The sequence below is a fragment of the Haloarcula sp. CBA1129 genome (genome assembly GCF_008729015.1).
Classification (GTDB): domain Archaea; phylum Halobacteriota; class Halobacteria; order Halobacteriales; family Haloarculaceae; genus Haloarcula.
Genome location: NZ_RKSM01000001.1, coordinates 1,466,198 through 1,520,162, shown reverse-complemented (window position 1 = coordinate 1,520,162; position 53,965 = coordinate 1,466,198). Strand labels below are relative to the sequence as shown.

Genomic DNA, 53,965 nt, shown 5'->3' with positions numbered 1-53,965 from the left:
AGGGGTGACCTCCCCTTCGCTGATATGGTCCGTGAACACGCGAGCGAGGGCGGTGAAGTCGGCCACTTCGAGAAGGTGGCCCGCGCCCGCAAGGACGGGGAGCCGATTCTCCTCCGGCGGGACTTCAACACGATTGACGGCGGCCAAGCTGGGATTCACTTCCTCTCGCTACAGGAACACCCGCGTGACTTCGAGGAAGTCCGGGACGCGATGAACGGCTGGTGGCTCCGGGAAGAACACGAGGCACTCCGGGACCGGCAGAACAACGGCCTGCTGGAATTTATCGAGGTCGCCTCTCGTTCGAACTTCTACGTCCCGCCGCGTGATAAGCGGGCCTTCCCAGCCCCGTAGCTGTCGCTGGGTCGTCGAATTGAACCGCAAAATCGGGGCGGGACCGGACGCAAGCAGGGGGTCACTCCTCGTCGTCTGTTGTCGTGTCGTTTTGGTTCATGTCACCCGGCCAGACGCCGTGATCCCAGACCTCGAAGCCGTTGAACGTCTCTGTCGCACCCTTCGGTTTCCACTCAGTTTTTTCGTGTGCCATTGTATGTCATCTGTCGTAGTGGCCGGTGTTAAGTGTTGGTGCCGTCACTCTGACGGCGTTCCCGGCGGTTTCTGCTCGTCCGTGACCTCATCGAGGAACGCGTTCGCATAGAGGTCGACGTGCATCTTCAGGACCGCGTTTTCGTTGATTCCGCTCTCCTCGGCCTGTCGGCGGAGCAACGCAGACAGTTCCTCGGTTGGCTCGTACCGTATCTCGCGGCCGTCGACCTCGAAGTCAACGTCGTGGGACTGGGAGACGAGATGCTCGATCTCCAGCAGCGCCTGTTCAACCTTAGTCTCCATCGCCTCGTCGATGTCCTCCAGTCGCCGGTCGGCCCACTCCTGAGCCGCCTCGTACAGCCGGTCACTCACCTCGAAGGCGAGCGTCAAAACGACACCCCCTCGCCTTCGAACTCAGGCGTCCACAGCGTCGTCTCCTCACATACCGGACAGTCCTGTCGGCGCGGCTGCCCCTCGAACGCCGAGAGGTCGATCATCTGGCCGCATTCCTCGCAGCTGTAGTACGTCATTCGTCTGACGGGGGCCACGACTGTGGGGCCGGATCCGACTCGGTAATCTCGGAGTACAGAACGACGAGCGCACCGAGAACGATAACTAACACCATCGCTCCAGCGATGCCGCCCAACGCGTTCTGGCCGACAAACGACGCTGTTCCGGTCGCGAATTCGACGGTCGACAGTACTTCGAACAGTGTCAGTAACAGCCAGACGAACGCACCCAGTACCACGAACGTGAGTATCTTCGACTGTTGGACCGCGGTTCGGAGTGTCATTGTCGTTCGTGTATGACAATGGCTACCGAGCGTTATAAATATAGGGCGTCATTCGTCGGCGAGTTCCCAGCCCGCTTTCTCGGCGGCGTCGGCAAGCGGGATGAACTCCCAGCCGGTCCGCTCGGCAATTGGCTCGTCGTCCGGGCGGCCGACGAGGACCATCCGTTCGGCGTAGAACATCGAGTGTTCGTTGATATCGGCGAGCCGTTCGGCCGGCTCTTGTCCTGCGCCGCTGAAGAAGTCGGCGTCGATGCCGTGGTCGCGCTGGTACTTGTTGATGACGAACGCCTCCACGTCACCGACGATACCAACCCAGTCGGCCCACCCCCGCGCCTCGCGAAAGACCAGTTGTGGGTCAGCGAGCTGGCGGGCCGCGTCGTAGGTTACGGCCATCGTCATATCGTCGATACCGCCGCCGTGAGGACCGCTCGCGTCTACGGACTCCTCGCCGGCGGCGGGGTCCTCGGCGACGTTCGAGGCGGGGTCACTGTCAGTCGCGGCTGCGCCACCTGCGCCGCCGCTATCCGTCGGAATACCGACCGGCTTGTTCTTGTTTTCCCGCGGGACGTGGGGGACCGGCCGGCCAGCGGGCTCCGTGTTTTCGGTGTTCGCTCCGCCTGTCTCGATACCGGTGTCCGCATCAGTACCAGTGTCCGCGCTGGAACGCTCGGTCTCTGCGTCGCTGTCGGGCCGTACCGATGCGGTCCCGGGGTCGGGTTCGTCTTCGGGGTCGCCTTCCCCGCTCCAGAACCAGTCTCCCCGGTTCGGACTCTCTTCGTCGTCCTGTACGTCGAGTTCGTCGAGGTCGATTTCGTCTGTCATTCTCCGAGTGTCGTGTCCGCTGGTCGTGTCGCCGCGTCGACGGCGTCCGCGAGACCGAGTCGCTCGATGGTCTCTGGGGTGGGGCGGCCATCAGCGTCCCAGCCGCGCTGGCTGTAGTACGCCTCGAGCATCGCGTCGAACGACTCGGTATCGATTGCCGCGCCCGCGTTCGGCCCCGAATCGAGCGGCTCCTGTAGTTTCGCCGGGAGCTCGTCGTCGGCCCGCGAGATGCCTTCACGAACGTTGAACAGGCGAGTGAGCGTCCAGACCCGCTCGCCGACAGTGGCCAGATTTCCGTCCGTATCCAGACCGACGGCGTCGAGCCACTCCGCGCCGAGGTCGTCGAAGGCGTCGCCGACGAAATCATCGACGACGAGGCACCACAGCACCGAGCGCTGGTCCTGTTCGCGGATGACGGCGGCGGCCGCCCGCTCGGGACTCCAGTCGCCGTCGAAGGCTTCCCGCTCGATTGGGAGCGCCCGCCGGTGACAGGCCCCGCGGTCGCTGGTCGCATAGGCCAGCGCCATGCTTCGTGCGCCACGGGGGTCGTATGCCGGCAGTTCCATGGCCTTGACCGTCGGCAGGAGGTCGTCCCCACCGAGGCGGGCGGATGCGGCGTCGACGCCCTCGGCCAGTGCGTCCCCGAGGTCCGTCTCCCGGTCGACGATCTCTTCAAGCAGCGCTCGCGCGTCGTCGGGGCTCCCAAAGCTGAGCGACCGCTCCAGCAGCCCAGCCTCGTTAGCTTTGATTGCCCATGCGACGGCGCTGCCGGCGCTGATGAGGTCGAGGCCGAGTCGGTTGCACGTCTCGCCCAGCGCCGCCACGGCGTCGAAGTCGTCGATGCCGAGGCCGGCCCCGAGGCTCATGGCTGTCGCCCCTCGGGGGACTGTTTCGCCATCTTCGGTCTCGACGCGGAAGCCGCCGGGGCTGCCCTCGTCGTCGTACTCACGACGTGCTGCGAGTTCCTGTACGGCCTCGATGCCGACGCCGTCGGCCCCTTCGAACTGGCCGTCTTCCCAGCCGCGCGTCGAGAGCGCGCCGACTTCGTTCGCGAAATCGACCGTCTCCACGGTGCCGCTGGCGTGGAGCCACCGGCCGGTATCGCCCTCGCGGTACCGCTCGGCGTACTGTTCCCGTAGCTCCGCGAGGTCCGTCGGTGGGTCGCCGCGGACGACGACAGCCTTCAGTCGCTTTGCGCCCATCACTGCCCCGGCACCGCCCCGGCCAGCGTGGTGTTCGCCGGCGTCGGAGGCGATGGTCGCGAACGCGACTTCCCGCTCGCCAGCCGGGCCGATACACGCCACCGCAGCATCGGGGAACGCTGTGTCGGTCTCTGTCGTGTCTTGGCCCCACGTTTCGGCGGGCTCGACCGTCGCGCCGTCGTCCGCGACGACGAGTGTGACTGGCTCCGGGGCGCGCCCGGTGACCAGAAGCCCGACGTGGTCCTGCAGCGCGCCGGCCAGCGTGTCCGGAAACGTCCCGCCAGCGTATGAGTCGAGGAAGCCGCCGGTCAACGGCGACTTCGTGACCGCCGCGTAGCGCGTCTCGCCGGGGAGCAGCCCGGAGACCGGTCCAAGCATGAATGCCAAGACGTTCTCCGGACCTAGCGGGTCCGTGCCGGCGTCGAGTTCGTCGTACAGATAGCGAGCGCCGAGCCCCTTGCCGCCCACGAACCGCCGACGCCACCGCTCCGGAACCGGTCGACTCCCGACCGACGCCGACGACAGATCGACGTGGAGCATCCGGTCCCGGTTGGCTACTGTCATCATCCCTCATTCTACCGGCTGTCGACTAAAGGATTACCCACAGCAATCAGGCACGAAGCGCCTTTCTACCAGACCCGAGAAGTCAGGGTATGCGCGCAGGAGTGATTGTCGCAGGCGGCCGGTCGACGCGATTTGGAGACAGCGACAAGGCCGTCGCCGACCTCGCGGGGACACCGATGATCCGCCGTGTCGCCGACCGGCTGGGTCAGGCCGTCGACGAACTCGTCGTGAACTGCCGCGAAGATCAGGTCGAGGCTATTGGAGTGGCGCTATCGGATCACGTACTCGACCCGACGTTCGCACTCGACGAGGACCCCGACCAAGGACCGATGGCGGGCATCGCGACCGGGCTGGAGGCCGTCGACAGCGAATACGCCGCCGTGGTGGCCTGTGATATGCCGTCCGTCGATCCCGAATTCGTCGATTATCTGTTCGAACGGGCGGCGTCCCACGAGGCCGCGGTCCCGCGCCCGGACGAGTGGTTCCAGACGACACAGGCAGTGTACCACACCGATTCGATGCGGGACGCCTGCCGGCGAGCGTTGGAGCGCGGCGAGCACAAAATCGTCGAGCCGCTGTTCGACCTCGATTACGTCGTCGTCGAGCGCGAGGAGATCCTCGAACACACCACGCCTGCGACCTTCGAGAACCTCAACACTCACGAGGAGTTCGAGGCCGCGGCCGAGCGGTTTTGAAAGATGGCGGCTGTTGTCGCCCGTTCTCAGATGACCGCCACCAGCGGGTCCTCGGCCCGCATCTCGGCGAGGACGACCCGCGGAACGTCGGCCCGCTCGTGAACCGCCTCGGCGACGGCCCGCGCGCTCGCTTCGAGTTCGTCGTCGTCGACCATGTTGAGCAGCGGAACCGCAGTCGCGTCGGCTGGCACGTCTTTGAGCCCGCCGCGGTCGCTGGCGAGCACCGCCGCGACATCTCGCGGTTGAATTTCGTCACCGGAGTCAAGCCCGGTAATCGCGGCCACCTCGTCGACCCGGTGGACGATGTCGTCAGTCAGCGCCCGACCGACGACATGTGCGCTGGCGATGGGAACGACCGTCGATGCCGTCGAGGGTAGCTGTGGCTCGCGGTCGCTCGGCGCTTTGAACTCCCGCATCCGCGCGCCGTCGGCTTTCACCAGAATCGGGTGGTCGATGTCGGCGAGGTCGGCAACGGTTTCCGGGTCGTAGCCGCGGTAGCGGTCCGGCCGCTCCTGTGCCGGGACGACGCCCAGCGGCCACGTTGACGCCCCGTCGATTGCCGTCCGCGGAGTCTCTGTCACCACGACTTCCTTGACCCACCCGTCGAAAATCGGAATCCGGACCGTCGCGGTGACGACGGCGCGGTCGAGCCGACGTGCGAGCGTCGCCATCGTCGTTTTCTTGCCGCCAGCGCCGACGAAACAGGTCGTTCCCCGCCACGCGTCTAGCGCGTCGACGATGTCCATACGCACTGAACGGCGGTATTCGGATTAACCGTTACCCCGCTGATTGGGTGTCCGGACCGGGTCAGTCACGCCATTTAAGAGGATGTGCTGTGAATAGTTAGCAAGGAAATGCTCGAAGACGACTTCGGTCGCGAGGTGTCCGGCGTCCGCGTCTCCCTTACCGACCGGTGTAACTTCGACTGCGTCTACTGCCACAACGAGGGGCTGGGAGACACACGCGGCCCGATGGAGGCACAGGACGACGAACTCACCGCCGACACTATCGTCGCCTTCCTCGAAGTCGCCGCCGAGTTCGGCGTCGACTCGGTGAAGTTCACGGGCGGAGAGCCGATGCTCCGGGAGGACTTAGAGGAAATCGTCAGGCGCGCCCCCGACGAGATGGAGGTGTCGATGACCACGAACGGCACCTTCCTCCCCGGCCGCGCCCCGGACCTCGTCGACGCTGGTCTTGCGCGGGTCAACGTCTCGCAGGACGCACTGGATAGTGAGGCCTTCGCCGAGCTGACCCAGAGCGGGGCCTACGACCGCGTCCTCGAAGGCGTCGAAGCGGCACTGGACGCCGGCCTCGAACCGGTGAAGCTCAACATGGTCGTGTTCGAGCCGACCGCCGGCTACGTCCCGAAAATGGTCGATCACGTCGCCGAGAACCCCGGCCTCCAGCTCCAGCTCATCGAATATATGCCGGAACTGGCCGGCCATCCGGAGTGGGCCATCGACATCGACCGCGTTCACAACTGGCTGGAAGACCGCGCCGACACGGTCGAACACCGGGAGATGCACGACCGCAAGCGCTACTGGATACACAGCAGCGAGGAGGCCGCCGATACCGGGACCACTGCCACTTCGCTGGCCGCATCCGACGGCGGCGTGCGGACCGAGCCGGTCAACAACGAGAACAGTGGGATGGTCGAAATCGTCGATCCCGTCGGCAACGAGAACTTCTGTGCGAACTGCCACCGCGTGCGGCTCACCCACGACGGCTATCTCAAGGGCTGTCTGAACCGCAACGACGACCTGCGGGACATCGGCACGACCAAGGAGTCGATGCGGGCCGCGTTCCGTGAGACGGTCGACACCCGCGTCCCCTACTACGGCGAGTACATGGTCGAGACCGAGGACGGCGAGTGGGAGATTAACGAGGCGTACATCGACACCGACGGGGACCGTGCGCCCTACGAGTACTCCGAGTAGCGCCCGGCCCGGCCAAACGCTCTTACTGTTCCGTCGTGAAATCCTGTCAGGATGAGCGTCCCGTTCCGCGACTGGACGACGGTTTCGCTGTCGTGGAACGAACTGACCGGCGCAGTCGGTGATTCGGCGACGGTACTCCCGGTCGTCGTCGCCGTCGCCGTTCTCACGGAACTCTCGCTCCCGGTCATGCTCGTCTGGTTCGGTATTTTTCAGGTCGTCTGGGGACTGTACTACGGAGTCCCCATCTCCATCGAGCCGATGAAGGCCTTCGCCGCACTGGTCATCGCCGGGACCATCTCCACCGGCGAACTGGTCGTCGCGGGGCTTTTGCTGGCCGGTATCCTGCTCGTGCTCGGAACGACGCAGTCGCTCGGAACGGTCAATCGGTACGTCGACGATACCGTCGTCCGGGGAATCCAACTCGGCGTCGCGCTGGTCCTGCTAGAGACAGGCATCGGTCTCGGACTCAGCGATCCGCGGCTCGTGGCCGTCGCTGTCGGTGTGGTGGCCGTACTCGCCGTTCTGGGCCACGGCGGGCAGAGCGCCTTCGCCGTTTTCGTCCTCGGAGTGGTCCTCGCCCTCGCGGAGACCGGGGTGCCGACGCCGGCTGTCCCCGCCGTCGACGCTATGTTCATGCTCCCGACCATGACGGTGTCGGTACAGACGGTGGAAGCCGTCCTCGCCCAGATTGCGGTCACAGTCGGCAACGCTGCGCTCGCCACGTCAGTCTTGCTCGCGGACTACTTCGACCGGGACGTGTCTGCGGACCAGCTCTCGAACAGTATGGGACTGATGAATCTTGCTGCGGTTCCCTTCGGCGCGTTCCCGATGTGTCACGGGAGCGGCGGCGTCGCCGGGAAGTACGCCTTCGGTGCCAGAACGCCCGGCGCGAACCTGATACTCGGCGCAGGCTACGTGCTGACTGCGTTCCTCGCCGTCGGCGTCATCGCGGCCTATCCGACGGCGCTGCTCGGCGTCATTCTAGTCCTCATCGCGCTCCAGCTGGGCTGGACCGGCGTTTCCAGAACGGACGACATCGTGGTCGTCGCGGCAATCGGCCTCCTCGGCGTCCTCGTCAACCTCGGCCTCGCGTTCGTCCTCGGCGTCCTCGTCCAACAGCTGCGTGCCCGGTTGTGACGGGCCACATCCCCCACACGCTTGTATCAGGAGCCCGAAGCGTCGGGTGATAGATGCGCCCCGCAACGGAACTCGAAAACCTACTCGGAGAGGGGGAGTCGCTCACCATTGTCTGTCACAACAACCCAGACCCCGACTGTCTGGCCAGCGCGCTCGCGCTCGGCCGTATCGCCGCCGCCGTCGGCATCGATGAGCGGCGAATCCTCTACAGCGGCGAGATATCCCACCAGCAGAACCGCTCGTTCGTCAATCTGCTCGAGATGGACATTCAGGAGTTCGACGCGGCCGACGTGACCGGCCGGGACTCTCTGGAACTGCTCGCCTTCGTCGATCACTCGATTCCGGGGTCGAACAACCGGGTCCCCGAAGACATCTCGGTCGACATCGTCATCGACCACCATCCCGCCGAGGACATCACAGCTCGGTTCGTCGACCACCGGGTAGAGATCGGGGCGACGGCGACGATACTGACCGAGTACCTGCGGGACCTCGACATCGAACTCGACGACCGTCTGGCGACGGCGCTACTGTTCGCGATTCGACGCGAGACACTGGGCTTTCTTCGCGGCGTGACGCCTGATGAGTACGGAGCCGCCGGCTTTCTGACGGACGCGGCCGATTCAGACCTGTTGCGACAGCTCTCCTCGCCATCGGTCAGCGGTGCAACTGTCGACGCAATCGCGGACGCAATCGAGAACCGGACGGTCCGTGGCTCGGTACTGATATCTCACGTCGGACGGACGCCGGAACGGGACGCGCTGCCGCAGGCGGCCGACTATCTGGCGACGCTTGAGGGCGTCGATACGGCCATCGTTTTCGGTATCGTCGAGGACACCATCCAACTCAGCGCCCGCTCAACGGACTCTCGGGTCCATATCGGCGACGTGCTGAACAGTTCTCTGGACGACGTCGGGAGCGCCGGCGGCCACCGAGAGATGGCTGGCGGTGAAGTGCCACTCGGTATTTTCGCCGACTACACGAGCGATGACACCGTGCTCGTCGACATCGTCGAGCAGGTAATCTCGGCTCGGCTGTTTGCCGGATTGAACCTCTCAGAAGAGAGCTGAGGCCGGCGCTCAGGAGAGCCGGAACGTTTCGAGGTTCTTCGGGTTGTGGGTCCGCATGTTGAATTTCTGGTACAGCGCAGAGGACAGTTGGTTGGTCGTGGACGCGTCGCCGTGGACACAGAGGATCTTCTCCGGTCGCGGGTGCATCGTCTCGACGAACGACTCCAGGCCCTGCCGGTCGGCGTGGCCGGAGAAGCCGTCGACCGTCTCCACGTTGAGTTTGAGGCTCACCCGTTCGGCCCGTGGCCCGCTCGTGTCGCCGAGCGTGATCTCGTCTTGGCCGCGCTGGATCTGCCGACCGAGCGTCCCCTCGGCCTGATAGCCGACAAAGGCCATCGTGCTGTCCGGGTCACTGCCCAGCAGTCGGAGCCATGACATCACTGGGCCGCCGGTGACCATCCCGGAGGTGGTCAGGATGATCGCTGGCCCTTCATCGGTGATGTCACGCCGCATCTCGTCGCCGCCGTCGACCTGCTCGAACTGCTCGGCGAGGAACGGGTTCTCGTCCTCGTACAGGATGCGCTGACGGAGGTCGTCCCGGAGGTACTCCGGATACGCGGTGTGGATGGCCGTCGCCTCCCGGATCATTCCGTCGAGGTACACCGGCATCGTCGGGATATCACCCTCCCGCATCGCTTCTTCGAGGACGAGCATGAGTTCTTGAGACCGCCCGACGGCGAAGGCCGGAATCAGGATTTTGCCGTCCTTCTCGTGGGCCTCGTTGATGACGTCCCTGAGGACCCGCTCGGAGTCGGACTGGTCGGTCTGGTAGTCGTTTTTGCCGCCGTAGGTCGACTCAAGCACGAGTGTCTCCACCCGCGGGAAATCGTTGACAGCGCCGTCGAGCAGGCGGGTGTCCTTGTAGTGGATGTCTCCGGAGAAAGCGACGTTGTACCGACCCTCGCCGATATGGAAGTGACACACGGCCGACCCGAGGATGTGGCCGGCATTGTGCATCGTGAGTTTGATATCCGGCGCGATGTCGGTGACGTTGCCAAACTCCAGTGGAATCGTGTGTTTCAGCGCGTCCCGGACCTGCTGGCTCTCGTAGGGCGGGGTGCGACCTTCTTTCGAGGCCACATCCAGATAATCCAGCTGGAGCAGACCCATCAGGTCCCGCGTTGGCGCAGTCGTGTAGATCGGCCCGTCATAGCCGTACTTGAACAGGATGGGAATGAGCGCAGAGTGGTCGAGGTGCGCGTGGGTCAGGACGACGGCATCGAGGGAGTTCGGCCCCGCGGCGAGCGCTTCGGGTGCTTGGAGATACGGGACCTCGCCCTCGGCACCGGGCTTGTCGCCGCAGTCGATGAGGATGCGGGATTCCGGCGTCGAGAGGATGAAGGCGGCGCGCCCGACCTCACGACAGCAGCCCAGCGTCGTGAGTCGCACCCAGTCCTCGTCGCTCGTAGTGGGGCGGTTGATCTGGCGACCGACACGCTGGAGGATGTCCCGCCGTTCCTCGCGTTCCTGCTTGAGGTAGTTCCGGACGTTCGAGACGGTCGAGGACTCCATCGGCGGCGTGCGGACGACCTCAGGGGTCCAGCCGACAGAGGCCGAGATTTCGTCCAGCGTCGCGCCGTGACGGCCGATGACGCGGCCGGGTTTCTCGGCCTCGATGAACACTTCGCCGGTCTGGCGGTCGAAATCCAGATTCTGGACGCCAGCGTCCTCGGGAATCGTCTGCGTGATTCGAGCCTCGGCCTCGTTCGGCGGGACCAGCGCGTCCTGTGTGGGCCGAACGTTGATCCGTTTTCGAAGCGTCTGGGCGAGGTTCCGGACGATACCGTCGCGGTTGGCGACCGTCTGTGCGTCCGGCGTGTAAATGACCAGTTCCGGCCCCTCGAAAGCGACGGACTCGATTTCGATGTCGTCCGGTGTCTCTTCTTCGACCTGTGCTTTAATTCGATCAAGTGTCTCGTCTGCGGAACTCATAAGTTTGGAGATGGGAGGCCCGATAGCCGTCGGAAAACCACGGCCCTCAATTGCCGTTATCTAGCGGGAGTGCAAGCATGGTAAAGAACCTTTGCTTGTCTCGTTATGTCACCGTAGGGTCGTGTCTCGACAGGAACCGGCGAATTTTAGTGTGAGACTGCGAGTTGTATTTGTATGGGCTTTGGTAGCTACGATGAATCCGAACAGAAGGACAACGACGTAGACGCAGACGACAGCGAGGGCGTTGCTGTCCACGAGAACGACCACGACGGGTCGGTCTCCTTCGATACGGAGGCCTCGACGAGCGACCTCGTCGACAAGCTCGGCGACATGAAAGACGAAGACGAAGAGTAACGCCGCCAGCGCTCCTGACCGCTGTTATTGGCCGACTTTTTCAGCGAGTTCGCCGCGTTCGTGCAGCTGTTCGAGGATGTCGCTGCCGCCGATGAACTCTCCGTCGACAAACGTCTGTGGGATCGTCTCGCGTCCGCTGTGGCGTTCTAAGGCCTCCCGATAGGCGTCGGTCGCCTTGAGTACGTCCACTGTTTCGATGTCGTCGCGGTGCTGTTGCAGCAATCCGAGGGCCTTCTTCGAGTAGCCACACTGTGGCATCAGCTCGTTGCCTTTCATGAACAGGACAACCTCGTTGTCCTCGATGACGGTGTCTACCTGATTCGTGACCTCTTCCGGGGAAAGTTCTTCGGGCTCGAATGCCATACCCTCACTAACGGCGTCGGCAATAAAGGCGTACCGACGGGGCAAACAAGGCCACGCCCTCGGGATACACGGCTACTCGGCTTCCGCAGGTGTCAGCGTCGTCAGCTCGATGGCATGGATATCTCGCGTGAGATGGTCCCCCAGCGCGTCGTGGACGAGCTGGTGCTGGTCGACCAGCGGCTCGCCTTCGAACGCCGGCGAAACCACGCGTACGGCGTAGTGTTTGTCATCGTCTGGGTCCCGCGGTGTGGTGACCGTCGCCTGTGCCTCCGGAAGCGCTTCCTCGATGAGTTCGGCGACCGCATCCTCGTCCATACCCGCTCTCAAGAGAGCGGTGGGCAAAACAGTTGGCGTCCCGGCCATGCCGTTGTCACCAGTCGGGCGACAACTCCTGACTGATACCGATCCCGAGGGCAGCCAGCCCCAGAAATGCGAGCACGACCCCGCCGACCCAGACGCCCGAGACTGAGGCCCCGAGTTGGACCATCCAGAGGCCGGCCATCAGAGCCAGCCCGCCGGCCACGACCAGTGTGACGAACCGCTCCATGTCCGTGCCTCCGGTGACCGGCTGTAAATTCCTGCCGGCTGAACCACAGGTGTTTGTGCCCCGGGTACGTAGATCGCATATGAGCGATGCAACGCTCGTCTACGACGACGACTGCGGCTTCTGTACGTGGTGGGCGGACTTCATCGACGAGCGGTCCGACCTCGAAATCGTCGGCTTCTCGGAGCTCGACGATGACCTGTTGGAGCGACTGCCAGACGACTACGAATCCTGTTCGCATCTGGTGACCGAGGGAGACGTGTATTCCTGTGGCGAATCCATCGAAACCGCGCTCACCTACACAGACATGGGCAAGCCGGCGCGGCCGCTAGTTTCGTTTTTCCGGCAGTTCGAGGACTACGAGCGGTTCCGCGAGCGAGCCTATCGGCAGGTCGCCGATAACCGTTCGAAGTGGGGGAAGGTCATGTCGAAAACGCCGCCAGCGCGCAGGGACGACTCGGACTGACGAACCGTCTCAGACTCTGACCAGTCGCAGGTCGCCCTCGTCAACTGGGCTGACGTAGGTGCCGACACGTTCACGCTTCCACCACTGACCGGTCTCGCGGCGTTCTTCGGGCGTCGTGAATCGATACCGATAGCGGACCGCGCGAATGTGCGTTGGTGTGGTCTCCGCAAATGGCACAGAAGCGAGGAGGTCCTCGGTAGCCTCATCGCCAGCCAGTAGCCGGTCTATCAGCGCGAGAAACCATGGACTCCGGCGCGGCGAAGGGGCCATCGCCGCGAACCACAGCTGCCAGTCCAGCCGGTAGTGGTAGGGCGCGACCTGCCGCGGCCGCTGTGTGGGGTCCGTGGGCTTGCCTTTGAACTCGTAGGTCCGCCACTCCGTGTCGGCTGTGACGACATCGTCGGTGGTTCCTTGGACGACAATCTCATAGCGGTCGCGGGTGATCGAGCCGAACGCGCCGTAGGTGTTGACTAACCGAAGCGGGTCGAAGGCGGTGTTCATCACCTGCTGCTCCGAGAGGATGTTCCGGACCGGGTCGATACTCCTCCAAACGACGACCACCGCGAGTACCACCGACAGCGCCTGCAGATACAGCGGCGGCGCGCTCATCTTCGGTGCAGCGACGGGGAGTATCGACGTGAGGACGCCGTCGCTGAACGTCGCGATGGCCTGAACGATGGTAAGGGCGTTGAGCCACGAGAAGTTCCCAGTCAACATGAGCCAGCCCTGAAAGCCGATGGTCGCCACCCCCGCTACTGACGCCCACGGCTGTGGCGCGAAGTAGAGGAACGGCACAGCGACCTCGACGACGTGGTTTCCCAGCACCTCTAGCCGGTGGAACCGGTCGGGCAGGTGGTGGGCGTACCAGCTCACTGGGTTCGGTATCGGCTGCGTTTCGTAGTGGTAGTCCAGCGCAGTGAGGTCCCGCCAGCAGTCGTCCCCGCGCAGTTTGATGAGCCCAGCCCCGAACATATTGCGGAACAGCACCCATTTGAGGAGCCACACGACAGCGACCGGTGGCCCTGCTGCCCCCGCGCCGAGAAACGCCGCGAGGAAGCCGGTCTCCAGCAGCATCGACTCCCAGCCGTAGCCGTAGAAGGTCTGGCCGGCGTTGACAAAGGAAAGGTACAGCGCCCACAGCAGGAGCCACAGCAGCATCGACGCCGGAACCGCGTACGGAGCCGGGAGCCACGACGGGAACCCGACGAACGCGAGCAGTGAGAGCCCGACGCCGACCCAAGCCGTGACCCCGATTACGCGGTCGCTCGGATAGAGATGGAACAGACTGGGGCGGTCACGGAACGCGTGGCGCTCGACGTACTGCTGAATCGGGAGCAGGCCGTCCTCGCCCGCGAGCGGCCGGAACTGTGTGGCTGCGACGAGGAACGCCAGCAGGTAAATGACCGCCAACGCCCGGTGAAATAGAACCCGGACGAGCCAGTACGCCTCTGGCTCCCACGGCAGCATACTCCGGATGTGGCCCAGCCACGGACTAAACCGTATCGGGCGATGGTCTCGTCAGCCGCGGCCAGCCGTCAGCTGCCAATTCAGGACATCAGTTGCTGGTGGGTCGGCTTCATACAGCGGTCCTGAACGACGCGTCGGCCGGCCGCTTCAGCGCGTTCGACGGCCTCGTCGTCGTGGATGCCGAGTTGGAGCCAGATGACGGCGTCGTCGTCACGTTCCAGTGCCGCATCGACGATGTCGCTGACCTCGTCGCTGGGCCTGAATACGTCGACGATGTCTATCTCACCGGGGACCTCCGATAGGGAGTCGTACGCCTTCTGCCCGAATATCTCGTCAGCGAAGGGATTGACCGGAATCACTTCGTACCCCTGTGTGTTGAGGTACTTCGGGATCTCGTGGGCGTCCTTGCCGGGGCTGGTCGAACAGCCGACGACGGCGACGCGGTCCAATTCGAGAATCTCGCGGAGTTCGTCGTCTGAATCAACGGGCATACACGGAAGTTCGCCGGGCAGCAACAAAAGCGATTGCCTGCGGACCTACTCCGTGGGCTCGTCGGCCTCTGTCGGTTCCTGCAGGTAGGTCTGGCCCCACGCCGCCATTTCGGTGATCACGGACTCCAATGACTCGCCGTGTTCGGTTAGCGAGTAATTGACGCGAAACGGCTGTTCGTTGATGACTTCCCGGTCGACGAGCCCTTTCTCTTGTAGGTCTTCGAGGCTGTCAGAGAGCACTTTGGAAGAAATCCCATCGACGTTCTCTTTGAGTTCGTTAAAGCCTGAGGGCCCGTTATCAAGCAATCGGTGGATGATAACTGGGTGCCACTTCTTCCCGATAAGGGAAGCCGTCGTGGTTATGGGGCACCACTCTTCGCCAGCACACCAGACAGAGAGCTTCTCCGGTGAATCGCTCATATCTTGTCTGGATTTCGGCTGCGGCCGGCTAATAACTACCCCTGCGCAGGCAGCTGGCATCCATTGTGTGAGACTTCCCTCAAGATACGCAGTGGACTCTCGTACACGATGCCTGCCCAGAACTATAACCCACCATCCGCAAGCGTGTCCTTAACTGCCGGTTCCTGAAGCACGGTTACGACTCCAAGCGGTCCCAACTGTTCAGAGCGTCAGTCTTTCAGCGAAGAGAGAGTAGTCATATTTTTCCCCGGTTATTCAGTGTATTCTTATATGGTTGCAGTCACCGTGTGGAACGAAAACCAGCACGAACGGGCGACAGGTCCGGCAAATGCGATGTACCCCGACGGGATCCACACGACGCTGGCTGAGATGCTTACTTCATACGGCCACACCGTACAGACAGCGACACTCGACAATCCAGCCCACGGACTAACCGAGGAGGTACTTGCGGAAACTGACGTGTTACTGTGGTGGGGCGATGTCGCACACGATGCTGTCAGCGATGCGACTGCGAACCGCGTCGAGCAGGCCGTCCGTGACGGAATGGGATTTATTCCGCTCCACTCCAGTCACGAGTCGAAGCCGTTCGAGTCGCTCATGGGAACGACCGGAACCCTGCGCTGGCGCGAAGAGGGCGAGCGAGAGCACGTCTGGGTCGTCGAAGCGAGCCATCCCATTACCGACGGGCTTCCCGAGGAGTTCGAACTCGAACGTGCCGAAATCTACGGAAAGGGGTTCGACCTGCCGATACCGGACACCCTAGTGACCGTAAGTTGGTGTGATGACGGCACGGTGTTTCCCAGCGGGTGTTGTTACTATCGTGAGGCAGGGCGGATATTCTACTTTCAACCCGGCCACGAGACGTTTCCGGTGTACCACCAGCCGGTCGTCCAGAAATTATTGCACAACGCCGTTACGTGGGCCGCGCCGGGTGAGGCCGACCGTTCCAGCGCCGAATAATCCGAACGGTCGGAAAACCGTTGTACTGTCTGTTAGCGCCCGATTAACCTTACTCCTCATTCAATTGGTCGGCTAGAAGCGATAGACTGTATCTGTAAATAGGTAATTACGAGACGCCTCTAGAAACAGTAGTCGCTGTTTTACACAAACGGCGTGACCGAAGGCGACTGCAAACGTAGGTGGGTGCGTCACGACCGTCAGGCAGTATGCGAGGACAACAGCGGAGCCGTGGACCGATTCCAAAGGGTTTGTATCTAATGACTCCGGAGAGTGGCCTATGACAGAGAACGTGGTCGTACTCGGGTCGGGGTATGCTGGTGCGGGGGCAATCAAGAGTTTAGAGGACGAGCTAAACGGTGAGACGGATGTGGATGTAACGTGGGTTTCCGAGACGGACTATCATCTGGTCTTACACGAGTCCCACCGATGTATTCGGGACCCGAGCGTGCAGGAGAACATCGCCATTCCCGTTCACGAGATCAAACAGCCCTCGACTGCTTTCGTGCAGGACGAGGTCGTCGGTATCGACACCGACGCTCAGGAAGTGGAACTGGCTGACTCCGACACTGTCGAGTACGATTACCTGCTCGTGGGGCTGGGCTCGCAGACGGCTTTCTTCGGCATCGATGGGCTCGAAGAGCACGCCCTGACGCTGAAGAGCCTCGACGACGCGCTGGAGATCCACGACAATATTCAGCAGGCCGCTCGTGAGGCCTCCACGAACGACCCCGCGCAGGTCGTCATCGGCGGCGCCGGCCTCTCAGGCATCCAGACCGCGGGTGAGGTCGCCGAGTTCCGCGACGAACACAACGCGCCTATCGACATCCATCTGGTCGAAGGCCTCGATCAGGTCCTGCCAAACAGCGACCCCGAGCTTCAGGGTGCCCTGCGCAAGCGTCTGGAAGCAGCCGATGTGAACATCAAATGTGGCGAGTTCATCGGCGAGGTCGACGAGGAGACGGTGTACATCGGCGACGAGGACGAACTGGACTACGACGTACTGGTCTGGACCGGCGGTATCACCGGCCGGGATTGTATGCACGAGGTCGACCTCGACAAGGACGAACGCAACCACCGGGTCCACGCCGAAGGGAACTTCCAGACCGACGACGAGCGCGTCTTCGCCATCGGCGACTCGGCGCTGATCGACCAGCCGGGCGACCAGCCCGCCCCGCCGACGGCCCAAGCCGCCTGGCAAGCCGCCGAGGTGGCCGGCGAGAACCTCGCCCGCGCCGTGCGCGGGCAGCCGCTCAAAACATGGACCCACAAGGACAAGGGAACCGTCGTCTCGGTTGGCGAGAAAGCCGTCGCCCACGACGTCGTGAACGTCCCCATCGAAACGTTCGGCGGAATGCCCGCGAAACTGCTGAAAAAGGCGATTGCCGCCCGCTGGATCAACGACGTGACCGGTGTCGGCCGGGCCGCCAAGGCTTGGCCCGACATGTAGTACCTTTTTATTTCGTCGCCCTTCCTCGCGCGCTCGTAGAGCGTGTTGCGGGCACCACTCTCTGCTCACGGGCGCGGAGCGCCCGTTCGCACGGCCAGCGGGACCTTCGGTCCCGCTCGGCTCGCAAAAATCTACGCTAAAAACGACCGTCTCGCTCCCGCTGGTCGCGAGACGTGAAACCGCGCTCGTTCCACTCGCGCGGTATGCTGCTGCCTCCGCCACTGCGACTGAACGGCAACCGCTCAGCGGCCTCTACCAAGCGGCTTCTAACACGCCGACGATGTCATTTTCTGTGGGCTCCAGTCCCGACGGCGCGTTCGCCATGAACGAGTCTTCGAGGACAGCGTTTGCGACTTCGGGGAACTCCTCCCGATTTGGCCCATCTACGTCCCGGAGTCGTGTCGGCAGTCCCAGCGCCGTGACAACATCGCGAACACGGTCGACGACCGCAGCGGCGGGGTCGTCAGCAGTACCGACATCGAGCGCATCACTCAGAAGCGACCGCCGGCCGTCGACCTGCTCGAAGAGGTACGAGAGGGCGTGCGGAGCAACGACTGCGTGGGCCGCGCCCTGCTGGACCTCGTAGGTCCGGGTCAGTCCGTGACCGAAGGCGTGGATCAGCGAGAGCGTCGTCCCGTCGGCCCGTGCGATGCCGTACTGGACGAGCATGACGCCCTGTGTGAGCGCCTGATACACCCACGGGTCGTCGTCGCCGTTACCAAATGCGAGTAATCCTTCTGTGAGAAGGTTGAGGCCGCGCACCGCCGTCGCGTCGGTAATTGGCGTCGCGTTGGCGGCGTACAGCGTCTCGACGCCCTTGTCGAAGCCGTTCATCGCCGATGCCGCGAGGACTGATCGGGGCGTCGTCGCAATCAGTTCGGGGTCGTAACAGACGGCCGCAGGCATCAGGTTCGTGTCGCCGACGCCGCCACTGGCCGGCTCGTTCACGGGGCAGGTGTCGGGATGAGCGGTGACCCCGGCAACGATAGAGAGGTCGGCGCCGGCCAGCGTCGTCGGGACGGCCACAATTGGCGGCAGCTCCGCTTCCGGGACAGCTATCGTTCCGGAATCAACGAACGCCCGGCCAACGGCGGTTGGGTCGCGGTCGGTGGCCGCGAGGACACTGATGATTTTCGCCACGTCGAGGCTGCTCCCGCCGCCGACGGCCACGAGACAGTCGGCATCGACCTCGCGGAAGTGTTCGAGCCCGTCGTAGGCAGTGCCGAGCCGCTTGGCTGGCGTCGTCTCCGCGAAGACGCCGGCCAGTCGGTCGCCGAGTCCCTCTCGAATAGGGTCCATCACGGCCTGCGTCTCACCGACGGTCGTGCCACAGACGACCAGCGCGCGGTCGTAGCCCTGTGCGTCAAGCTCCGTACCCAGCGACCGCGCGGCGTCGGGGGCGTATCGGAGCGTCGCGGGGTCGTACTCGAACCGGAACGGGGCCTCGACGTCGCCGGCGACCGGTGTGTTGGTCATCGCTGTGACTCAGTCGGTCCCGCTCGTCTTTAGGCCTTCAGGTCGTGGGTCTCCGCTGACACTGCAGCGTCTTCTCAGCGGGAGTCCCCGCGGTTTGGCGCCTCTCGTTACTATGGCTCCATGCCGGCCATCCCGTCGGTCAGTGCATCGAGGTCGTCGAGTGCCTCGGCGAGCACACCCACGCTGTCTTTCTCCCGGCGGTCGGGATTCATGAGTACCCGAACCGGCTGCATTCCCAGCGAGACGAACCCGAGGTCGAGTTTCGCCGCCGTGGCGCGGAGACCGAGACCCGCGTCCGCGTCGCCGGCCAGAACCTTCCGGGGGGGGCTTTCGTGTGCCTTCGTCGTGAGTTCGTAGCCGTCGATGGCATCGACGACTTCGGCGCGGCCGACGCCGCGTTCCTCGCCGAAGGCATCGAGCGCGTCGTCGAAGCTCCGGCGCAGTCCGGAAGCAGTGTCGCGGTTGACGAAGCGATAGTCCCCGTCGACGAGGTCGCCCAGACCGGACACGTCGGTATCAGGACCGACGACCAGCCCCCACTCACGCTGCCAGCCGCCGATATCGGTGGCTTCGTCGTCGCTGGCGGTCGGACCCGCGACGACGGCAATGTCGGGCACGCCGTTGCCGAGGCGGCGGCGTCCCTCGGTCGACCCGAGCGGGAGATACCGCGGGCGGTCGACCGTGTCGAGCAGGCGCGAGAGGAGCGGGTCGTCCTCCCCCATACCTAGGAGTGTCGGCGGCCTGACCGCCGGGGAGAACAGCGTCACGTCGACTGCCTCCCCTTCCGCAAGGTAGTCCGTCCCCGGCGGTACGTCGACGAAGCCATCCGCGTCGACGAGGCTCGTCGTCGCGCCGCTGCCCTTGTCGACGGGGTAGACCAGCAGCGACCCCGATTCGTCTTCGACCAGTCCGGCCGGCATGAGGCGCCTGCGTCCCTCACCGTAGCGCTCCTGAACCGCCATCGTCCCGGAGACCGTTGCCGTCTGTGGCGGGTCCCGTCCGGCGGCGTCCCGGACCGCCGGCGCGACGAACGTCTGGAAGATGGTCAGCGCCGACACCGGATACCCCGGCAGCCCGACGTAGGCCGAGTCGCCGATTGTGCCCACGAGCATCGGCTTGCCGGGCTTGACGGCGACGCCGTGGAGCCTGAGTTCGCCCCGTTCCTCGATAACGCGGTAGATGACGTCGACCGCGCTCGCGCTGGTCGACCCCGAGGAGAGGACGAGGTCACACTCGTCGGCTGCCTCGTGGAGCAACCGCTCCATCTCCGCGTAGTCGTCGCCAGCGTGGGGGTACATCACCGGCTCGCCGCCGGCCTCCGCGACCGCGCCGGCCAGCGTGTAGCTGTTCACGTCGTATATCTGGCCGGCGGCGCTGTCGAGGGGGTTCCCGGGTCGGACGAGCTCGTCGCCGGTCGAGAGGATGCCGACCTGTGGTCGGCCACGGACCGGGACCTCGTCGACACCCAACGCCGAGAGGAGCCCGATTTCCCGGGGCGTGATGCGCGTTCCGGGGCCGAGCGCGCGCGCTCCGGCCGCGATGTCTGCGCCGGCGAGCATCACGTTGTCGCCGGGCGCGACCGAGGTTCGTATCTCGACGCCGTCGTCGGTCTCGGTCGTTCGCTCGACCATCACGACGGCGTCCGCGCCGGGGGGCATCACCGCGCCGGTGGAGATTTCCGCGACGGACCCCGACTCGACTGTTACGTCGGGCTCTTCGCCAGCGTGGACCTCGCCGGCGACCGACAGCGCCACTGGGTCGGCCTCGTCAGCGCCGAAGGTGTCTCTGGCCCGGACCGCGTAGCCGTCCATGCTCGCGCGGTCGAATCCTGGCACGTCGATGTCGGCGTCGACTCGCTCCGCGAGGACGCGGTCGCGAGCCTCAGCCAGCGGGACCGTCTCCGGGTCGGGGTCGATGTCGAGGCCCGCGACGACTTTGTGGGCCTCCTCGGGCGACGCCAGATCGCGGAACTCGCGGCGGTCGCTCACTGCGACCACTCCCAGTCCTCGACGGGCACGGTGTCGCCGGCGTCGTACCCCTCCACGGACTCCGGTACGACGACCCAGCCGTCAGCGAGCGCGACGCTGGAGAGGACGCCGGAGCCACTTGCCCGCGTCGGGGTCGCGGTCGGCTGTTCGTTCGCGTCCGCGTCGTGCAGTTCCACCCGAGCGTAGGTTCTGGTTCCCGGCTCGCTGGCTATCTTCCGTGTCAGTTCAGCCTCGGTGGTCGGCGGTTCTGTCGCCGGGAGGTGGCCTGCCCGACGGAGCGCCGGTCGGAGGAACTGGACGGCGTTGACGATGCAGGCGACCGGATAGCCCGGAAGCATGAGTATCGGCGTCTCTTCGACAACGCCCAGTGCGACCGGGTGGCCCGGCTTCAGTGCGACGCCGTGGACCAGCACCTCGCCGATTCCGTCGACGACCTCCGGCAGCAGGTCCCGTTCGCCGACGGAGGACCCCCCGGTCGTCACGACGATGTCGTGGTCTCCGTCGTCGCTGATGGCCGTCCGGAGCGCGTCGACGTCGTCGGTGACGATGTCGCGATAGGTCGCGTCACCGCCCCAGCGCTCGACGTACTGCGTGACGGTCTGGCCGTTCGTCTCGATAACTTCGCCCGGTTCGGGGTCGTCCTGCACCAGTTCCTCCCCGGTCGGAATCACGCTGACCGTGGGCCGCTCGTACACTTCGACGGCGTCGTTCCCGACTGATTTCAGCAGGCCGAGGTCCGACGGGCGGAGCCTGTGGCCGTCCGCGTACAGCGTCTGGCCTTCCGCCACGTCCTCGCCGACTGGCGCGACGTTCTCTCCGCCCGCGACCGCGTCGAACACCGTGACCGTGTCGCCGGTCACCTCCGTCTCTTCGACCATCACGACGGCGTCGGCACCCTCCGGGAGTTCACTCCCCGTGTGTACGCGGGCCGCTGTTCCTGTGGTCACTGTGTCGCCGGCCCGGAGCGACTCCGGCGACCGCTGGCTCGCGCCGAATGTATCCTCGGCTCTGACGGCGAACCCGTCCATCGCCGCCCGCCGGTAGTGGGGCACCGCTCGCTCAGCAGTGATTTCGCCCGCGACAACGCGCTCGTCGGCGTCGCGCAGCGGGACGCGCTCCGTCCGCTCGTGTGGGGCCACGGCGTCCAGCAGCGTCTCTCTGGCCGCCGTCACCGGCGTTCGGTCCTTGAAGCCGGCTGACTTTCGGGACTCGTTGCTCATGTGGATACGAATGGCCGACACACCAAAAAGCTCGCCAGATTCAGATGGCTTCGGTCGGAAGGCAACGTATGGTTGAATCGACTCTCCGCTGTCGCCTCTGCGGGAGCGAACTCTCGACGGGACTGGTCGCGACCGACAGTCGGCACTGCTGTCTCAACGCCACCCCGATTGCCGGCACCTGTCCCGAGCATGGCCCAGTAGGGCCACACCACGCTGTAGAGAAATAGTCGAGCCGAGAAACACAGAGGTTCAAATACGGGAACGGGGCCACGCTCCGGTATGCTACCGGGGCCCCCCGCAGTCGACCCGACAGCGACGCTCGCGCTACTCACTGCGGCTGGGGCGGGAGTCGGGCTGGGAACACTCAGCGGGCTCGTCCCGGGGCTGCACGCAAACACGTTCGCGCTCCTGCTCGCCGCCGCGGCAAGCGATCTGCCCGGGCCGCGGCTCTATGTCGGCGTCGCGATGCTGGCGGCCGGTGTGACACACACCTTTCTCGATGTGATTCCGGCGCTGGCGCTTGGTGTTCCGGACCCGGCGATGGCGGCCAGCGCGCTGCCGAGCCACCAGCTGGTCATCGAAGGACGGGGCCGGGAGGCGCTTCGCCTCTCAGCGCTGGGGAGCGGACTGGCCGTGGTGTTTGCCGTCCCCCTTGCGGTTCCACTCACGCTGGTAATGGAGCATGCGTATCCGCTGATCCGGCCGTGGCTGTCAGTGCTCCTCGCAGGAGTCGCCGTCTTGCTTGTGGTCACAGAATCCGGCCACCGCCAACGGGTCGGTGCGGCGTGTTCGCTGGCCGCCAGCGGACTGCTCGGCCTCGGCCTGCTGGACGCGTCTGTCACTGGTGCGTTGCCCGTGTCGGACGTGCTGGTCCCGCTGTTCTCGGGGCTGTTCGGCGCTCCAGTGCTCTTGGCTGCCATCGAAGGGGACGGCGTCCCACCGCAGGCCGACGCGACGGTGACGACGCCGCGGCGAACGGTCGGCGTGCTCGCGGGCATCGGGACGCTCTGTGGGGGTGCTGTGGGCTACATTCCTGGGGTCTCCAGTGCCATCGCGGCCACGCTCGCGCTCGGATTCATCGCGGATCAGGGGCCGCGGGCGTTCATCGTGACGACGAGCGGCGTGAATACGGCGACGGCAGTGTTTGCGCTGTTCGCGCTCATCTCGTTGGGAACGCCCCGAACCGGCGTCCTCGTCGCCCTCAACCGTGCCGACGTGCCGCTCGTCTTGCCGGCACTGCTCGCCGCGGTCGCTATCGCCGCAATCGCCGGTGCGATACTCGTTCCGACGCTGGGCGACCGCTACCTCCGGATTGTCGGCCGACTGGACCCGACGTACCTCTCGCTGTCGGTGATTGCGGTGCTCGTTTGTCTCTCCGCGCTCTTCGCGGGGCTGGTCGGCGTGGGAGCGTTCGGGGCGGCGACGGCGGTGGGTCATCTTCCCCCGAAGTTCGGGGCTCGGCGGGCGACCCTAATGGGGGTGTTGCTCGTCCCACTGATGCTATAGGTACCCCCGCTGACGGAAATGAGCGAGCAAGACAGCGACGACAATCACCATCCCAATCATCACCGCGGGGTAGCCGAATGCCCATCCCAGTTCCGGCATATTGTACGGACTGTCGGCGAAGTTCATCCCGTAGATGCCGACCACGAACGTTAGCGGGATGAAGATGGTCGCGACGACGGTGAGCATCTTCATCACCTCGTTGGTCGACTGAGACACCGTGTTCAGGTAGATATCTCGCGCCCCCGCCACAAGGTCGCGGTACGTCTCGGTCAGGTCGACAATCTGGACAAGGTGGTCGTACACGTCCCGGAAGTACTTCTCCGTCTGTGGCTGGATTTGCTTGGGATCGCCACGGGCGAGCACTCCGATGGCTTCGCGGGCGGGCCAGACCTGCTTGCGGAACGAGAGGAGGTCACGACGGACATCGTTGATCCGTTCGAGCGTTTCGATGTCAGTGGAGGTGGTCACTTCCTCCTCGATCTGCTCGATATCGGTCTCGATCTCGTCCAGTAGGTCGAAATACGCGTCGACGATGACGTCGATGACCCGGTAGGCCGTGAAATCCGGGCCGCGGTGGAGGAGTCGCTCGTCCCCGCGGCCGACGGCGTCCATCACCCGCTGGACGGCCGGAACGGCTCCCGTCGACAGCGTGACGAGCCAGTCCGGGCCGATAAACAGGCCGAGCGGCGTCGTTTTCACCTCCTTGTCGAACGTCGTATCGCCGGGCGTAAGCGACGCGGATTTAACGAGTACGAACGTGTAGGCGTTGAACTCTTGGACGTTGGCCCGGACATCGTTCTTGATGTCCTCGATAGTCAGCGAGTGGAGGTCAAAGGCGGAGCTGACGGCCTCGACCTCAGCGGGTGTCGCATCGGTGACGTGAACCCACGTCGTCCCGACAGCGGTTCGGGCAGCCGCCAAATCCTCGTACTCTAACGCCTGTCCGTCGGCGTACACCACTGCGGAAATCACGGTGTATCCTCCGTCGGCGTGGCGTGACCAACGGCCGCCACCGTCAGGCCGACCATGACCGCCGTCACTGATGCGGACCGGCCGGGATAGGCGACGGTCGTCCCGACGGCATAGCCGGCGATGCCGACAAGCGTGAGTGCTACGCCGACGATAAACAGCCGAGTCATGCCTCCGTCATCACTGGCCCGGAAGAAAACAGTGTCCCCGCAGTCAGTTCCCTGAGTGTGAGAGGCCGCCGAGCAGCGTATCGACTCGCGGACTCTCCCGGTCATTGATCCGTTCAGGGTAGACGGCGACGGCGACGACCACGTCGCCCTCGTGTTCGAAGCTCGTGAGGTGGATCAGGACATCGACTTCCTGACCTTCGATGGTTGTCGTCCCGGAGAACACGGATACTTCACGGGTGTCGCCAAGCGACTCCACCGAGCGGTTCCGTTGGAACTGAACGTCGTTGATCTGGTCGTTCCGGCTGGCGACTTCCTCGACAAGGCGTTCGTTGGACCAGCTCGCGGCGGGGTTCAGCGTCTGGCCCGCAACGCTGGCGCTGGGTGTCGAGAAGACGATGAAACTGCCGGCGTTGACTTCACCGACCGGCCCCAAATCGATGCCACGCTGGTACTGCCGGACGTGGTTCGTGACGCGAATCGTTCGCTCCTGACCGGCGACGGTCACTGTCCGCTCGATTGTCTGTTCGTCTGCCATCGACTGTTCGTAGCCGGTTTCTTCGAGTGCACTGTCGCTGACTGACGCGGGCGAGGAGTCGAATTCGACTGTCTCCCCGGTCAGTAAGCCGACGCAGCCAGACGAGACGACGAGTAGTCCGACAAGAAGCGTGAGTATCCCCTTTCGCATTGTTGTTCCTACACCGTGTCCAGTATATAAAGTACATGGCCGTTCAAGGCATTATCTGGACTCCAAAAGACGGGCGATGAGCGGCACGAACCGCTCTGCTGGTCTTCAGAGCCGGTATGTCGGCCCGTCGTCGGTGTCCTGAACCTCGACACCGAGCGCGTCGAGTTCGTCCCGGAGTTCGTCAGCGCGCTCGTAGTTGCCGGCGTCCCGTTCCTGCTCACGGATGTCCAGAACCAGATCGACAACGTCGCCGGCAAGCGACACGTCACCGCTATCATCATCGCCGAACGCCAGCCCGAGGATGCCACCACCCAACTCCTCGAACACTTCGATGGCACGGTGGAGTCCGTGGTAGTCCCGTTGCTCGTGGGCATCTAGGTGGGAGTTCACTGCTGCCGTCAGATCAAGCAGTGCAGTCATCGCTTCCCGCGTGTTGAAGTCGTCGTTCATTGCCGCTTCGAACGCCGAGCGGGCGTCCTCGACGGCGTCGCGAAGTGTCTCGTCGGTTACCTTCGCGTAGGCATCCACATCGTCGCAGGCTTCGACTGCTCGCTCGTAGCCCCGCGAGAGTCGGTCCCAGCGCTCCTCGGCCTCGGCGATGGTCTCGTCGCTGTAGGTCGCCCGCGAGGTGTAGGCCGTCGACAGCAGAAAGGTTCGGAGCACGTCGGGGCCGAACTCCGCGACGGCGTCGCTGACGGTGAAGTAGTTCCCGAGTGAGGAGGACATCTTCTCCTCCTCGGTTTCCAGCAGCCGGACGTGGAGCCAGTACTTCGCGAACTGCTGGCCGGTCGCGGCCTCGCTCTGGGCCACCTCGTTCTCGTGGTGGGGGAAGACGAGGTCCTGCCCGCCGACGTGGATGTCGATGGACTCGTCGAGGTGGGTCATCGACATCGCCGAGCACTCGATGTGCCAGCCGGGTCGACCCTCACCCCACGGCGATTCCCATGTCTGGGCGGTCTGGCAGGCTTCTTCGGCCGGCGCGGCCTCGGGATGCTGGTGCTCGGCGATGTCCTCGGGGTCGACGCCGCCGGCCTTCCAGAGCGCGAAGTCCGCCGGGTGGCGCTTCTCGCCTTCGGTGTCCACACCCTGTGATTCGATGTCGTCGACGGACTGGTTCGAGAGCTTGCCGTACTCCTCGAAACTGGTCACGTCGAAGTAGACGGAGCCGTTTTGCTCGTAAGCGTGACCCTGCTCGACAAGCCGTTCGACAAGGTCAATGATTTCCGGGACGTGCTCGGAGACGCGGGGGTACACCTCTGCACGGCCGAGGTTGAGCGACCGCATGTCCTCGATGACCTGCTGGACGTAGTGGCGGGCCACGCTCTCCTCGCTGTCGCCGTCCTCGCCGACGCGGGCGACGATCTTCTCGTTGACGTCGGTGAAGTTCTCGACGTGGTGGACGTCGTAGCCCAGATGGTCGAGCCAGCGGGCCATCACGTCGACGTGAACCCAGCCGCGCGCGTGGCCGAGGTGGGGCGGGTCGGAAGTCGTCAGCCCACAGTAGTACAGCAACACGGAGTCTGGGTCGCGCGGCTCGAAGGGCTCTTTCTCACCGGTCAACGTGTTCGTCACGCGAAGCGTCATTATCGGGGGAACTGTGTCCGCCCGCTTTAAGCCGTCGGAAGGCGACTCATCCCTGTACTGTCGCTTCGACTACCCGGAGCGCGTCCGGTCCCGCACGGCGGCTCACCACTACGACGAGCGCGTCGTCGGTGACACCGGCAGCGTCAACGGGAACGTCTGTCGCTCGCAGGCGTCCCAACACTTCGGCAAGCGCCGACGGAGACAGGTCGCCGGTGGCGACGATGCCGGTCAGCGAGCCAGCGTCCTCGGCGAAGGCAGTACCGCCGACTTCGAGGACGGCATCCGTCCCGGCGTCGGTCGTCTCGACCTGCCCGAGCCCGCTCTGCATCGATACGCGAGCGTCGCTGTCGTGTGTCGGAGCGTCTTCCAGTTCCTCGGCGAACCGACGGAGCGCAGTCGCGATGGCTTCCGCCTCACCGTCGATGTCGAGCGTGCGCGCAGCGGCCGTGTAGTTGACGATCCCGGCCCGAAGTGCGTCGTAGAGAAACGGGCGCTCGCGGACGGCGTCTCTGGTCGCGGCTGCGAGTGACATTGGCGTCAGGCACGAACGGCGCGGCCAAAAGCGGTTCCATCGATACGAGCGATGCGGTTCTACTGAGCAGAGTGTCAGCGGTGTCTGTTCCGTCCCGCCATAATAACGGGACGGACGCGCTGGACCCGCAGAATTGTGGCCTGCTCCCAGCAAGTGAGAACAGTCAGGGGGGATTGTGTCTCTGGATGCCCACTCTCTACATGAGGAAAGGACAATGGCTATTGCACAACGCGAACGGCAGGCCTTCGGACAGCCTCTGGAACCGGCGGAACGAGTCATTGGTGGCATTGTTGTCGCTGCTGGCGCGCTGGGACACGCCGCACTGCTGGCAGCAGCCGGACTGTTGTTCTACGTCCTCCTGTTCGGGCTGTGATCGGGCAGCATCGGTCAGCAACTACACACTTCCGGAGTTCAACAGTGAACAGCCTGCCGGCTATCCGTGCAGGCCAACGAAGGCCCTAAGGACGGCTCGCACCAACCAGTGGCTATGGACGAAGCACTCGTTATCGCGGCTCATGGCTCCCACTTGAACGCCGAGTCGAGTACGCCCACCTACAACCACGCCGACACGATTCGGGCGACCGGCGCGTTCACCGAGGTCCGTGAGTCCTTCTGGAAGGAGGAACCGTCGTTCCGGGAGGCGTTGCGGACCGTCGACGCCGACGAGGTGTATCTGATCCCGCTGTTCATCTCGGAGGGGTATTTCACCGAGCAGGTCATCCCCCGGGAGTTCCGACTTGAGGACTGGGACCCCGAGCTGTGGGACTCCGACGGGACGAGCGCGACCAACGCGACGCTGACCGCCGAAGACACGGGCCAGACGGTCCACTACTGTGGCCCGGTCGGGACACACGACTCGATGAGCGATGTCATCGTCCAGCGGGCCGAGTCCGTCACCGGAGACCCTGATGTCGGTGAAGGGTTCGGCCTCGCTGTCGTCGGCCACGGCACGGAGCGAAACGAGAACTCCGCGAAGGCCATCCAGTACCACGCCGACCGCATCCGCGAGCGGGACCGCTTCGACGAGGTGCAGTCGCTGTTCATGGACGAGGACCCCGAGGTCGACGACGTCGCGGACTACTTCGAGAGCGAAGATATCGTCGTCGTGCCGCTGTTCATCGCCGACGGCTTCCACACGCAGGAGGATATCCCCGAGGACATGGGCTTGACTGACGACTACCGGACGGGCTACGACGTACCGACAACCGTCGAGGGCCACGACATCTGGTACGCCGGCGCGGTCGGCACAGAGCCGCTGACTGCTGATGTGGTCCTCGAACGGGCAGCCGATGCCGGGGCCGACGTGCGCAGCGCCATCGAGCAGGTTCGCGAGGAGACCGGCGGTGCGAACCCCGCAACGGGTGACTAGCGGTACCGGGCAACGATTGCCTCGGTGCCCGAGTGGAGTATCGCCTGTTCTGTGATAGCATAGAGAAAACTGAAGTCGAGACGTGGCTCATGCCAGTGAAGGCTGCCGTCCTCACCGAACTGAAACAGGCCGTGGTGTTTCGTGTTGAGGAACACTGAGCCGTCGTCCGGGGCCGGAACCGCACCGGTAGCCCCGACATCTGTCTCGTATGCAGATCGCCCCCGCTCCATGCCCGCCAACCGCTGGTCGCCAAACCGCCACTGCTCTTCGCCATCAGCAGTGGAAACAGCGAGCAGTGCGTGTCGCTCCGGAACGTAGATAATTTCACCGCTAGCGCTGAACCGTAACGGCCCGTCCGGGATGCTGATCTCCTCGTTCACCCAGCGACGCGATCCCGAGACACGGTCGAACGCCCGAAGGTGCTCCGAGCGAACGTAGACGGTCTCACCGTGCACGTGCGGCCGACCGTTGAGACTGCGCTGAAGGGGATGACTCCACCGACTGGCTCCAGCAGGCGTATACACGCTGAGTCGGTATTCGTCGCCGGTTCCCCAGTCGACGGCGAGCCCGTCGGCTCCCGCGCCGAGGGTCGGGCTCTCGCTCTCTGATGGCTCCACGGGGACTGCCAGCGACTTCGACCAGCGTTCGGTCCCGTCGGCTGTGTCAAACGCGCGGAGGGTGCCGCGCTCGGTCCCGACGTACACACGGTCGTCAGCGGCGGCGATACTCGATACCGGGCCCGGGACGGTTGTCGTCCACGACCGTCCGTCGCCGGCCACTGCGACGACACGTCCCGTTGCTGTCCCGAGATAGAGCTGGGTGCCGTCACTGGCCCAGTCACTCACGACGCCTGTTACCTCAAACCGGCCCGACCGGGAGCCGTCAGAAGTACTGTACCGTGCGACTTCGCCAGTCTTGGCGTCGTCGAGGAGGTCCGTCGTCTCGAAGGTCACCTCGAACAGCGTCCCGTCCACCAGCGTGACGAGGCGGCCGCCAATGTCGGCTGTTTCCCACTTCTTGTCGCCCGGGCCCGGGCGATAGCCACATCCTGCGAGCGACCCGATGACGCCGGTGAGGCCCGCCAGAACTGTCCGACGGCTGTACGCTGTCATAATGTGCCCGCCCCGGCCATCTCTTCTAGACGTTCGATACGGGCCTCGGTCGGTGGATGCGTTTCGGGGAACACGTCGCTGGCGACCAGATCGGGGTCGTCAGCGAACTGCGTGTCGTCGATAGGCGCAATACAGAGCGCACCGAGGCCACCGTCCTGCGCCCGGAGGTCGCGGTCCGGCGCTGCCGTCAGTTCGGTGTCGATAGTCTCCAGAGCGCTTGCGAGTGCCGCCGGGTCACCGGTAATAGCGACGGCACCGCGGTCGGCTGCGTACTCGCGGTATCGGGAGAGCACGCGAAACAGCGTGACACTGGCGAGCCAGAAGACGGCGGAGATAGCGAGTGTGAGCAGCGCACTGACAGTCAGGATGACCACACCGAGAAGGAGGCTCCGGGCGCTGTCGCTGTCCGTGTGATGGAAGCCGGTAAATGCACCGGGGATAGCCTGAAGCAGTCCCAGAGTCCCTCCGGCAAGACTGTAAGTAAACGAGGGGAGAAGATAGGAAAGCGACATCACAGTCGCATCGCGATTCTTGATGTGTGCGAGCTCGTGAGCGATGACCGCATCTCGCTCCGTGGCGTCAAGTACGTCAAGCAGGCCAGTTGTCACTACCAGCGTCGCGTTCTCGGTTCTCCCGCCGACGGTGAAGGCGTTCGGCGCATCGCTGTCTGCGACGGCGATTGACGGTGTCGGAAGATCGACCGACTGCGACAGTCTCGCCACACTGTCGACAAGAGCAGGTCTGTCATCCGCACTGACAGGACGGGCGTCAAGCGCCTGCAGGGCGATGGTGTCCCCAACAGTGAATTGTGTGGCAAAGCCCACGAGCACGACACCGACGACCAGCCACGGCTCAAGGTAGAACCGGCCGGCGAGTACCCAGTCGGTTGCCAGTTTCGCCAGCCATATCCCGGCCGTATTCATCGCAGCGAGGCCCGCATAGACGAAGCCAACCGGGAGAAGCCCTACCAAGACAACAGCTACGCCCATCCGGACCTGCAACCCCCGATCAGTCGGCCAGTCCACGCCGTCCACCCCCGGGCGTGGACTGTCTCCACGAATATTCCATGAATTACGCCCCACTTCCCTAAAATATAATACTAGCGGTCATGGAACTATCGCCGCTCTGATTGCCGGAACAGGCGACTTTTCCCGGTCCAACACCTACGGCGAGGGTATGGACGACACCCGTATCGAGGCGTTCGCCGAGGCAGCGTCGGACGGCATCGCGTTCGACGGCATCGAGGCAGCGGTCGAGGGTGAGCGATACGCCGTCGAGACAGCCGAGGACTCCGAGCCGACGACTATCGCGGACCTCGACGCCCTGTCATCGTCGTACCCCGAGTACATCTCGAACTGGTACTTCTGGCACGCGACCGCCCCACAGACCGAGTCACGGTGGGCCTTCCTCCGGTGGCTCGAAGCGGCAGAGCAGGCGTCAGTCCCCGACCGGTACGACCGCCTTCAGGACGGAATCACCACAACATGGGGAGAGCTGTTGGTCTCCGTGACACTGACCGACGAAGGAAGCCGGGTGTACGAGCTTCGCCACGCCGACGACGACGGAACGCCTGTTGCAGACCTCGACACATACGAGGACCCGCTGGAGGCTCGCGAAATCGCGAAACACGACGACGACGGCGGTTACCGCCCGCTCAAGACCGCACCGTCACTCCAGACCGGCTGGGCGTTCCCCGAGCTATCGGCGGCCGAGCTTGTCACGACGGTCGACACGTTCTATCCGGCCACGATTGCGAACTGGCACCGCGAGCGGGAAGGCGAACTCGACGTGACCCACTGGCGAGACACTGTCGACCGTCAGACGGGAATCTACGGGGTCGTCAAGACTTGGGACCGCGGCGACGGCTACGAACACGTCAACTGGGTCGCCGAGGCCTGCTGTGACGATTCCCAGTGTCTCAAGCGTCGAGAGTGGCAGTACGACGACGAGACAGACCTCGACGTGGACGGCGGATCGGGGACGTTCCCCTGTCGTGAACCCTGTTCGCTGGTCATCGCTGGCGCACGCCAGTGGACGAAACTCGAAGGCGAGGGTACCCAGACCTACGAGTTCGAACTCACCCCCAGCGAGAAAGAACAGATCGAGGATATCATCGACGCCGTGGCCGACGGCGAGGCCGAGGACATCCGTGAGGCCGACATCTACGAGGGAGCCAACCGGTACCGGACGCGGTTCCTGCGGGCGAAGCTGTTCGATGAGGATGGGAACCTCGGCGGCGTCGAGACGGAACAGTAACCGGGTTTCAGGACGAGCGGACTGCGACGGACAGGAGTCCCAGCGCGATTGTGACCGCGAGGGCTGCGCCGACGGTCAACAGCACGTTCCCGGTGAGTACCATCGTGATGAGTCCCGCAATCAGGACCGTGAAGCCGCCAGCCGCCAGTAGCGGCCCCGCGGACAGGTCTTCGAGGCTGGGTTCTGACTCCGTAGCTGGTTTCGGCTGTGGTTTCGACAGCTCGTCGTCGACGATGACCGGTTCGTTCTCGGTCCCGCCCTCCGGAATGAAGATGTCGATGTACCGGGTCTCGGCACCGTAGCCTGTCACGACTTTCAGCTTGCCACGGACCGGTCCATCACCGTCGACGGTCACCCTGACCAGTCGGTCGGTCTCGGCCCGCACGTGGTGATTCGTGGCGTCGAGAGATGCGACAGAAGAGAGCGAGTCGTCGAGGTGAAGATGGGCGTGCAGTGCCTCGCCGTGGTTGACTAACTGTACGTCGAAACTCCCTGTCGCGTCGAACTCGTTTGGCACTTCCAGACTGTGGATGTCCGTCCGATTGAGGTGCACGGGCAGGGAGTCAGGCACGGACGTGACTCCGCGGTGCGAGGAAAAAAAGGTTCAGGCCGGTGCCTCGTCGCGCATGTCCGGCGGGAGGAGGTTCGGAATCCCGTCCTCGATGGGGAACGTCTCGCTACACTCGGTACAGACGAGTTCGCCCGACATGATCTCGCCGTCGTCGCGCTCCGTCACTTCGAGGTCGAGGTCGTGCTTGTCCAGAGGGCAGCAAATAATTTCCATCAGGTCCTCTTTCATACATTCAGTCAAGACCGGCGGTCGCAAAAGTCTGCCGCTCTCCCAGTGGGTGTCGCCCCGTCGCTGGGCAACGGTAGGTGAGCACTCAAACGTCGAATTAGGCGGGAAAGCCCGTTAGAACGGATGCTCGCGGACGATAGTTTCGCCGCGGCCGGGGCCGACGCCGATGGCGTAGGCCGGCGTGTCGAGTTCGGACTCGATGTATTCGACGTAGGCTTTCGCGTTCTCCGGCAGTGCGTCGTACCCCTCGTCGGCGGCGTCCGCCCAGTCGACCTCGGGCCAGCCGTCGAATGACCTGAAGTTGGCTTCACACCGCTTCCACTGCTCGGTGGTCGCGGGCATCGACGCCAGCTCCTCGCCGTCGAGCGTGTACGTGTGGCCGACCTTCACTTCGTCGAGGCCGGCGAGCACGTCGAGGTGATTGATGGCGATTCCGGTAAAGCCGGACACGCGCGTCGAATGGCGCAACATCGGCAGGTCGAGCCAGCCGACACGTCGCGGTCGACCGGTGACAGTACCGTACTCGCCGCCTTCCTCGCGGATGTAGTTCGCCAGCTCCTCGTTCTCGCCTTCGCCCTGCTCGTCGTAGCCGGGCGTGTCGCCAACGACGCCGCCGAGTTCGGTCGGCAGCGGGCCGCTCCCGACGCGGGTGAGGTACGCCTTCACGATACCGATAACTTCGCCGTCGCCGACGACGCCGGGGCTGAGTCCGGTCCCGGTCGCCGCGCCGCCGGCCGTCGGGTTCGATGACGTGACGTAGGGGTAGTTCCCGTGGTCGATGTCGATGATGGTCCCCTGTGCGCCCTCCAGCATGACGTTCTGGCCTTCGTCAATGGTCGCGCTGAGGAAGGCTCCAGCGTTGACGGTCATGTCCTCGGCCTCGAAGCGGCGGCCGAACTCGCGGAACTCCTCGAAGAGGGCGTCCACATCGAAGGCGTCCGGGTCGTCGAGGTCATCGACGTCGAGGTCGTACACGTCTTCGACGACGGCTCGCTTCTGCGGAACGACGTATTCGAGGCGCTCCCGGAGCACGTCCGGGTCAAGCAGGTCGCCGACGCGGACGCCGCGGCGACCGGCCTTGTCCTCGTAGGTCGGGCCGATACCCCGGCCTGTCGTCCCGACTTCGTCATCCGTTTCGCTCTTTAGTTCCTCCTCGATACCGTCGAGCACGCGGTGGAACGGGAGAATGACGTGTGCTCGTTCGGCGATGCGGACGTCCGGTTCGAGGCCGCGTTCCTGAAGCGTGTCGATCTCGTCGAACAGCGTTCGCGGATTGACGACGCACCCGTTGCCGAGTACGCCGACCTTGCCGCGGATGGCTCCGCTCGGAACCAGCGAGAGCTTGTACTCCTCGCCCTCGTGGACGACGGTGTGGCCGGCGTTGTCGCCGCCCTGATAGCGCGCGACGACATCCACGTCGTCGCCGTACAGGTCGACGATGCCGCCCTTCCCTTCGTCGCCGAGCTGTGAGCCGACGATGGTTACGGTCATCGCACGCACCTTCCAGCCACCGTGATAAACAGATTACGGTCCGGAACTCACGCTCGTGAGCAGTACCCATGTGAACCGTTACGACGGTTTTAAGACACCCCTGTTCGAACGTATCAACGTTGTAGCGATTCGCCGAGGGAGAACCTTTAAATACCGCAAACACAAGTTAACAATTGCCATGATAGACAGGCTTGAAAAGGAAGTTGACATGCTGGAGCGCCACTTGCAGGTGCTTCGCATGGTTATCGAGAACGAGCCTATCGGTATCGTGAAGATGTCCAACGAAACCGGCTACCCACACCACAAGGTACGCTACTCCCTGCGCGTCCTCGAAGAGGAGAACCTCATCGAGCCCTCCAGCCAGGGTGCGATCACGACCGAACAGACCGGTGAGTTCGTCGACGACCTCGACGAGAAGGTCGACGAAATCATCGACAAGCTCGAAGGTATGAAGATCGAAGACGCGGCCGAAATCGAAGGCTAAGCTTCTCTCTCAGAGTTCCGGGACCGCCAGGTGGAACTCCTGGTTTCTCGCTTCTAACAGACAGAGGTGAAACCCCTCCTTACGCGAGAGGTTCACGAAGCTCTTCCGCTTATCACGGCTGAACAGCCCGCTGGAAGTGGCGTCTTCGGCGGTTTCGAGCGCGCCCGGCTCAAAGAAACTGCTCGTGACGAGAAACGCCGATGCAAGCGACCCAGAGGCGTTGCCGACCCGCTCGGCGTTCCGGATGAGGTCCGACATCTGGCCCTCGGAGGCCGGTTCGCGCGAGTCGTTGATGTTTGCGACGACCAGCGGATTCCCCATCCGGTCGCGGACGACGACGTCGAACTGCTCCTGTGAGCGGTTCTCCTGTCCGTCCTCCGTGTAGGTCACCGTGACGTTGCCGTTCAGTTCGGCGCGGTCGATAGCTGGCAGTCCCTCGTAGAGGTCCTTCATCGCTCCCGCGTGTCCGGTGTCCCGGATCTCGTAGAGGAGGTTCCGGATGAGCCAGTTGACAAAGCGGTACTGGATGCTGTCTTCGAGGAACTCCTCGAATGGCGTTCCGTTGACCGTTGCACCCTCGGCTTCGAACTGCGTGTGGTACTCCAGTCTGAGGTTCGCCTCGACATCCTCGCGGCTCGCATCGCCGTCTCTGGCCTCCTCCAGTGTTGCCTTGCCCTTCGAGTTGTACCTGACGAAGAGGTTCGTCCCGTTTATCGCCTCGCCGGCACTGAGCCGTGTGCCCTCTACGGCGGTGTTGTTTTGCTCGTCGAGTTGTTCTTCCAGCCGGTCGATTTCGGCCCGCGCATCGGCTAGCTCTGACTCCAACCGGTCGCGCTCGTCCCGAAGCTCCTGATTCGTGGCTTCAAGATCTGTAAGCTCAGATTCGAGGTCCGACACCGTCTCGGCTCGCTGTTCGAGTTCGGATTCGAGTTCTGCAACGCGCTCCCGCTCGCGCGGTGACGGCTCTTCGTCGGCAGGCGACTGTCGCTGGTCCCCTGTCGAAGGCTGGGGCTGGGGTGTCTCGGCCGACTGTGTGTCCTGTGTAGTTGTGCTATGGGTCTCCTGAGCCGGTGTTGGTCCTTGCACACTGGATTCGGTCGACGGTGTCGAGTCGTCCTGTGCTGGCTGGTCGCGTCGTGGCGTCGATACCTGCTGTCCGCCTGTCGGCGGCGTCTGGGCGGGTGACACGCTGGTCGTCGTGCTTTCCTGTGCACCGCCGGACTTGTTCGGGTCCAGCGACGGGACCGAACGCGTTTCGAGGTCCGCGCTTGATCCGCCAGAACCGGCGTCCGGTGTCGGAGTTGCCGCTCCAGTCCCGGGCTGTGCCTGTGACGGCTGTGCCTCCGCGCTCTGTCTCGGTTTCGATTCGGGAGGGTCGGCGCGATGGCCTGTCGGGGCCGTCTGGTCGCTCTGTGTCGGCGAACTGCGGTCGCTCGCCTGCTGGGCTTCTTGCGTCTGTGACGACTCGGTCGACGGCCGCTTCGGTTCGGCCTCCGCGGCAGCCTCACGCACCTCGGTCCCTCGCTCGGTGGCATTATCCTCGGGTTCTGTCTGTGTCGCGGTGTCGGTGCCTGTCGTCGCCCGACCGGTCGTTTCGGTCTCGGGTCGGCTGTCCGCATCCGGCTTCTCGTCCCCGTTCGGTTGTGCATCCGACTCGGAACCACGGCGGGACCGGCCCGGAGTCGCACCAGTGACTTTCGATCCCGGTGGGCCGCTGCTTGCGGGACCACGGTCCGCTGTCGACTCTGCCGCGGCCTGAGTCTTCCCGGTATCGTCGGTTTCGTCGGCTCCGCTGTTCTCGAGTGTCTCCGGTCGCGTCTCCGCCGGTTCGTTGCTGGCGTCGTCCCGTATCGGTTCGTCCGGCTCTGACACCTCGGGCGGCGTGTTATCTACCGTCCCAGCGTTGGCCGGGTCATCGGCGACAACCGTCTCGTCACCTGCCTCGAGCGGATCGACACCGGTAGCCGATGGGTCTGCCGACTGCTCGTCCGCGTCGTCTTCCGGCGATTCTGGAATCTCGACCGGCTCGATGTCGACCGGCATGACCTCGTAGATGCCGACCTCGTCGTTGGCCGTTTCGAACGCCTCGTCATCGGTGAGGAGGTTGTCGGAGTTGCCGACCCACGCGACGCTCATCGAGCGGCCCTGATGATAGACGGTGTAGTAGTCGCCCGAGAGGACGTTCTCTGAGAGTTCGATAAAGCCGGTAAAGTTGCCGCTCGACAGCGTCTGGTCGACTTGCGCAAGCGCTGTGTCTTCAGTGTAGTACTGTGCTTTCACCTCGTCGGCGCGCTCCTGCATCACTGCAAGCAGTGGCAACGCCTCGTGGGGAGACCGCTTGGCTGTTCCCGACGCGTCCTCGAAATCCTCGATGGTGCCGTCGAGGACACCGACGACGGTCCCGTTCAACATGAACAGGCGCGTCGGACCCGTGATGACCGCACCGGAGAACTCCTGTCCAGCGAGGTCCCGCAGGCCCGCGAACCCGCCGTCGAACGGAACCGACTCCCAGCCGTCGATCCGTTCGACCGTGTGTGTACTCATTACTCTCACCAAGCCGGATGGTGGACAAATAGTTTGTGCCCACGGGCGCGGTCCGATGGACATATGACGATTCGAATGTAAGTAGTGGTATGGCAGAGGAGCCGGGACTAAGCGACCAGTATCCGACTGCGAGTCCGTGGCCGCTGTTTGTCGCACTCGGATTAGCACTGTCAGAGATCGGCGTGTTCGTCGGGCTCTTTCCAGTGGCTGTCTTCGGGTTGATACTGTTTGGCGGGAGTATCGCCGGTATCCTCACGGAGTCCGGGTACGTGGAACGGCCGTGGCCGACCCTGCTGGGCGTAGGGGTAGTTCTTATCGTCATCGCCGCTGCGTTTGCGCTCTGGCAGGTCCCAGTCGCCGACATCGCGCTGTCGAATGTCGGGACCGGGCCACTCCTCACTCGGCTGGTGGCCGTCGCCGCAGCGGGTGCTGTGATGATCGCGATGGGCGGCGTCGCCTCGATAATGGAACAGACCGCGGCCTGAGACGGGGACCCGGACGTTTGACCGAAACCAACACTCTATTTACTGGCCTGTTCTAACGGGGAGGCATGGCACTGTTCGGGTTCGAAAAAGACACCCTGCTCGACCTCACCGTGAACGTCATCCCGCTCGGGATTCTCTTCTTCTTCATCGTCGCGTTCGCCGCGTTCCCGGCGTTCGGAACGGATCCCGTTTTCACCGGGATGCAGTTCGCACTGATTATCTCGATGTTCCTGTTGCTCGCGGTCCTGACCTACTATGCGGGGAAGGCCGTCGAGAACGCTGAGAAAGAGAACGGCGAACTGGGCCACGAGGATTGAGCGGGCAGTTCCAGACAGACCGTTTCTGAAACCGACCGCACCCGCCGCCGGGAAACAGTGTGAGGCGTCCCTTCTTTCTGCGGTTTCAATGCCGGATGAGCATCGTCGTTGCTGCAGGAATCGACCCTTTGATAATGTCCCAGTCCTGAAGGACGACTATGGTAGCAGGAGATATTGTGCTGACGGGGCTGATGGCCGTCCTCCTCGTCGGCGTCGCCGCGCTTCTTACCCGTGTCGAGAACTGGCGTTCCTATACGCCGCTCGCGGGTGGCGGGGCCGTCACGGGTGACGAGACAGCGGTCATCAACCGTGAGAAACCCGCAGGTATCATTCGCTGGCTAACAACGGTCGATCACAAGGACATCGGTCTGTTGTACGGGGTGTACGCCGTCATCGCATTCGCCGTGGGCGGTATCATGGCGATGCTCATCCGCCTCCAGCTCGTCACGCCCGCCGGGGCCATCCTTGGAAACAACGCCTACAACTCCATCCTGACGAGCCACGGCATCACGATGTTGTTCCTGTTCGGGACGCCCATCATCGCGGCGTTCGCGAACTACTTCATCCCCCTGCTTATCGGGGCTGATGACATGGCGTTCCCGCGTATCAACGCCATCGCGTTCTGGATACTCCCGCCCGCCGCGCTGCTTATCTGGGCCGGGTTCTTCCTCGCGCCGGTGACCGAGAACATGATCGAGCCGGCCCGCACGGCATGGACGATGTACACGCCGCTGTCGGTCGAGCAGGCCAACCCCGGCGTCGACCTGATGCTGCTTGGGCTGCACCTCTCCGGTATCGGGGCGACGATGGGGGCGATCAACTTCATCGCGACCATCTTCACGGAACGCCACGAGGAGGTCAACTGGGCGAACCTCGATATCTTCTCGTGGACGATTCTCACCCAGTCCGCGCTGATCCTGTTCGCGTTCCCGCTGCTTGGCAGCGCCATCGTGATGCTGCTGCTGGACCGGAACCTTCAGACGACGTTCTTCGCCGTCGAGGGCGGTGGCCCGCTGCTGTGGCAGCACCTGTTTTGGTTCTTCGGCCACCCCGAGGTGTACATCCTCGTCCTGCCGCCGATGGGCCTCGTGAGTCTGATCCTGCCGAAGTTCTCGGGTCGGAAGCTGTTCGGCTTCAAGTTCGTCGTTTACTCGACGCTCGCCATCGGCGTCCTCTCCTTTGGCGTCTGGGCCCACCACATGTTCTCGACGGGCATGGATCCGCGGCTCCGGGCGTCGTTCATGGCTGTCTCGCTGGCTATCGCGATACCGAGCGCCGTCAAGACGTTCAACTGGATCACGACGATGTGGAACGGCCGCCTCCGTCTGACGACGCCGATGCTGTTCTGTATCGGCTTCGTCTCGAACTTCATCATCGGCGGCGTCACCGGCGTCTTCCTCGCCTCCATCCCGATTGACCTGATCCTGCACGACACCTACTACGTCGTCGGGCACTTCCACTACATCGTGATGGGCGCTATCGGCTTTGCGGCCTTCGCCGGTATCTACTACTGGTTCCCGGTGTTCACCGGCCGGATGTACCAGCGTACCCTCGGGAAGGCTCACTTCTGGCTCTCGATGGTCGGGACCAACATCACGTTCTTCGCGATGCTCGCGCTCGGCTACCTCGGAATGCCACGGCGGTACGCCACCTACCAGTTCGACGGCGCTATCGCACCGCTGACGCAGGTCAGCACCTTCCACCAAGCGGCAACGGTGGGTGCGGTCATCCTGTTCATCGGCCAGCTGTTCTTCGTCTGGAACATCGTCCAGTCTTGGCTCGAAGGGCCGAAAGTCGAGGACGGCGACCCATGGAACCTCGAACGCGACGGTATGCTGGACCGTGAGTTCCAGTGGTTCGACGAGCAGCTCGCGGCCGAGGAGCCGGAGAAAGACCCGTCGCTGCTCGCTGACGGCGGCCAAGAAGAACAAGACGACTCGTAAGCACCCCGGATTCTGTTTCAGCCTGCTTTTGTCGTTCGTAGCCAGACGAGATTACAGTGCCTGTTAGCTTGCGCCGGAGACAAGTACCATAGCCGTCACGAACATCATAAGCGCGATTCCAGTCAGGACGAGAAACAACAGCTCCTTCTGTGACATAGGGTAGCTACGGCGTGGAAGTGAAAAAGGCTAATCGTCTCCGAGCCGTTGTTCCCACATGACCGAGCAAGCCAAGGGCAGGTCCGGACAGGGAATTGTCCTTCGTCTGTACGTTGCTATTGTTGTTCTCGCCGGTGTGATGGGGTTCGTACTTGGCAGTATCCGACCCGAAGACCTCCAACCGGAACTGTTCGGCGTCATCGCGTTGCCGCCGACACCGTTTGGCGTCGCTGTCTACGGATTCGTCACTATCGGTGTCGTCCTCGGCGTGTTGCTCGGCCTCGTCGTGTACGTCTCCGAGCGAATCGACGACACAGCCAGTTCGTAATTAGCGTCCCAGTGACACGCATTGCTCGACATCGGTAGCGATTTGCTCAGACCACACAATCAGAAGCGCTGAAAAATACAAGGCCACTACAGTAGAGCGGCTGTCTGGACTGGCTGCCAATAGTTCGGCGCTTGTGCTCCGTTATGCGACGCTGGCCGTTTCCTGATAGCTCCCGTATTCTGCCTCGAAGACGGCCATGATCTCGCCCATGGTCGCGTAAGCTTTCACCGCATCGATGATGACGGGCATGACGTTCCCGCCGTCGGTGATCACCTGCTGCAGTTCGTCGAGTGCCGCTTCCACGGCCGCGTCGTCGCGCTCTGCCTTGACTGTCGCAAGCTTGTCCCGCTGGCGCTCCTGTACATCCTCGTCAACGGTTAGAATCTCGGGTTCGGTATCTTCCTCGACAGTGTACTTGTTGACGCCGACCATGACCTCTGACTCGCTCTCGACGCGCTGCTGGTACTCGTAGGCGGCGTCCTGAATCTCACGCTGGAAGTAGCCGTCCTGAATCCCCTGAATGACGCCGTCGCGGACCGAGCCGTCGCCGAGTTCGTCTCTGATGTGGTTGATGTAGGCCATCGCCTTCTCTTCGACCTCGTCGGTCAGTGACTCGATGGCGAAACTGCCGCCCATCGGGTCGACGATGTCGGCGGCTCCCGACTCCTCCGCGATGATTTGCTGTGTCCGGAGAGCGACCCGAACCGCCTGTTCGGATGGGAGCGCCAGCGCCTCGTCGAAGCTGTTGGTGTGCAGACTCTGGGTCCCGCCCAGCACGCCAGCGAGGGCCTGAATCGTCACGCGGACGATGTTGTTCAGCGGCTGCTGGGCGGTCAGTGACTGGCCTGCAGTCTGTGTGTGGAACTTCAACTGCTTGCTCGCGTCGGCCTCCGCGTCGTACCAGTCGTCCATCACGCGGGCGTAGATGCGCCGGGCTGCGCGGAACTTCGCGATCTCCTCGAACATTGAGTTGTGCGAATTGAAGAAAAAGGACAACTGTGGGGCGAACTCGTCGACGGCCATCCCGCGGTTCAGGCAGTCCTCGACGTATGCGAAACCGTCCGCGAGCGTGAAGGCGAGTTCCTGTACGGCTGTCGAGCCGGCCTCCCGAATGTGATACCCCGACACGGATATGGGCTTGAACTTCGGGGTCTCCTGACTGGCGAATTCGATGGTGTCGGTGACGAGCTTCAGCGATGGCTCCGGCGGGATGACCCACTCTTTCTGTGCGATAAACTCCTTGAACATGTCGTTCTGGAGGGTCCCTCGAATCTCCTCACGCGAGACCCCCTGCTGGTCGGCCAGCGCGATGTACATCGCGTAGATGACGGGAGCGCTGGGATTGATCGTAAACGAGGTCGACACCTCATCGAGATCGATGCCGTCGAACAGCCGCTCCATGTCTGCCAGCGTGTCGACGGCGACACCCTCTTTGCCCACCTCGCCGTCGGCCATCACATCGTCTGAGTCGATCCCCATCAGCGTCGGCATATCGAAAGCCGTCGACAGCCCCGTCTGGCCCTCGTCGATGAGATAGTGGAACCGCTCGTTGGTCTCGTCGGCGGTGCCGAAGCCCGCGAACTGCCGCATGGTCCACTGCCGGCCGCGGTACATCGTCGGATAGACGCCGCGTGTGAATGGCTCCTCTCCGGGGAAGCCGATGTCTTCCTCGTAATCGAGGTCATCGACGTCGAGCGGCGTGTACAGTCGGTCTACATCGAGGTTTGAGACCGTCGCGAACTGCTCTTTGCGTTCGCCGTAGGCGTCCAGTACGGGGTCCAGTGTCTCGGCTTCCCACTCGTCTTTCTGCTCGCGGATGCGCTGGAGGTCCGACTCGTCGAACATGCTTCCGTGTATGTCATGATTTAGTAAGAAGGTTCGGGGAAAGTGGGGTGCTACCGTCAACCACGCACCCGAGGCTAGTCTTGGAGTCGTTCCGTCGTTTGAACGAGCGGGTGGTGTGCGTAGTCGACGACTTCGATATCACCGATCGACTCCAGATCGGAGTCTGCGGCCGTCTCGGCCATCCCGAGTTCGACCGTCTCGTCGAGGACGATGACGTAGGCGTCCATCTCGTCGATATCGAGCCGCGCAGCGGCTTTCACGCGGTGGTGGCCGTCCGCCAGCAGGAGGTCCCCGCCGTTGTCGATGACGACGAGTGGTTCTGCCAGCCCACGTTCGAGTTCGTACACCCGCCCTTCGAGTTCGTCGGCGTACACCGTCGTCTGTGTCGGGGTCAAGTCGTCGATATTTATCTCTCGGCGGTCCTCGTGTGTCGAGATGCCGTGGATGTTCTCCAGCGTCCGGCCGAGCTTGTCTACCTTCCCCGGGGTCGCCCGCTCGATCTGGGAGCGGATCACGTCAGCGTTTGAGATGATCCCGACGAGGTGGCCGGCGTCGTCGACGACCGGGAGCTTCTGGATGCCCGACCGCAGGATGACGCGGGCGGTGTCCTGAACGGCCATATCCGGGTGGGCCACGAGGATGTCGTCGGACATCACCCGGAACATCGGCTCGTGGTCCTCAGCGAGCAACAGGTCCCGCGCGCTGACGAACCCTTCGACGCGGCGGCCGTCTGTCACCGGAAACCCGCTGAATTTGTCGTCAGCAGCGATACGTCGGGCGACCTCCCCGACAGTGTCGTCGAGTTCGACGGTGGCAACCTCGCGTGTCATGTAGTCTCCGACCGTCGGTCGACTCGATTCCTCCATCGGCGCGATGTTCTCGACCGACGGCAAAAAAGGCTCGCTTACGACGGCTCGTTGTCGTCGGGTTCGACGAGCGTCTCCGGGCTGTCGTCCCCGTGTTCTGACTTGTCGTCCGTTGGGTCAGCCGTGTCGTCCGCCTGTGCTGGCTCGTCGGTGTCACCCTCGGCCTCATCGCCGTTTTCCAGACGCATCACGTCGCTGTTCCAGTCCCCGGCCGGGCCGTCAACCGAGTCTTCAGGCGCGTCGCCAGCCGTCGCGATAGTATCCTCGCCGTCCCGGCCGAGCGCTGTCGATTCCGTGAACGCAGCTACGTCGTAGTCGGTGCGGGCGTAGACGCGCCCGAGCAATCGATGGGACCGTGACTGGATGGCGTCGAGAAACCGGTCTGAAACGATAGAACGAACGATCTCCTCCAGCGACTCCTCACGATCATCGACGGTGATCATCCCCACGTCGATCTGTGCGCCCGCCATATCGGCGTGACCGCCCGCGGACCCGATCTGCCCGAAGGCGTCGCGCAGGGCCTCGCCGAGGTCGATGTCCGCTCCGCGCGCCCGTGCGGAGGCGTAGATCGTCTCGTCGACGACGCCATACACCATCGTCGCCTGTACGCCTTCGAGGTCGAGCAGCCTGTCGGCCGCCTGTGCGAGCGCGTCGCGGTCACTTATTTCGCCGACACCGGTCAGGAGCACCGACCCCTCCTGTTCGCGGTTTGCAATTGCACGGCCGATGACCGACAGCGTCTCCGGGCTCACACTCGGGTCTTCGATACGCTGGAGCGTCGCCATGTCGGCGTTCGTCACGAGATGTGCTGCGGCCTCGAAGTCAGCAGCGGCGACCTCCCGGCGGAAGTCCTTCGTATCGACCTGAATGCCAAAGAGCAGGCCCGTCGCGATGGGCGTCGGAATGTCGATGTTGAACCGCTTGAGATAGTCGACGAGCAATGTGCTCGTCGCCCCGACGCCGCTCCGGAGATCGACGAAACGGGCTTCGATTGGGACACGCGGTGGATGGTGGTCAATAACGATGTCGATAGGGGTCTCCGGCGGGAGCTGGTCGTTGACACCGGCTCTGGAGTGGTCGACCAGCGCGAACGCGTCGAACGCTTCTAGTTCAGCCGGCGAATCGGCATCGAGACTCCGGAGGTCGAATTCGAGAAGGTTGACGAACGCCCGGTTCTCCTGATGGGAAATCTCCCCGTAATAGCAGATCGTCACCTCGCAATCGGCCCGTTCCGCCAGCACCTCAAGCGCGACAGCGCTGGCAATCGCGTCAGGGTCGGGGTTGTCGTGTGTGACGATGGCGAGGTGGCCATCGATGTCTCGCAGTACCTGATGGAGTTGGCGGGTCCGCGTTCCTTCGTCACCGCCCGATTGGGTGACGTAGTCGGTGACGACTGCCTCCGGCGTGACCAGCCGGTCCGCCGTGCTGTCGAGTCGGTCGCGCTGGTCCGCCGTCGCGTCGTGGCCGGCGTAGGCGAGGAGGAACGCGTCGTGAAAACAGTCACGCGCGGCCGTCGCCGCGTCAACGTTCCGTCCGGGGTCCTCGCTGGCGACGATGACGCTCTCGGGTCTGATATCGAGGTCCGTGAGAACAGCTGGGTCAGTCTGGTCGGCTTCGAGGACGTTGATGCCGTCCGCTCGAAGCGTTTCAGCACGGTGCTCGTCTTGGGTCACGACTGCCAGCTCGCCACGGTCGTCGCTAATCGCGTCGAGAAGGTCCGCGGCCATCGGCCCGAGTCCGAGCACCAGCCGAGAAAGCATACCGTGCAGTCAGCGCTGGAGCGTCTAAAAACCCGTTACTTCAGCCGTTCTTGGAGAAACGACGGATGCGCGGCGGTAACACCGTCGAGCGCGAGAATCTTGTCTTCGATGACGTCCGCCAACGAGTCCCCGTCCATCGCTCGGACTTCCGCCATCAGCATGTGGTCACCACTGGACGTGTACAGTTCTTCCATCTCCGGAATCTCCTTGAGGTTCCGCGTGGCCTCGACGTAGCAATCGCTCGCGATGTCGATGCCGACTAGGGCAATCGACTGGCCCGCCAGCTTCTTCGGGTCGACATCGGCTGAGTAGCCGACGATGACGCCCTCCTCTTCGAGTTTCTGGATGTATTTCCGGACTGTTGGCTTCGATACGTCGGCTCGCTCCGCGATTTCTGCGTACGAGGCCTGTGCGTCCTCTTCAAGGACCGACAGGATTCGACGCTCCGTAGACTCGGCACTCATGGACTAATCTTTTCGGTGCATGAAAAAATATCTTCCGAACCGGAAACCCACGTTCGAGGTGGTGTCCGAAGACCGGTAGCGACCCTTATTTGTGGTGTTCGAGGAGGTTGTCGTAGGTTCGCTCCCACTCTGCGTCCTCGTCGAAGTACCGCTCTGCAAGCGGCTCCTCGGGCATCTCACCGATCTGGCGCTTCTCCTCGCCGTAGGAGGGGCGCTCGTCTTCGATGTACATCCGACCGGTCAGCACTTCGCCCTCGTACAGGCGTTCCTCGGTCTTTCGCATCATCTCGGCGGCTTCCGCGCGGTCCGAGACGTCGAAGTCGAACTCGTCTGACTGCTGGACGTCCGTGTACGGGACGTAGTGTTTCGCGTCCTTGTTCCACGTCGGACACTGGGTGAGGAAATCGATATGCGCGAAGCCGTCATGTTCGATGGCTTCGGCGATGATTTCCTTGGCCTGGTTCGGGTTGACAGCAGCGGTGCGGGCGATATAGGTCGCGCCGGCGTTGAGCTGCTGGGACAGGGGGCGGATCGGCGACTTCGCCGAGCCGTGGGGCTGTGTCTTGGACTTGTGGCCCTTCGGCGACGTCGGCGAGGTCTGGCCCTTGGTCAGCCCGAAAATCTCGTTGTTGAACACGATATAGGTCATATCGTGGTTTTCACGGGCCGTGTGGATGGTGTGGTTCCCACCGATACCGTAGCCGTCGCCGTCCCCGCCGGCCGCAATGACTTCGAGGTTGGGGTTGGCGAGCTTCGCGGCCCGGGCGACGGGCAGCGAGCGGCCGTGGATGGTGTGGAAGCCATAGCTGTTGAAGTAGCTGTTGAGCTTCCCGGAACAGCCGATACCGGTAAACAGCGCGACTTCGTCGGGGTTCTTGCCGACCTCCGGCATGGCCTGCTTGAGCGCTTTGAGGACGCCGAAGTCGCCACAGCCCGGACACCAAGTCGCCTGCGGTTCGATACCGGGTGTGAACTCGTCGCGCTCGATCTCGCGTTCTTCGTTGATTGCTGAGAATGCACTCATTGGTTAGTCACCTGCCGCGGGGACGTACTTCATGTTGCTCGCGGCGAGTTCCTCGCCGTCGATGCTGGACTCGAACCCGTCGACGATCTCGGCGGGCTCGAAGGGGTTGCCGTTGTACTTCAGGAGGCTCGACATCTTGTCACCGTACTTGCCGAGTTCCTTCTGGGTCAGGCCGCGGAACTGGGCCGTGGCGTTCATCTCGACGACGAGCGCCTCGTCGACTGATTCGAGCCATTCGGAGACTTCCTCCTTCGGATACGGAGCCATGTCGGAGACGCCCAGTGCCTTCACGGAGTGACCGTTCTCGTTGAGTCGGTCGACGGCCTCGAAGACGGTCCCTTGCTGGCTACCCCACACGAGGATGCCGTAGTCGGCCTCGTCGGGTCCGTGGTAGGTCTGGTGAGACGTGTTTTCGTCCAGATCAGCACGGATGTCGTCGAGCTTGTTGAGCCGACGGTTCATCTGCGCGATTCGGTTCTCGGGGTCCTCGCTGATGTGCCCGGACGGGTTGTGCTCGTTCCCGGTCGCGAGGAAGCGGCCGTCCTTCTGGCCCGGCACGGAGCGCGGGCTGACGTTCGAGCCGTCCTCGGGTTCGTGGAGGAACCGCTGGAACTTCCCGGAGGAGTGGTGTGCCGCGTCCTGAATCTCCTCTTCGGTGAGGACCGCGCCGGGGTCGGCGTTCGGTTCCTCGTCGAAGTGGCTGGCCGGGAGATTCCGGAGTTCGCCCTGAATCTTCTGGTCGTAGATGACGATAGCCGGGATCTGGTACTCGTAGGCGATGCGGAACGCAGAGCGAGTCTGCGTGTAACACTCGCGGATGTTCGCCGGTGCGAACACGACGCGGGCGGAGTCACCCTGTGACGTGTACAGGACGTGTTCGAGGTCCGCCTGTTCGGGCTTGGTCGGCATCCCCGTCGAGGGACCGGCCCGCATCGCTTCGACAAGTACGAGCGGCGTTTCGGTCATCTCTGCCAGTCCGAGCGGTTCGGACATCAGCGCGAAGCCACCGCCGGAGGACCCGGACATGGCCTTCACGCCGGCGTGGGACGCACCGAGCGCCAGCGCGGCGGCGGCGATCTCGTCCTCGACCTGTTCGGAGATGCCACCGAACTCGGGCAGGTGCTGTGACATGATGGTGAACACGTCGGTCCACGGAGTCATGGGGTAGCCCGAGATGAAGCGACAGCCCTCGTCGATTGCGCCGTATGAGATCGCGTTCGAGCCCGAGAGAATGACCTGCTCCTCGTCGTGAGAGTCCTCGGGGACCTCGATGTCGTGATCGATGTCGAGTTCGCTGGCGGCTTCGTAGGCGTCGTGCAGGACGTTGAGGTTCGCCTCCTGCATGTCGCCGCTCATGTTCTGTTTGATGAGCTTCTCGAACTCGTCGGTGCTGATGTCGAGAATGGCCGCAGTCGCGCCGATACCGGCCGTGTTCCGCATGATCTCGCGGCCGTGTTCCTTGGCGATACCGCGGAGGTCCATCGGGACGACGTGCCAGTTGTTCTCCTCGGCGGCTTCTTCGAGACCGATCTCGTCGACGTCCTCGTCGTCGAGTAGCCCCTCGTCGTACAGCAAGACGCCGCCCTCACGGAGGTCGTCGAAGTTCTCGTACAGCGGTTTGAGCTCCTCTTTGCCGTAGTAGGCCTCTTCCTGTGGGTTTCGGGCGAAGGAGTCACCCAGTGCCAGCAGGAAGTTGTAGCCGTCCCCGCGGGACTGTACTGGCTCGTCTTTGGCACGTACTTCTACGTACGTGTGGCCGCCGCGGATACGCGACGGGTAATGACGGTGTGTGAACACGTTCAGCCCCGACCACATCAAGGCCTTCGCAAAGTTCTGGCTTGTCGAGTCGATTCCGTCACCGGAACCACCGGCGATTCGCCAGATTAGTTCGTTGTCTGTCATGGTGAAATCCTCGGCCCCAGCTCTGGTGCCGTATCAATCCGTTAGGGGGCCATGACTAAAGATTTTCCACTACATCACCACTCATTAATCGTTATCTTTCGGCTCAGGACCTCACATTGCTGTTTTCGAAATGGGGGTTCGTCACTATTGGTACATTATCACAGGGCCGATCTATCCGTCCTCGGTATACTTGTCATCCACCAATAGTAAGCCATGCAATGTCCTCCCGCAACGCCTAACACAGTGAGTACCGATGTATAGTCGAGGATGTCGCTAACGGAACTCATCGCTGGCGTTGAGGATCATCAGAAGACACTGACTGTCTTCAACGCTGGGCCAGCAGCGGCCGAAGACCTGCGCGAGCGCTTCGCGGACCGCAACGTCCACGTACAGAGCGAGCAGACCGAGAGCGGGCGACCGGGCGAATTCATCACGCTGAGCGAGGATGAAGCGGTTATCGCGGCCGCGAGTCTCAATTCGTTCACCGAATCGCTCAACGAAGGTCGACGGTACATCACGCGGGACAACAGCCCGTACGCGTCCATTCTCGATCACCTCGACGAGACGATGTTCACCTCGTGGTCGATCCAGCGGATGACCGCCGCGTCCCGAGAAATCGAGGACCGCGCGTGGCGAGTGGGACAGGGAACACTACACGCCGGCTTCCAGACACTCTCGACTTTGCAGGGCGAACTCGATCTTTACGAACGGCTGGGCGAGACTGACGTGGATGTCCACGCCTATGCCGTCCCTGATGTCGAGCCTCCCGAGTACAGCACGTTCTCGTTGCATCTGGAGCGGTCGGACGAGATTGCTGACTCGTGGTTCGTCGTGTTCGATGGCGGCGGTGACCCGACCCAGAAATGTGCTCTATTAGCCGAGGAGCGCGAACCGCGCGAGTTCTACGGCTTCTGGACCTACGACGAGTCCACGGTCGACTGGATCATCGATTATCTGGAGGAGACATACGGCTATCTCGAACAGTGAGCCGCGTTCGAATTGGCCATCACCACGGCTCGCCGTCAGCTGGTATCCGCGGTTGAGATGACGAACGTTGCTGAGTCCAACGAGTTCCGTATCGAAGAGACCGGCGAACGCCTCAATGGTCTCGAACTGGATTTACACCTGTTTTTCGGCGTGTGGGCTGTCGTTGAGCGCCACGAAGACCGGTTGGTCGTGGCAACCGACGACAGTAAGCGCCGAACGCTTGTCGCTGTGTCGGACTAATCTGTCATGGACTGCGTCTCAGTCCCCTGTCCCGGACACCCCCTCGAATACCGAGAGGTCATGGCTGAGCAGTGCCTCGGCCCCAGCGGCTCGTTGCCGTTCGCGGCATCGTTTCTCTTTCCACGCGCCGTTGTTCCGCGGTTCGCGGCCGTCGCGACCCTGTGGCCGTCGACGACGAAGTTTCGGCCACCTGTACGCGGCCCCGGTCGGCACTGTGGCTGGCCTTGCTCGCTGCAACACCCGCTCGCAAGCGTGCAGTTGGCTTCGTCTGCCCGGTGATGCCACTTCTTTTTATATTAAATCGCGCTCGGTATGAGCGGACCCACACACACCACCCTGCAAGTGTTCTCGGTGTTGGTAGGAGTGGGGGTGGGGAGGGGTGGGTCCCCTCATACGTATTTAAACGAGTGAAGAGTCGGTTAGTTGTATCGGAGTTCTGTGTTCGGGCCGGTTCTCAGAAGCGTATAGAATTGGCTTTAGGGGTGTTATAGCATCAATAAAGTCATCAGGGCTATTTTTAGCTAACCAGATATTATTTCCTAAACCATAAGATATAAAAAATAGTACTAGACCTAGTTCTAGTCTAGAACGCAGAGGATATAGAATCGCAGGACTCAAGTGTGTTAGATCAAGAGTCGACAGAGCATACTGCTTGTCACTGTTTTCGAGGGTGGCCGAAGAAACACTTGCAGGGTGGTGTGTGACTACTCGACGTAGAAACACTTGAAACACTTGAACGATGGTCACTGGTTTTATATATAGTCACTCAAAAAGTGGGTTACGATGGTCGACGTGAACGAGAACCCGTTCGATGGGACTGACGCGATTTTCGAACGAAAGCAACCGCTAAAAAAAGACACGTTCACGCCGGATACGATCTTTCACCGTGACGAGGAGATCGAGTTCTACATCAACGCGCTTCAGGATGTTATCGTCGGTCACGACCCCAACAACGTCTTCGTCTACGGTCCCACGGGCGTCGGCAAGACTGCTGTCACGAAGTGGGTTCGCGATAAACTCGAAGAGAAAGCCGAGGCCGAGGATATCCCGCTCACCGTTGTCGGCCCGATAAACTGTCGGAACTACCGGTCGGCGTATGCGTTGGTCAACACCCTTGTCAACGAGTTCCGAGAGCCCGAAAACCAGCTTCCTGAAAGCGGCTACAGCACTGATAGCGTCTTTGAGTTCCTCTACGAAGAGATCGAGGCTGTCGGTGGGAACGTTCTTATTATTCTGGACGAGATCGACAACATTCCCGCGGACGCACGGAACGACTTCCTCTATGAACTGCCCCGAGCTGAAGCGAACGAGAACACGCCGATCACCGATGCGAAGGTCGGGCTCATTGGAATCTCAAACGACCTCAAGTTCGTTGACGTGCTGGAACCCAAGGTGAAATCGACGTTAGGAGAGCGAGAAATCAAGTTCGGCCCGTACGACGCAACTGAACTTCGGGATATTCTGGGCTACTACGCCGACATCGCGTTCCGGGAGGACGTGCTCGGCGAAGATGTCGTCCCACTGGCGGCGGCCTTCTCGGCACAAGAGCGCGGTGACGTTCGGCAGGGGCTCCGCATCCTCGAAAAGGCCGGGGAGTACGCACGAATGGAGGGTGCAGATGGCGTGACGGAAGCACACACCCGCCGGGCGACGGACACTATCGAGACCGACGAACTCCTCGATTACTTCGAACATGACCTGAGTTCACAGCAGGCGCTGACGTACCTTGCGACGACGCTTGCACTCATCGAACCGAAACACGAGGCGTCGACGAAGCGAATCTATAACCTCTACTCCTCGATTGCGGAGTCGAGCGGTCGCCGCGTGAAATCCGAGCGCAAGATTTACGAGTTTCTCGACCAGCTCTCGATGCAGGGGCTGGTCCGCTCTGCGGAACGCAACCTCGGCCGGAAGGGCGGACGTAAGTACATCTACGAGGTCACCGACGACCCGACCGACATTATCAACGCTGCGCTCCAGTCATCCTACAGTGACGCCGTGCCGAGTAACGTCAACGGAATTCTCGAACATTACTTGGAAGACGAGGCCACCGAGTTCGAGGCACCGGACACAACCGACGACGAGCAACAGAACCTCTGGCAGTTCACGTAGCCAGCGTACTTACACACCCCACCCGCTCACACGGCAGAACACTTGCACGGTGGTGTGTGTGTTCAGCAGTAGTCTCTCTACTGTGCAGTCCAGAACAGTTGCAGGGTGGTGTGTGTGCCCACAATAGATCGTGAAATCGAAGTGCCAACAGGGCCATCATGTGCTATTTGCTCCCCGGACAGTGTGTAGAACACTTGCAGACCGGTGTGTCTGTTGACTTTCGCAACAGCGGTACAGTATTCCGTTTCGAAAACACTTGCAGGGTGGTGTGAACTCCGATTCGACGAGAAAACCGTCCAAAACGGGCTTTTCGGAACACTTGCAGGGTGGTGTCCCCGTGGACTCTCGTCTCTCACTCAGTGCGTGAAACACTTGCAGGGTGGTGTGACAGGGCGTATCGGAACGTCGAGCCACAGCGCAAAACACTTGAAGCGTGGTGTCTCAGGGGAACTTCGTTTGATCGAACAATCTTGTATGAACACTTGCAGGGTGGTGTGTGAACAGGTGTACACTGTCCGCGGGCAGTTGTAGCCGATTTGGGAACACCTGAAGGCAGTGAAAGAACACTTGTAGGGTGGTGTACTGACCCAATATGAGCGGTCTTGGACCCTTTGTACAGTGACTGACCCGCTTGGTGTACTGGGCGGTTCGGACCGCCCAATAACGAACTGCCGTACAGGGGAACCAGACTTCGCCGAAGAACACTCGAAGGGTGGTGTGCCTGCGAAAATACGCCGTTTCGACGCAATCGAGCAATCGAGACTGCTCGACTGACCTCTATCCGTTACAGCGGGGCCTGATTGTAGATGAGATTCCGCTGAATGTCGTTGGCTCCCTCGTAGATGACTGGAATTCGCACGTCTCGGTACACGCGGGAAATACGGTTCTCGGTCAGGACGGACCGGCCCCCGTGGAGTTGCATCCCCTTCTCCGCACAGTCCATCGCGGCTTCAGTCGCTTGGGTTTTTGCCAGTGCGGCCCAGTAGCCGGCGTTCTCCTGATTCGCGACGCGCTCGGCCGCGTGCCAGGTGAGCGCTCGGGCGGACTGGAGGCCAAGTTGCATATCGGCCAGTTTGTGCTGGACCGCTTGGAACTCATCGACGGTCTTGCCGAAGGCCTCGCGGTCGTGGACGAACTCCCAGGCTTCCTCGATGGCCGCGGCGGCGAGGCCGATGCCGTGGCCGCCGACGACGACGCGCCCGTGGTTGAAGAACTCGGCGAGCATGTAGAAGCCGGCCCCTTCGACGCCGATGAGGTTCTCCTCCGGAATGCGGCAGTCGTCGAGTACGATGTGGGCCTGCTTGGACGCCCGGAAGCCCATCTTCTCGGGGATGTGCTCGGCGTGGTAGCCGTCGGCGTCCGTCGGGACGATAAACATCGAGTAGTTCCCGTAGCGGTCGTTCGGGTCGTCACCGGTCTTGGCGTACAGCGTTACCCAGTCGGCCTCGACACCGTTTCCGATCCAGTACTTCTCGCCGTTGAGCACCCACTCGTCGCCGTCCTTCTCGGCGGCCGTCGTCATCCCGGCGAGGTCGCTCCCTGTTTCCGGCTCTGAGACGGCGAGACCGGTAAGCTGGTCGCCGGCGGCGACGGGCTCAAGGAACTCTTCCTTCTGCCAGTCTGCGCCGTGGTCCTCGACGATCTCAGCGCCGAAGCTGGCGAGTTGGATCGTCAGCGCGATTCCTGCGTCGGCTTTGTACAGCTCTTCCGCCATCGCGAGCATCTGCTGGAGGTCGTAACCGCTCCCGCCCCACTCCTCACCGATATCCTGTGCGACGAGTCCGGCCTCCGTGGCCGCTTCGAGCACTTCCCAGGGGTACTCCCCGGACGCATAGTAGTCACCCGCGACTGGTTCGATATGCTCCGCGGCGAACTCCCGAGCCTCTTCCTTGACCTCGTGTGCGTGTTCTGGAACGAGTTTCTCGGATAGCAGATCCATAGGAATTATCATGGTTTGTGTACTCATATACTCCGTGGAACTCTGCCAAACACCGTCGTAGTTGTTTCTCCAAAACTCCTGATAATCGGCCAGCACGCTTTTGCATGGCTGTGACCTCCCTCGGACATGAATCGTCGAGACTACCTGCTTGCCGGAGCCGGCCTCGGGACCGCCGGGCTTGCGGGGTGTTCGTTTCTGGCCGCAGCTG

Annotated in this window: 58 protein-coding genes (2 of these 58 cut by a window edge); 23 read left to right on the top strand and 35 right to left on the bottom strand. The window is 63.1% G+C overall.

Annotated elements, in window-relative coordinates; all coding sequences use genetic code 11:
• Nucleotides 1-351: the final stretch of a hypothetical protein gene (locus Har1129_RS07505; RefSeq protein WP_151100092.1), read on the top strand. It extends 867 nt beyond the left edge of the window; 351 of the gene's 1,218 nt are visible here — the last part of the coding sequence; its start codon lies beyond the left edge, outside the window; the stop codon is at nucleotides 349-351.
• Nucleotides 352-412: 61 nt separating this feature from the next.
• Here Har1129_RS07505 and Har1129_RS21165 read toward each other — a convergent pair whose 3' ends face one another.
• The 6 genes from Har1129_RS21165 to Har1129_RS07485 are packed head-to-tail and all read right to left on the bottom strand — an operon-like array spanning nucleotide 413 to nucleotide 3,927.
• Nucleotides 413-544 carry a hypothetical protein gene (locus tag Har1129_RS21165; RefSeq protein ID WP_255518336.1) on the bottom strand — a complete coding sequence of 44 codons (132 nt, stop codon included), beginning with the start codon at nucleotides 542-544 and terminating at the stop codon, nucleotides 413-415.
• Nucleotides 545-588: 44 nt separating this feature from the next.
• Entirely contained in the window at nucleotides 589-933 is a 345-nt protein-coding gene (locus tag Har1129_RS07500) for a hypothetical protein (protein WP_191906121.1), read from the bottom strand.
• The gene (locus tag Har1129_RS20530; RefSeq protein WP_004516231.1) at nucleotides 930-1,073 is read right to left on the bottom strand and encodes a hypothetical protein; all 144 of its coding nucleotides are present in this window, start codon (nucleotides 1,071-1,073) and stop codon (nucleotides 930-932) included. The genes Har1129_RS07500 and Har1129_RS20530 overlap by 4 nt, the downstream gene beginning before the upstream one ends.
• Entirely contained in the window at nucleotides 1,070-1,336 is a 267-nt protein-coding gene (locus Har1129_RS07495; RefSeq protein WP_151100091.1) for a hypothetical protein, read from the bottom strand. Before Har1129_RS07495 ends, Har1129_RS20530 begins: the two co-directional genes overlap by 4 nt.
• Nucleotides 1,337-1,384: 48 nt before the next feature.
• Complete coding sequence (locus Har1129_RS07490) at nucleotides 1,385-2,158, bottom strand: hypothetical protein (protein WP_151100090.1); 774 nt, start codon at nucleotides 2,156-2,158, stop codon at nucleotides 1,385-1,387.
• Nucleotides 2,155-3,927, bottom strand: a complete 1,773-nt coding sequence (locus Har1129_RS07485) for an aldehyde ferredoxin oxidoreductase family protein (protein WP_151100089.1) — start codon at nucleotides 3,925-3,927, stop codon at nucleotides 2,155-2,157. Before Har1129_RS07485 ends, Har1129_RS07490 begins: the two co-directional genes overlap by 4 nt.
• A gap of 86 nt (nucleotides 3,928-4,013) precedes the next feature.
• On the opposite strand from Har1129_RS07485, the gene Har1129_RS07480 reads away from it, so the two are divergent.
• The gene (locus Har1129_RS07480) at nucleotides 4,014-4,619 is read left to right on the top strand and encodes a molybdenum cofactor guanylyltransferase (RefSeq protein WP_151100088.1); all 606 of its coding nucleotides are present in this window, start codon (nucleotides 4,014-4,016) and stop codon (nucleotides 4,617-4,619) included.
• 26 nt (nucleotides 4,620-4,645) lie between these two features.
• Here the strand turns inward: Har1129_RS07480 and yqeC are convergent, their stop codons facing one another.
• On the bottom strand, nucleotides 4,646-5,365 hold the full coding sequence (yqeC, locus tag Har1129_RS07475; RefSeq protein WP_151100087.1) for a selenium cofactor biosynthesis protein YqeC: 720 nt from the start codon (nucleotides 5,363-5,365) through the stop codon (nucleotides 4,646-4,648).
• 108 nt (nucleotides 5,366-5,473) lie between these two features.
• Here yqeC and moaA point away from each other — a divergent pair, with 108 nt between their 5' ends.
• Genes moaA through Har1129_RS07460 form a run of 3 tightly spaced genes read left to right on the top strand, consistent with a single transcriptional unit; the run spans nucleotide 5,474 to nucleotide 8,760 of the window.
• Complete coding sequence (gene moaA, locus Har1129_RS07470; protein WP_151100086.1) at nucleotides 5,474-6,556, top strand: GTP 3',8-cyclase MoaA; 1,083 nt, start codon at nucleotides 5,474-5,476, stop codon at nucleotides 6,554-6,556.
• A gap of 51 nt (nucleotides 6,557-6,607) precedes the next feature.
• A complete protein-coding gene (locus Har1129_RS07465; RefSeq protein WP_151100085.1) occupies nucleotides 6,608-7,693 on the top strand; it encodes a putative sulfate/molybdate transporter in 1,086 nt (361 codons plus the stop codon).
• Nucleotides 7,694-7,746: 53 nt separating this feature from the next.
• Nucleotides 7,747-8,760: a bifunctional oligoribonuclease/PAP phosphatase NrnA gene (locus Har1129_RS07460; RefSeq protein WP_151100084.1), complete on the top strand. Its 1,014-nt coding sequence runs from the start codon at nucleotides 7,747-7,749 to the stop codon at nucleotides 8,758-8,760.
• 9 nt (nucleotides 8,761-8,769) lie between these two features.
• On the opposite strand, the gene Har1129_RS07455 is transcribed toward Har1129_RS07460, so the two are convergent.
• The gene (locus tag Har1129_RS07455) at nucleotides 8,770-10,692 is read right to left on the bottom strand and encodes a beta-CASP ribonuclease aCPSF1 (protein ID WP_151100083.1); all 1,923 of its coding nucleotides are present in this window, start codon (nucleotides 10,690-10,692) and stop codon (nucleotides 8,770-8,772) included.
• A gap of 174 nt (nucleotides 10,693-10,866) precedes the next feature.
• Here Har1129_RS07455 and Har1129_RS07450 point away from each other — a divergent pair, with 174 nt between their 5' ends.
• Nucleotides 10,867-11,046 (top strand): DUF5786 family protein, encoded by a 180-nt coding sequence (locus Har1129_RS07450; protein WP_151100082.1) that lies wholly within the window; start codon nucleotides 10,867-10,869, stop codon nucleotides 11,044-11,046.
• A 24-nt stretch (nucleotides 11,047-11,070) separates the two neighbouring features.
• Here the strand turns inward: Har1129_RS07450 and Har1129_RS07445 are convergent, their stop codons facing one another.
• From Har1129_RS07445 to Har1129_RS20525, 3 genes are all read right to left on the bottom strand, one after another.
• Nucleotides 11,071-11,409 (bottom strand): glutaredoxin, encoded by a 339-nt coding sequence (locus Har1129_RS07445; RefSeq protein WP_151100081.1) that lies wholly within the window; start codon nucleotides 11,407-11,409, stop codon nucleotides 11,071-11,073.
• A 72-nt stretch (nucleotides 11,410-11,481) separates the two neighbouring features.
• The gene (locus Har1129_RS07440) at nucleotides 11,482-11,724 is read right to left on the bottom strand and encodes a BolA/IbaG family iron-sulfur metabolism protein (protein ID WP_151100080.1); all 243 of its coding nucleotides are present in this window, start codon (nucleotides 11,722-11,724) and stop codon (nucleotides 11,482-11,484) included.
• A gap of 55 nt (nucleotides 11,725-11,779) precedes the next feature.
• Nucleotides 11,780-11,956: a hypothetical protein gene (locus tag Har1129_RS20525; RefSeq protein WP_191906122.1), complete on the bottom strand. Its 177-nt coding sequence runs from the start codon at nucleotides 11,954-11,956 to the stop codon at nucleotides 11,780-11,782.
• 79 nt (nucleotides 11,957-12,035) lie between these two features.
• Between Har1129_RS20525 and Har1129_RS07435 the strand changes: the two genes are divergently transcribed.
• The gene (locus Har1129_RS07435; RefSeq protein ID WP_151100079.1) at nucleotides 12,036-12,419 is read left to right on the top strand and encodes a DUF393 domain-containing protein; all 384 of its coding nucleotides are present in this window, start codon (nucleotides 12,036-12,038) and stop codon (nucleotides 12,417-12,419) included.
• Between the two features lie 9 nt (nucleotides 12,420-12,428).
• Here the strand turns inward: Har1129_RS07435 and Har1129_RS07430 are convergent, their stop codons facing one another.
• The 3 genes from Har1129_RS07430 to Har1129_RS07420 all read right to left on the bottom strand — a co-directional run bounded on the left by Har1129_RS07430 (nucleotide 12,429) and on the right by Har1129_RS07420 (nucleotide 14,797).
• Entirely contained in the window at nucleotides 12,429-13,886 is a 1,458-nt protein-coding gene (locus Har1129_RS07430; RefSeq protein WP_151100078.1) for a lipase maturation factor family protein, read from the bottom strand.
• A gap of 80 nt (nucleotides 13,887-13,966) precedes the next feature.
• Nucleotides 13,967-14,377: a CoA-binding protein gene (locus Har1129_RS07425; protein ID WP_151100077.1), complete on the bottom strand. Its 411-nt coding sequence runs from the start codon at nucleotides 14,375-14,377 to the stop codon at nucleotides 13,967-13,969.
• Between the two features lie 45 nt (nucleotides 14,378-14,422).
• Complete coding sequence (locus Har1129_RS07420; RefSeq protein ID WP_008313286.1) at nucleotides 14,423-14,797, bottom strand: helix-turn-helix domain-containing protein; 375 nt, start codon at nucleotides 14,795-14,797, stop codon at nucleotides 14,423-14,425.
• A gap of 270 nt (nucleotides 14,798-15,067) precedes the next feature.
• Between Har1129_RS07420 and Har1129_RS07415 the strand changes: the two genes are divergently transcribed.
• Both Har1129_RS07415 and Har1129_RS07410 read left to right on the top strand, forming a co-directional pair.
• Entirely contained in the window at nucleotides 15,068-15,757 is a 690-nt protein-coding gene (locus tag Har1129_RS07415) for a ThuA domain-containing protein (protein ID WP_151100076.1), read from the top strand.
• A 277-nt stretch (nucleotides 15,758-16,034) separates the two neighbouring features.
• Nucleotides 16,035-17,204, top strand: coding sequence for an NAD(P)/FAD-dependent oxidoreductase (locus tag Har1129_RS07410; RefSeq protein ID WP_151099150.1), 1,170 nt, complete (start codon nucleotides 16,035-16,037; stop codon nucleotides 17,202-17,204).
• A gap of 252 nt (nucleotides 17,205-17,456) precedes the next feature.
• Here the strand turns inward: Har1129_RS07410 and Har1129_RS07405 are convergent, their stop codons facing one another.
• From Har1129_RS07405 to glp, 3 genes are all read right to left on the bottom strand, one after another.
• Complete coding sequence (locus Har1129_RS07405; protein WP_151100075.1) at nucleotides 17,457-18,680, bottom strand: iron-containing alcohol dehydrogenase family protein; 1,224 nt, start codon at nucleotides 18,678-18,680, stop codon at nucleotides 17,457-17,459.
• 110 nt (nucleotides 18,681-18,790) lie between these two features.
• Nucleotides 18,791-20,668, bottom strand: coding sequence for a molybdopterin biosynthesis protein (locus tag Har1129_RS07400; protein ID WP_191906123.1), 1,878 nt, complete (start codon nucleotides 20,666-20,668; stop codon nucleotides 18,791-18,793).
• Nucleotides 20,665-21,888 carry a gephyrin-like molybdotransferase Glp gene (glp, locus tag Har1129_RS07395; RefSeq protein WP_151100073.1) on the bottom strand — a complete coding sequence of 408 codons (1,224 nt, stop codon included), beginning with the start codon at nucleotides 21,886-21,888 and terminating at the stop codon, nucleotides 20,665-20,667. Before glp ends, Har1129_RS07400 begins: the two co-directional genes overlap by 4 nt.
• A 68-nt stretch (nucleotides 21,889-21,956) precedes the next feature.
• On the opposite strand from glp, the gene Har1129_RS20520 reads away from it, so the two are divergent.
• Both Har1129_RS20520 and Har1129_RS07390 read left to right on the top strand, forming a co-directional pair.
• Nucleotides 21,957-22,115, top strand: coding sequence for a hypothetical protein (locus tag Har1129_RS20520; RefSeq protein WP_191906124.1), 159 nt, complete (start codon nucleotides 21,957-21,959; stop codon nucleotides 22,113-22,115).
• A 52-nt stretch (nucleotides 22,116-22,167) separates the two neighbouring features.
• Nucleotides 22,168-23,394, top strand: a complete 1,227-nt coding sequence (locus Har1129_RS07390; RefSeq protein WP_151100072.1) for a tripartite tricarboxylate transporter permease — start codon at nucleotides 22,168-22,170, stop codon at nucleotides 23,392-23,394.
• Here the strand turns inward: Har1129_RS07390 and corA are convergent.
• The 5 genes from corA to Har1129_RS07370 all read right to left on the bottom strand — a co-directional run bounded on the left by corA (nucleotide 23,389) and on the right by Har1129_RS07370 (nucleotide 27,334).
• Nucleotides 23,389-24,366 carry a magnesium/cobalt transporter CorA gene (corA, locus tag Har1129_RS07385; RefSeq protein ID WP_151100071.1) on the bottom strand — a complete coding sequence of 326 codons (978 nt, stop codon included), beginning with the start codon at nucleotides 24,364-24,366 and terminating at the stop codon, nucleotides 23,389-23,391. The two genes, Har1129_RS07390 and corA, sit on opposite strands and share 6 nt — an antisense overlap.
• The gene (locus tag Har1129_RS20515; protein ID WP_191906125.1) at nucleotides 24,363-24,533 is read right to left on the bottom strand and encodes a hypothetical protein; all 171 of its coding nucleotides are present in this window, start codon (nucleotides 24,531-24,533) and stop codon (nucleotides 24,363-24,365) included. The genes corA and Har1129_RS20515 overlap by 4 nt, the downstream gene beginning before the upstream one ends.
• Nucleotides 24,534-24,576: 43 nt before the next feature.
• Nucleotides 24,577-25,218 carry a DUF6517 family protein gene (locus Har1129_RS07380; protein ID WP_151100070.1) on the bottom strand — a complete coding sequence of 214 codons (642 nt, stop codon included), beginning with the start codon at nucleotides 25,216-25,218 and terminating at the stop codon, nucleotides 24,577-24,579.
• Between the two features lie 105 nt (nucleotides 25,219-25,323).
• Nucleotides 25,324-26,802 (bottom strand): cysteine--tRNA ligase, encoded by a 1,479-nt coding sequence (gene cysS / locus Har1129_RS07375; protein ID WP_151100069.1) that lies wholly within the window; start codon nucleotides 26,800-26,802, stop codon nucleotides 25,324-25,326.
• A 46-nt stretch (nucleotides 26,803-26,848) separates the two neighbouring features.
• Entirely contained in the window at nucleotides 26,849-27,334 is a 486-nt protein-coding gene (locus Har1129_RS07370) for a hypothetical protein (RefSeq protein ID WP_151100068.1), read from the bottom strand.
• Nucleotides 27,335-27,548: 214 nt separating this feature from the next.
• Here Har1129_RS07370 and Har1129_RS20510 point away from each other — a divergent pair, with 214 nt between their 5' ends.
• Together Har1129_RS20510 and Har1129_RS07365 are read left to right on the top strand one after the other, a co-directional pair.
• Nucleotides 27,549-27,707: a hypothetical protein gene (locus Har1129_RS20510; protein WP_191906126.1), complete on the top strand. Its 159-nt coding sequence runs from the start codon at nucleotides 27,549-27,551 to the stop codon at nucleotides 27,705-27,707.
• Between the two features lie 114 nt (nucleotides 27,708-27,821).
• Nucleotides 27,822-28,703, top strand: coding sequence for a CbiX/SirB N-terminal domain-containing protein (locus tag Har1129_RS07365; RefSeq protein WP_151100067.1), 882 nt, complete (start codon nucleotides 27,822-27,824; stop codon nucleotides 28,701-28,703).
• On the opposite strand, the gene Har1129_RS07360 is transcribed toward Har1129_RS07365, so the two are convergent.
• Nucleotides 28,700-29,815 (bottom strand): PQQ-binding-like beta-propeller repeat protein, encoded by a 1,116-nt coding sequence (locus Har1129_RS07360; RefSeq protein WP_151100066.1) that lies wholly within the window; start codon nucleotides 29,813-29,815, stop codon nucleotides 28,700-28,702. The genes Har1129_RS07365 and Har1129_RS07360 overlap by 4 nt on opposite strands.
• Entirely contained in the window at nucleotides 29,812-30,804 is a 993-nt protein-coding gene (locus Har1129_RS07355) for a M48 family metalloprotease (protein WP_151102110.1), read from the bottom strand. The genes Har1129_RS07360 and Har1129_RS07355 overlap by 4 nt, the downstream gene beginning before the upstream one ends.
• A gap of 187 nt (nucleotides 30,805-30,991) precedes the next feature.
• On the opposite strand from Har1129_RS07355, the gene Har1129_RS07350 reads away from it, so the two are divergent.
• Complete coding sequence (locus tag Har1129_RS07350; RefSeq protein WP_151100065.1) at nucleotides 30,992-32,071, top strand: DR2241 family protein; 1,080 nt, start codon at nucleotides 30,992-30,994, stop codon at nucleotides 32,069-32,071.
• A gap of 7 nt (nucleotides 32,072-32,078) precedes the next feature.
• On the opposite strand, the gene Har1129_RS07345 is transcribed toward Har1129_RS07350, so the two are convergent.
• From Har1129_RS07345 to Har1129_RS07335, 3 genes are all read right to left on the bottom strand, one after another.
• Complete coding sequence (locus Har1129_RS07345; RefSeq protein ID WP_225307779.1) at nucleotides 32,079-32,642, bottom strand: hypothetical protein; 564 nt, start codon at nucleotides 32,640-32,642, stop codon at nucleotides 32,079-32,081.
• Nucleotides 32,643-32,675: 33 nt separating this feature from the next.
• Complete coding sequence (locus Har1129_RS07340) at nucleotides 32,676-32,870, bottom strand: methytransferase partner Trm112 (RefSeq protein ID WP_151100064.1); 195 nt, start codon at nucleotides 32,868-32,870, stop codon at nucleotides 32,676-32,678.
• A gap of 114 nt (nucleotides 32,871-32,984) precedes the next feature.
• Nucleotides 32,985-34,361 carry an adenylosuccinate synthase gene (locus Har1129_RS07335; protein ID WP_151100063.1) on the bottom strand — a complete coding sequence of 459 codons (1,377 nt, stop codon included), beginning with the start codon at nucleotides 34,359-34,361 and terminating at the stop codon, nucleotides 32,985-32,987.
• 178 nt (nucleotides 34,362-34,539) lie between these two features.
• On the opposite strand from Har1129_RS07335, the gene Har1129_RS07330 reads away from it, so the two are divergent.
• A complete protein-coding gene (locus Har1129_RS07330) occupies nucleotides 34,540-34,845 on the top strand; it encodes a hypothetical protein (RefSeq protein WP_004516266.1) in 306 nt (101 codons plus the stop codon).
• A 9-nt stretch (nucleotides 34,846-34,854) separates the two neighbouring features.
• Here Har1129_RS07330 and Har1129_RS07325 read toward each other — a convergent pair whose 3' ends face one another.
• Complete coding sequence (locus tag Har1129_RS07325) at nucleotides 34,855-37,389, bottom strand: hypothetical protein (RefSeq protein ID WP_151100062.1); 2,535 nt, start codon at nucleotides 37,387-37,389, stop codon at nucleotides 34,855-34,857.
• Nucleotides 37,390-37,478: 89 nt separating this feature from the next.
• On the opposite strand from Har1129_RS07325, the gene Har1129_RS07320 reads away from it, so the two are divergent.
• The 4 genes from Har1129_RS07320 to Har1129_RS07305 all read left to right on the top strand — a co-directional run bounded on the left by Har1129_RS07320 (nucleotide 37,479) and on the right by Har1129_RS07305 (nucleotide 40,618).
• Nucleotides 37,479-37,874: a hypothetical protein gene (locus tag Har1129_RS07320; RefSeq protein WP_151100061.1), complete on the top strand. Its 396-nt coding sequence runs from the start codon at nucleotides 37,479-37,481 to the stop codon at nucleotides 37,872-37,874.
• Nucleotides 37,875-37,939: 65 nt separating this feature from the next.
• Nucleotides 37,940-38,191, top strand: coding sequence for a DUF6684 family protein (locus Har1129_RS07315; protein WP_151100060.1), 252 nt, complete (start codon nucleotides 37,940-37,942; stop codon nucleotides 38,189-38,191).
• Between the two features lie 158 nt (nucleotides 38,192-38,349).
• The gene (gene ctaD / locus Har1129_RS07310; RefSeq protein ID WP_151100059.1) at nucleotides 38,350-40,134 is read left to right on the top strand and encodes a cytochrome c oxidase subunit I; all 1,785 of its coding nucleotides are present in this window, start codon (nucleotides 38,350-38,352) and stop codon (nucleotides 40,132-40,134) included.
• 214 nt (nucleotides 40,135-40,348) lie between these two features.
• Complete coding sequence (locus tag Har1129_RS07305; RefSeq protein ID WP_151100058.1) at nucleotides 40,349-40,618, top strand: cox cluster protein; 270 nt, start codon at nucleotides 40,349-40,351, stop codon at nucleotides 40,616-40,618.
• 141 nt (nucleotides 40,619-40,759) lie between these two features.
• Here Har1129_RS07305 and Har1129_RS07300 read toward each other — a convergent pair whose 3' ends face one another.
• The 6 genes from Har1129_RS07300 to Har1129_RS07275 all read right to left on the bottom strand — a co-directional run bounded on the left by Har1129_RS07300 (nucleotide 40,760) and on the right by Har1129_RS07275 (nucleotide 48,479).
• Nucleotides 40,760-42,463, bottom strand: coding sequence for a methylmalonyl-CoA mutase family protein (locus tag Har1129_RS07300; RefSeq protein ID WP_151100057.1), 1,704 nt, complete (start codon nucleotides 42,461-42,463; stop codon nucleotides 40,760-40,762).
• A 74-nt stretch (nucleotides 42,464-42,537) separates the two neighbouring features.
• Nucleotides 42,538-43,329: a CBS domain-containing protein gene (locus tag Har1129_RS07295; protein WP_151100056.1), complete on the bottom strand. Its 792-nt coding sequence runs from the start codon at nucleotides 43,327-43,329 to the stop codon at nucleotides 42,538-42,540.
• Between the two features lie 38 nt (nucleotides 43,330-43,367).
• Nucleotides 43,368-45,089 (bottom strand): DHH family phosphoesterase, encoded by a 1,722-nt coding sequence (locus Har1129_RS07290; protein WP_151100055.1) that lies wholly within the window; start codon nucleotides 45,087-45,089, stop codon nucleotides 43,368-43,370.
• A gap of 35 nt (nucleotides 45,090-45,124) precedes the next feature.
• Complete coding sequence (lrpA1, locus tag Har1129_RS07285; RefSeq protein ID WP_004591923.1) at nucleotides 45,125-45,553, bottom strand: HTH-type transcriptional regulator LrpA1; 429 nt, start codon at nucleotides 45,551-45,553, stop codon at nucleotides 45,125-45,127.
• 85 nt (nucleotides 45,554-45,638) lie between these two features.
• Nucleotides 45,639-46,577, bottom strand: coding sequence for a thiamine pyrophosphate-dependent enzyme (locus tag Har1129_RS07280; RefSeq protein ID WP_004516277.1), 939 nt, complete (start codon nucleotides 46,575-46,577; stop codon nucleotides 45,639-45,641).
• A gap of 3 nt (nucleotides 46,578-46,580) precedes the next feature.
• Nucleotides 46,581-48,479 (bottom strand): 2-oxoacid:acceptor oxidoreductase subunit alpha, encoded by a 1,899-nt coding sequence (locus Har1129_RS07275; RefSeq protein ID WP_151100054.1) that lies wholly within the window; start codon nucleotides 48,477-48,479, stop codon nucleotides 46,581-46,583.
• Between the two features lie 267 nt (nucleotides 48,480-48,746).
• Between Har1129_RS07275 and Har1129_RS07270 the strand changes: the two genes are divergently transcribed.
• The 3 genes from Har1129_RS07270 (at nucleotide 48,747) to Har1129_RS07255 (ending at nucleotide 51,818) form a co-directional block, all read left to right on the top strand.
• The gene (locus tag Har1129_RS07270; protein ID WP_151100053.1) at nucleotides 48,747-49,466 is read left to right on the top strand and encodes a DICT sensory domain-containing protein; all 720 of its coding nucleotides are present in this window, start codon (nucleotides 48,747-48,749) and stop codon (nucleotides 49,464-49,466) included.
• A 57-nt stretch (nucleotides 49,467-49,523) separates the two neighbouring features.
• Nucleotides 49,524-49,706 carry a hypothetical protein gene (locus tag Har1129_RS07265; protein WP_151100052.1) on the top strand — a complete coding sequence of 61 codons (183 nt, stop codon included), beginning with the start codon at nucleotides 49,524-49,526 and terminating at the stop codon, nucleotides 49,704-49,706.
• A 783-nt stretch (nucleotides 49,707-50,489) separates the two neighbouring features.
• Nucleotides 50,490-51,818, top strand: a complete 1,329-nt coding sequence (locus Har1129_RS07255; RefSeq protein ID WP_058995297.1) for a Cdc6/Cdc18 family protein — start codon at nucleotides 50,490-50,492, stop codon at nucleotides 51,816-51,818.
• A 784-nt stretch (nucleotides 51,819-52,602) separates the two neighbouring features.
• On the opposite strand, the gene Har1129_RS07250 is transcribed toward Har1129_RS07255, so the two are convergent.
• Nucleotides 52,603-53,757, bottom strand: a complete 1,155-nt coding sequence (locus Har1129_RS07250; RefSeq protein ID WP_151100051.1) for an acyl-CoA dehydrogenase family protein — start codon at nucleotides 53,755-53,757, stop codon at nucleotides 52,603-52,605.
• Between the two features lie 126 nt (nucleotides 53,758-53,883).
• On the opposite strand from Har1129_RS07250, the gene Har1129_RS07245 reads away from it, so the two are divergent.
• On the top strand, nucleotides 53,884-53,965 hold the 5' end (the start) of the coding sequence (locus Har1129_RS07245; protein ID WP_151100050.1) for a DUF6517 family protein. 692 nt of this gene lie beyond the right edge of the window; 82 of the gene's 774 nt are visible here — the first part of the coding sequence; its start codon is at nucleotides 53,884-53,886; its stop codon lies off the right edge, out of view.

Bases quoted from the DNA above. Each gene is read 5' to 3' on its own strand.
- Har1129_RS21165 (WP_255518336.1), bottom strand. From the start codon at position 544: ATGGCACACGAAAAAACTGAGTGGAAACCGAAGGGTGCGACAGAGACG.
- Har1129_RS20530 (WP_004516231.1), bottom strand. From the start codon at position 1,073: ATGACGTACTACAGCTGCGAGGAATGCGGCCAGATGATCGACCTCTCG.
- Har1129_RS07495 (WP_151100091.1), bottom strand. From the start codon at position 1,336: ATGACACTCCGAACCGCGGTCCAACAGTCGAAGATACTCACGTTCGTG.
- Har1129_RS07490 (WP_151100090.1), bottom strand. From the start codon at position 2,158: ATGACAGACGAAATCGACCTCGACGAACTCGACGTACAGGACGACGAA.
- Har1129_RS07485 (WP_151100089.1), bottom strand. From the start codon at position 3,927: ATGATGACAGTAGCCAACCGGGACCGGATGCTCCACGTCGATCTGTCG.
- Har1129_RS07480 (WP_151100088.1), top strand. From the start codon at position 4,014: ATGCGCGCAGGAGTGATTGTCGCAGGCGGCCGGTCGACGCGATTTGGA.
- yqeC (WP_151100087.1), bottom strand. From the start codon at position 5,365: ATGGACATCGTCGACGCGCTAGACGCGTGGCGGGGAACGACCTGTTTC.
- moaA (WP_151100086.1), top strand. From the start codon at position 5,474: ATGCTCGAAGACGACTTCGGTCGCGAGGTGTCCGGCGTCCGCGTCTCC.
- Har1129_RS07465 (WP_151100085.1), top strand. From the start codon at position 6,608: ATGAGCGTCCCGTTCCGCGACTGGACGACGGTTTCGCTGTCGTGGAAC.
- Har1129_RS07460 (WP_151100084.1), top strand. From the start codon at position 7,747: ATGCGCCCCGCAACGGAACTCGAAAACCTACTCGGAGAGGGGGAGTCG.
- Har1129_RS07455 (WP_151100083.1), bottom strand. From the start codon at position 10,692: ATGAGTTCCGCAGACGAGACACTTGATCGAATTAAAGCACAGGTCGAA.
- Har1129_RS07450 (WP_151100082.1), top strand. From the start codon at position 10,867: ATGGGCTTTGGTAGCTACGATGAATCCGAACAGAAGGACAACGACGTA.
- Har1129_RS07445 (WP_151100081.1), bottom strand. From the start codon at position 11,409: ATGGCATTCGAGCCCGAAGAACTTTCCCCGGAAGAGGTCACGAATCAG.
- Har1129_RS07440 (WP_151100080.1), bottom strand. From the start codon at position 11,724: ATGGACGAGGATGCGGTCGCCGAACTCATCGAGGAAGCGCTTCCGGAG.
- Har1129_RS20525 (WP_191906122.1), bottom strand. From the start codon at position 11,956: ATGGAGCGGTTCGTCACACTGGTCGTGGCCGGCGGGCTGGCTCTGATG.
- Har1129_RS07435 (WP_151100079.1), top strand. From the start codon at position 12,036: ATGAGCGATGCAACGCTCGTCTACGACGACGACTGCGGCTTCTGTACG.
- Har1129_RS07430 (WP_151100078.1), bottom strand. From the start codon at position 13,886: ATGCTGCCGTGGGAGCCAGAGGCGTACTGGCTCGTCCGGGTTCTATTT.
- Har1129_RS07425 (WP_151100077.1), bottom strand. From the start codon at position 14,377: ATGCCCGTTGATTCAGACGACGAACTCCGCGAGATTCTCGAATTGGAC.
- Har1129_RS07420 (WP_008313286.1), bottom strand. From the start codon at position 14,797: ATGAGCGATTCACCGGAGAAGCTCTCTGTCTGGTGTGCTGGCGAAGAG.
- Har1129_RS07415 (WP_151100076.1), top strand. From the start codon at position 15,068: ATGGTTGCAGTCACCGTGTGGAACGAAAACCAGCACGAACGGGCGACA.
- Har1129_RS07410 (WP_151099150.1), top strand. From the start codon at position 16,035: ATGACAGAGAACGTGGTCGTACTCGGGTCGGGGTATGCTGGTGCGGGG.
- Har1129_RS07405 (WP_151100075.1), bottom strand. From the start codon at position 18,680: ATGACCAACACACCGGTCGCCGGCGACGTCGAGGCCCCGTTCCGGTTC.
- glp (WP_151100073.1), bottom strand. From the start codon at position 21,888: ATGAGCAACGAGTCCCGAAAGTCAGCCGGCTTCAAGGACCGAACGCCG.
- Har1129_RS20520 (WP_191906124.1), top strand. From the start codon at position 21,957: ATGGTTGAATCGACTCTCCGCTGTCGCCTCTGCGGGAGCGAACTCTCG.
- Har1129_RS07390 (WP_151100072.1), top strand. From the start codon at position 22,168: ATGCTACCGGGGCCCCCCGCAGTCGACCCGACAGCGACGCTCGCGCTA.
- Har1129_RS20515 (WP_191906125.1), bottom strand. From the start codon at position 24,533: ATGACTCGGCTGTTTATCGTCGGCGTAGCACTCACGCTTGTCGGCATC.
- Har1129_RS07380 (WP_151100070.1), bottom strand. From the start codon at position 25,218: ATGCGAAAGGGGATACTCACGCTTCTTGTCGGACTACTCGTCGTCTCG.
- cysS (WP_151100069.1), bottom strand. From the start codon at position 26,802: ATGACGCTTCGCGTGACGAACACGTTGACCGGTGAGAAAGAGCCCTTC.
- Har1129_RS07370 (WP_151100068.1), bottom strand. From the start codon at position 27,334: ATGTCACTCGCAGCCGCGACCAGAGACGCCGTCCGCGAGCGCCCGTTT.
- Har1129_RS20510 (WP_191906126.1), top strand. From the start codon at position 27,549: ATGGCTATTGCACAACGCGAACGGCAGGCCTTCGGACAGCCTCTGGAA.
- Har1129_RS07365 (WP_151100067.1), top strand. From the start codon at position 27,822: ATGGACGAAGCACTCGTTATCGCGGCTCATGGCTCCCACTTGAACGCC.
- Har1129_RS07360 (WP_151100066.1), bottom strand. From the start codon at position 29,815: ATGACAGCGTACAGCCGTCGGACAGTTCTGGCGGGCCTCACCGGCGTC.
- Har1129_RS07355 (WP_151102110.1), bottom strand. From the start codon at position 30,804: ATGGGCGTAGCTGTTGTCTTGGTAGGGCTTCTCCCGGTTGGCTTCGTC.
- Har1129_RS07350 (WP_151100065.1), top strand. From the start codon at position 30,992: ATGGACGACACCCGTATCGAGGCGTTCGCCGAGGCAGCGTCGGACGGC.
- Har1129_RS07340 (WP_151100064.1), bottom strand. From the start codon at position 32,870: ATGAAAGAGGACCTGATGGAAATTATTTGCTGCCCTCTGGACAAGCAC.
- Har1129_RS07335 (WP_151100063.1), bottom strand. From the start codon at position 34,361: ATGACCGTAACCATCGTCGGCTCACAGCTCGGCGACGAAGGGAAGGGC.
- Har1129_RS07330 (WP_004516266.1), top strand. From the start codon at position 34,540: ATGATAGACAGGCTTGAAAAGGAAGTTGACATGCTGGAGCGCCACTTG.
- Har1129_RS07325 (WP_151100062.1), bottom strand. From the start codon at position 37,389: ATGAGTACACACACGGTCGAACGGATCGACGGCTGGGAGTCGGTTCCG.
- Har1129_RS07320 (WP_151100061.1), top strand. From the start codon at position 37,479: ATGGCAGAGGAGCCGGGACTAAGCGACCAGTATCCGACTGCGAGTCCG.
- Har1129_RS07315 (WP_151100060.1), top strand. From the start codon at position 37,940: ATGGCACTGTTCGGGTTCGAAAAAGACACCCTGCTCGACCTCACCGTG.
- ctaD (WP_151100059.1), top strand. From the start codon at position 38,350: ATGGTAGCAGGAGATATTGTGCTGACGGGGCTGATGGCCGTCCTCCTC.
- Har1129_RS07305 (WP_151100058.1), top strand. From the start codon at position 40,349: ATGACCGAGCAAGCCAAGGGCAGGTCCGGACAGGGAATTGTCCTTCGT.
- Har1129_RS07300 (WP_151100057.1), bottom strand. From the start codon at position 42,463: ATGTTCGACGAGTCGGACCTCCAGCGCATCCGCGAGCAGAAAGACGAG.
- Har1129_RS07295 (WP_151100056.1), bottom strand. From the start codon at position 43,329: ATGGAGGAATCGAGTCGACCGACGGTCGGAGACTACATGACACGCGAG.
- Har1129_RS07290 (WP_151100055.1), bottom strand. From the start codon at position 45,089: ATGCTTTCTCGGCTGGTGCTCGGACTCGGGCCGATGGCCGCGGACCTT.
- lrpA1 (WP_004591923.1), bottom strand. From the start codon at position 45,553: ATGAGTGCCGAGTCTACGGAGCGTCGAATCCTGTCGGTCCTTGAAGAG.
- Har1129_RS07280 (WP_004516277.1), bottom strand. From the start codon at position 46,577: ATGAGTGCATTCTCAGCAATCAACGAAGAACGCGAGATCGAGCGCGAC.
- Har1129_RS07275 (WP_151100054.1), bottom strand. From the start codon at position 48,479: ATGACAGACAACGAACTAATCTGGCGAATCGCCGGTGGTTCCGGTGAC.
- Har1129_RS07270 (WP_151100053.1), top strand. From the start codon at position 48,747: ATGTCGCTAACGGAACTCATCGCTGGCGTTGAGGATCATCAGAAGACA.
- Har1129_RS07265 (WP_151100052.1), top strand. From the start codon at position 49,524: ATGACGAACGTTGCTGAGTCCAACGAGTTCCGTATCGAAGAGACCGGC.
- Har1129_RS07255 (WP_058995297.1), top strand. From the start codon at position 50,490: ATGGTCGACGTGAACGAGAACCCGTTCGATGGGACTGACGCGATTTTC.
- Har1129_RS07250 (WP_151100051.1), bottom strand. From the start codon at position 53,757: ATGGATCTGCTATCCGAGAAACTCGTTCCAGAACACGCACACGAGGTC.